Annotated in this window: 65 protein-coding genes (1 of these 65 running past the window's edge); 17 read left to right on the top strand and 48 right to left on the bottom strand. The window is 28.8% G+C overall.

The window, feature by feature from the left end; genetic code table 11:
* Positions 1 to 238, bottom strand: partial view of a GNAT family N-acetyltransferase gene (locus tag H9661_RS14115; protein WP_143317735.1) — the 5' end (the start) only. 323 nt of this gene lie to the left of the window's left edge; the window shows 238 of its 561 coding nt (coding positions 1–238); it begins with the start codon at positions 236 to 238; the stop codon falls past the left edge of the window.
* A gap of 333 nt (positions 239 to 571) precedes the next feature.
* On the opposite strand from H9661_RS14115, the gene H9661_RS14110 reads away from it, so the two are divergent.
* Entirely contained in the window at positions 572 to 988 is a 417-nt protein-coding gene (locus H9661_RS14110; protein ID WP_341480433.1) for a GNAT family N-acetyltransferase, read from the top strand.
* A gap of 109 nt (positions 989 to 1,097) precedes the next feature.
* On the opposite strand, the gene H9661_RS14105 is transcribed toward H9661_RS14110, so the two are convergent.
* From H9661_RS14105 to H9661_RS14095, 3 genes are all read right to left on the bottom strand, one after another.
* The gene (locus tag H9661_RS14105; RefSeq protein WP_191769466.1) at positions 1,098 to 1,334 is read right to left on the bottom strand and encodes a zinc ribbon domain-containing protein; all 237 of its coding nucleotides are present in this window, start codon (positions 1,332 to 1,334) and stop codon (positions 1,098 to 1,100) included.
* Positions 1,335 to 1,426: 92 nt separating this feature from the next.
* Positions 1,427 to 1,723: a hypothetical protein gene (locus H9661_RS14100; protein ID WP_143317732.1), complete on the bottom strand. Its 297-nt coding sequence runs from the start codon at positions 1,721 to 1,723 to the stop codon at positions 1,427 to 1,429.
* A gap of 13 nt (positions 1,724 to 1,736) precedes the next feature.
* Positions 1,737 to 3,002 (bottom strand): zinc dependent phospholipase C family protein, encoded by a 1,266-nt coding sequence (locus tag H9661_RS14095; RefSeq protein ID WP_191769464.1) that lies wholly within the window; start codon positions 3,000 to 3,002, stop codon positions 1,737 to 1,739.
* A gap of 301 nt (positions 3,003 to 3,303) precedes the next feature.
* Between H9661_RS14095 and H9661_RS14090 the strand changes: the two genes are divergently transcribed.
* Both H9661_RS14090 and H9661_RS14085 read left to right on the top strand, forming a co-directional pair.
* Entirely contained in the window at positions 3,304 to 3,969 is a 666-nt protein-coding gene (locus tag H9661_RS14090) for an ABC transporter ATP-binding protein (RefSeq protein ID WP_191769462.1), read from the top strand.
* A 12-nt stretch (positions 3,970 to 3,981) separates the two neighbouring features.
* Entirely contained in the window at positions 3,982 to 6,417 is a 2,436-nt protein-coding gene (locus tag H9661_RS14085; RefSeq protein WP_191769460.1) for an ABC transporter permease, read from the top strand.
* A 95-nt stretch (positions 6,418 to 6,512) separates the two neighbouring features.
* Here H9661_RS14085 and H9661_RS14080 read toward each other — a convergent pair whose 3' ends face one another.
* The 7 genes from H9661_RS14080 to H9661_RS14050 all read right to left on the bottom strand — a co-directional run bounded on the left by H9661_RS14080 (position 6,513) and on the right by H9661_RS14050 (position 13,738).
* Entirely contained in the window at positions 6,513 to 7,850 is a 1,338-nt protein-coding gene (locus tag H9661_RS14080; RefSeq protein ID WP_191769458.1) for a 6-phospho-alpha-glucosidase, read from the bottom strand.
* Between the two features lies 1 nt (position 7,851).
* On the bottom strand, positions 7,852 to 9,414 hold the full coding sequence (locus H9661_RS14075) for a PTS transporter subunit EIIC (RefSeq protein ID WP_191769456.1): 1,563 nt from the start codon (positions 9,412 to 9,414) through the stop codon (positions 7,852 to 7,854).
* Positions 9,415 to 9,624: 210 nt separating this feature from the next.
* Positions 9,625 to 10,332 (bottom strand): MurR/RpiR family transcriptional regulator, encoded by a 708-nt coding sequence (locus H9661_RS14070; RefSeq protein ID WP_143317728.1) that lies wholly within the window; start codon positions 10,330 to 10,332, stop codon positions 9,625 to 9,627.
* A 212-nt stretch (positions 10,333 to 10,544) separates the two neighbouring features.
* Positions 10,545 to 11,357, bottom strand: coding sequence for a hypothetical protein (locus H9661_RS14065; RefSeq protein WP_143317727.1), 813 nt, complete (start codon positions 11,355 to 11,357; stop codon positions 10,545 to 10,547).
* Positions 11,350 to 11,931, bottom strand: a complete 582-nt coding sequence (locus H9661_RS14060) for an RNA polymerase sigma factor (RefSeq protein ID WP_191769454.1) — start codon at positions 11,929 to 11,931, stop codon at positions 11,350 to 11,352. Before H9661_RS14060 ends, H9661_RS14065 begins: the two co-directional genes overlap by 8 nt.
* A gap of 318 nt (positions 11,932 to 12,249) precedes the next feature.
* Positions 12,250 to 13,152, bottom strand: a complete 903-nt coding sequence (gene rarD / locus H9661_RS14055) for an EamA family transporter RarD (protein ID WP_143317725.1) — start codon at positions 13,150 to 13,152, stop codon at positions 12,250 to 12,252.
* Positions 13,153 to 13,234: 82 nt separating this feature from the next.
* Complete coding sequence (locus H9661_RS14050) at positions 13,235 to 13,738, bottom strand: RrF2 family transcriptional regulator (RefSeq protein ID WP_191769452.1); 504 nt, start codon at positions 13,736 to 13,738, stop codon at positions 13,235 to 13,237.
* Positions 13,739 to 13,957: 219 nt separating this feature from the next.
* Between H9661_RS14050 and H9661_RS14045 the strand changes: the two genes are divergently transcribed.
* Both H9661_RS14045 and H9661_RS14040 read left to right on the top strand, forming a co-directional pair.
* On the top strand, positions 13,958 to 14,329 hold the full coding sequence (locus H9661_RS14045) for a pyridoxamine 5'-phosphate oxidase family protein (protein WP_143317723.1): 372 nt from the start codon (positions 13,958 to 13,960) through the stop codon (positions 14,327 to 14,329).
* 24 nt (positions 14,330 to 14,353) lie between these two features.
* Positions 14,354 to 14,530: a 4Fe-4S binding protein gene (locus tag H9661_RS14040; protein WP_143317722.1), complete on the top strand. Its 177-nt coding sequence runs from the start codon at positions 14,354 to 14,356 to the stop codon at positions 14,528 to 14,530.
* 207 nt (positions 14,531 to 14,737) lie between these two features.
* Here the strand turns inward: H9661_RS14040 and H9661_RS14035 are convergent, their stop codons facing one another.
* From H9661_RS14035 to H9661_RS13935, 21 genes are all read right to left on the bottom strand, one after another.
* Positions 14,738 to 14,932, bottom strand: a complete 195-nt coding sequence (locus tag H9661_RS14035) for a helix-turn-helix domain-containing protein (RefSeq protein ID WP_191769450.1) — start codon at positions 14,930 to 14,932, stop codon at positions 14,738 to 14,740.
* A 105-nt stretch (positions 14,933 to 15,037) separates the two neighbouring features.
* Positions 15,038 to 19,339, bottom strand: a complete 4,302-nt coding sequence (locus tag H9661_RS14030) for a hypothetical protein (RefSeq protein WP_191769448.1) — start codon at positions 19,337 to 19,339, stop codon at positions 15,038 to 15,040.
* Positions 19,332 to 20,048, bottom strand: a complete 717-nt coding sequence (locus tag H9661_RS14025) for a DUF6063 family protein (RefSeq protein WP_143317719.1) — start codon at positions 20,046 to 20,048, stop codon at positions 19,332 to 19,334. Before H9661_RS14025 ends, H9661_RS14030 begins: the two co-directional genes overlap by 8 nt.
* A gap of 2 nt (positions 20,049 to 20,050) precedes the next feature.
* Positions 20,051 to 21,673 (bottom strand): hypothetical protein, encoded by a 1,623-nt coding sequence (locus tag H9661_RS14020; protein WP_143317718.1) that lies wholly within the window; start codon positions 21,671 to 21,673, stop codon positions 20,051 to 20,053.
* A complete protein-coding gene (locus H9661_RS14015) occupies positions 21,670 to 22,689 on the bottom strand; it encodes a Wadjet anti-phage system protein JetD domain-containing protein (RefSeq protein ID WP_191769445.1) in 1,020 nt (339 codons plus the stop codon). The genes H9661_RS14020 and H9661_RS14015 overlap by 4 nt, the downstream gene beginning before the upstream one ends.
* 581 nt (positions 22,690 to 23,270) lie before the next feature.
* Entirely contained in the window at positions 23,271 to 23,606 is a 336-nt protein-coding gene (locus H9661_RS14010) for a hypothetical protein (RefSeq protein ID WP_143317716.1), read from the bottom strand.
* 12 nt (positions 23,607 to 23,618) lie between these two features.
* Positions 23,619 to 23,735 (bottom strand): deaminase domain-containing protein, encoded by a 117-nt coding sequence (locus tag H9661_RS19700; RefSeq protein ID WP_143317778.1) that lies wholly within the window; start codon positions 23,733 to 23,735, stop codon positions 23,619 to 23,621.
* 105 nt (positions 23,736 to 23,840) lie between these two features.
* Positions 23,841 to 24,188, bottom strand: a complete 348-nt coding sequence (locus tag H9661_RS14000; RefSeq protein WP_143317715.1) for a hypothetical protein — start codon at positions 24,186 to 24,188, stop codon at positions 23,841 to 23,843.
* A gap of 8 nt (positions 24,189 to 24,196) precedes the next feature.
* Complete coding sequence (locus H9661_RS19420) at positions 24,197 to 25,642, bottom strand: hypothetical protein (protein WP_207729687.1); 1,446 nt, start codon at positions 25,640 to 25,642, stop codon at positions 24,197 to 24,199.
* 299 nt (positions 25,643 to 25,941) lie between these two features.
* Entirely contained in the window at positions 25,942 to 27,021 is a 1,080-nt protein-coding gene (locus tag H9661_RS13990; protein WP_191769443.1) for a hypothetical protein, read from the bottom strand.
* Between the two features lie 406 nt (positions 27,022 to 27,427).
* Positions 27,428 to 28,735, bottom strand: a complete 1,308-nt coding sequence (locus H9661_RS13985) for a hemolysin family protein (protein ID WP_191769441.1) — start codon at positions 28,733 to 28,735, stop codon at positions 27,428 to 27,430.
* A gap of 103 nt (positions 28,736 to 28,838) precedes the next feature.
* Positions 28,839 to 29,027, bottom strand: coding sequence for a hypothetical protein (locus H9661_RS13980; protein WP_143317713.1), 189 nt, complete (start codon positions 29,025 to 29,027; stop codon positions 28,839 to 28,841).
* A 378-nt stretch (positions 29,028 to 29,405) separates the two neighbouring features.
* Entirely contained in the window at positions 29,406 to 29,669 is a 264-nt protein-coding gene (locus tag H9661_RS13975) for a hypothetical protein (protein WP_191769439.1), read from the bottom strand.
* A 43-nt stretch (positions 29,670 to 29,712) separates the two neighbouring features.
* Positions 29,713 to 30,903 carry an RHS repeat-associated core domain-containing protein gene (locus H9661_RS19415; RefSeq protein WP_341480432.1) on the bottom strand — a complete coding sequence of 397 codons (1,191 nt, stop codon included), beginning with the start codon at positions 30,901 to 30,903 and terminating at the stop codon, positions 29,713 to 29,715.
* Positions 30,904 to 30,950: 47 nt separating this feature from the next.
* On the bottom strand, positions 30,951 to 31,181 hold the full coding sequence (locus H9661_RS13965) for a hypothetical protein (RefSeq protein ID WP_191769437.1): 231 nt from the start codon (positions 31,179 to 31,181) through the stop codon (positions 30,951 to 30,953).
* 222 nt (positions 31,182 to 31,403) lie between these two features.
* On the bottom strand, positions 31,404 to 31,892 hold the full coding sequence (locus H9661_RS13960; protein WP_143317709.1) for a hypothetical protein: 489 nt from the start codon (positions 31,890 to 31,892) through the stop codon (positions 31,404 to 31,406).
* Between the two features lie 22 nt (positions 31,893 to 31,914).
* The gene (locus H9661_RS13955) at positions 31,915 to 33,747 is read right to left on the bottom strand and encodes a hypothetical protein (protein WP_191769435.1); all 1,833 of its coding nucleotides are present in this window, start codon (positions 33,745 to 33,747) and stop codon (positions 31,915 to 31,917) included.
* A gap of 376 nt (positions 33,748 to 34,123) precedes the next feature.
* Positions 34,124 to 36,118, bottom strand: coding sequence for a methyl-accepting chemotaxis protein (locus H9661_RS13950; RefSeq protein ID WP_191769432.1), 1,995 nt, complete (start codon positions 36,116 to 36,118; stop codon positions 34,124 to 34,126).
* Between the two features lie 276 nt (positions 36,119 to 36,394).
* Positions 36,395 to 36,946 (bottom strand): helix-turn-helix domain-containing protein, encoded by a 552-nt coding sequence (locus tag H9661_RS13945; protein ID WP_191769430.1) that lies wholly within the window; start codon positions 36,944 to 36,946, stop codon positions 36,395 to 36,397.
* 114 nt (positions 36,947 to 37,060) lie between these two features.
* Entirely contained in the window at positions 37,061 to 37,939 is an 879-nt protein-coding gene (locus tag H9661_RS13940; RefSeq protein WP_191769428.1) for a hypothetical protein, read from the bottom strand.
* A gap of 113 nt (positions 37,940 to 38,052) precedes the next feature.
* Positions 38,053 to 38,292: a hypothetical protein gene (locus H9661_RS13935; protein ID WP_191769426.1), complete on the bottom strand. Its 240-nt coding sequence runs from the start codon at positions 38,290 to 38,292 to the stop codon at positions 38,053 to 38,055.
* A gap of 204 nt (positions 38,293 to 38,496) precedes the next feature.
* Here H9661_RS13935 and H9661_RS13930 point away from each other — a divergent pair, with 204 nt between their 5' ends.
* Both H9661_RS13930 and H9661_RS13925 read left to right on the top strand, forming a co-directional pair.
* Entirely contained in the window at positions 38,497 to 38,892 is a 396-nt protein-coding gene (locus H9661_RS13930) for a hypothetical protein (protein ID WP_191769423.1), read from the top strand.
* Positions 38,893 to 38,959: 67 nt separating this feature from the next.
* Positions 38,960 to 39,145 carry a YvrJ family protein gene (locus H9661_RS13925; protein ID WP_191769421.1) on the top strand — a complete coding sequence of 62 codons (186 nt, stop codon included), beginning with the start codon at positions 38,960 to 38,962 and terminating at the stop codon, positions 39,143 to 39,145.
* An 85-nt stretch (positions 39,146 to 39,230) separates the two neighbouring features.
* On the opposite strand, the gene H9661_RS13920 is transcribed toward H9661_RS13925, so the two are convergent.
* Positions 39,231 to 39,431, bottom strand: a complete 201-nt coding sequence (locus H9661_RS13920; RefSeq protein ID WP_191769419.1) for a hypothetical protein — start codon at positions 39,429 to 39,431, stop codon at positions 39,231 to 39,233.
* Between the two features lie 200 nt (positions 39,432 to 39,631).
* Here H9661_RS13920 and H9661_RS13915 point away from each other — a divergent pair, with 200 nt between their 5' ends.
* Both H9661_RS13915 and H9661_RS13910 read left to right on the top strand, forming a co-directional pair.
* Positions 39,632 to 39,856: a DUF1659 domain-containing protein gene (locus H9661_RS13915; RefSeq protein ID WP_143318401.1), complete on the top strand. Its 225-nt coding sequence runs from the start codon at positions 39,632 to 39,634 to the stop codon at positions 39,854 to 39,856.
* A gap of 34 nt (positions 39,857 to 39,890) precedes the next feature.
* Entirely contained in the window at positions 39,891 to 40,109 is a 219-nt protein-coding gene (locus H9661_RS13910; protein WP_143318400.1) for a DUF2922 domain-containing protein, read from the top strand.
* A gap of 18 nt (positions 40,110 to 40,127) precedes the next feature.
* Here the strand turns inward: H9661_RS13910 and H9661_RS13905 are convergent, their stop codons facing one another.
* Together H9661_RS13905 and H9661_RS13900 are read right to left on the bottom strand one after the other, a co-directional pair.
* On the bottom strand, positions 40,128 to 40,688 hold the full coding sequence (locus tag H9661_RS13905; protein WP_191769417.1) for a TetR/AcrR family transcriptional regulator: 561 nt from the start codon (positions 40,686 to 40,688) through the stop codon (positions 40,128 to 40,130).
* Between the two features lie 10 nt (positions 40,689 to 40,698).
* A complete protein-coding gene (locus H9661_RS13900; protein ID WP_191769415.1) occupies positions 40,699 to 42,198 on the bottom strand; it encodes a carboxylesterase/lipase family protein in 1,500 nt (499 codons plus the stop codon).
* A gap of 247 nt (positions 42,199 to 42,445) precedes the next feature.
* Here H9661_RS13900 and H9661_RS13895 point away from each other — a divergent pair, with 247 nt between their 5' ends.
* From H9661_RS13895 to H9661_RS13880, 4 genes are all read left to right on the top strand, one after another.
* Complete coding sequence (locus H9661_RS13895) at positions 42,446 to 42,685, top strand: hypothetical protein (protein WP_191769413.1); 240 nt, start codon at positions 42,446 to 42,448, stop codon at positions 42,683 to 42,685.
* A gap of 74 nt (positions 42,686 to 42,759) precedes the next feature.
* The gene (locus H9661_RS13890) at positions 42,760 to 43,431 is read left to right on the top strand and encodes an epoxyqueuosine reductase (RefSeq protein ID WP_143318395.1); all 672 of its coding nucleotides are present in this window, start codon (positions 42,760 to 42,762) and stop codon (positions 43,429 to 43,431) included.
* A 56-nt stretch (positions 43,432 to 43,487) separates the two neighbouring features.
* Positions 43,488 to 44,114 carry a DUF2812 domain-containing protein gene (locus H9661_RS13885; RefSeq protein ID WP_191769411.1) on the top strand — a complete coding sequence of 209 codons (627 nt, stop codon included), beginning with the start codon at positions 43,488 to 43,490 and terminating at the stop codon, positions 44,112 to 44,114.
* A 166-nt stretch (positions 44,115 to 44,280) separates the two neighbouring features.
* Positions 44,281 to 44,961, top strand: coding sequence for a ferritin-like domain-containing protein (locus H9661_RS13880; protein ID WP_191769409.1), 681 nt, complete (start codon positions 44,281 to 44,283; stop codon positions 44,959 to 44,961).
* A gap of 82 nt (positions 44,962 to 45,043) precedes the next feature.
* Here the strand turns inward: H9661_RS13880 and H9661_RS13875 are convergent, their stop codons facing one another.
* A complete protein-coding gene (locus H9661_RS13875; protein WP_423738989.1) occupies positions 45,044 to 45,346 on the bottom strand; it encodes a four-helix bundle copper-binding protein in 303 nt (100 codons plus the stop codon).
* Between the two features lie 174 nt (positions 45,347 to 45,520).
* Here H9661_RS13875 and H9661_RS19695 point away from each other — a divergent pair, with 174 nt between their 5' ends.
* Positions 45,521 to 45,892 carry a GGDEF domain-containing protein gene (locus tag H9661_RS19695; RefSeq protein ID WP_341480431.1) on the top strand — a complete coding sequence of 124 codons (372 nt, stop codon included), beginning with the start codon at positions 45,521 to 45,523 and terminating at the stop codon, positions 45,890 to 45,892.
* 370 nt (positions 45,893 to 46,262) lie between these two features.
* Here H9661_RS19695 and H9661_RS13865 read toward each other — a convergent pair whose 3' ends face one another.
* From H9661_RS13865 to H9661_RS13835, 7 genes are all read right to left on the bottom strand, one after another.
* Positions 46,263 to 46,778, bottom strand: coding sequence for a multicopper oxidase domain-containing protein (locus H9661_RS13865; protein WP_191769405.1), 516 nt, complete (start codon positions 46,776 to 46,778; stop codon positions 46,263 to 46,265).
* Positions 46,779 to 46,814: 36 nt separating this feature from the next.
* Complete coding sequence (locus H9661_RS13860; RefSeq protein WP_191769402.1) at positions 46,815 to 47,165, bottom strand: multicopper oxidase domain-containing protein; 351 nt, start codon at positions 47,163 to 47,165, stop codon at positions 46,815 to 46,817.
* A gap of 89 nt (positions 47,166 to 47,254) precedes the next feature.
* A complete protein-coding gene (locus H9661_RS13855; protein ID WP_191769400.1) occupies positions 47,255 to 47,857 on the bottom strand; it encodes a DUF421 domain-containing protein in 603 nt (200 codons plus the stop codon).
* Between the two features lie 272 nt (positions 47,858 to 48,129).
* Positions 48,130 to 48,438, bottom strand: a complete 309-nt coding sequence (locus H9661_RS13850; protein ID WP_143318393.1) for a hypothetical protein — start codon at positions 48,436 to 48,438, stop codon at positions 48,130 to 48,132.
* A 19-nt stretch (positions 48,439 to 48,457) separates the two neighbouring features.
* Positions 48,458 to 49,171, bottom strand: a complete 714-nt coding sequence (locus tag H9661_RS13845) for an ATP-binding protein (protein ID WP_191769398.1) — start codon at positions 49,169 to 49,171, stop codon at positions 48,458 to 48,460.
* Positions 49,134 to 50,024: a phage replisome organizer N-terminal domain-containing protein gene (locus H9661_RS13840; RefSeq protein ID WP_191769396.1), complete on the bottom strand. Its 891-nt coding sequence runs from the start codon at positions 50,022 to 50,024 to the stop codon at positions 49,134 to 49,136. The genes H9661_RS13845 and H9661_RS13840 overlap by 38 nt, the downstream gene beginning before the upstream one ends.
* 44 nt (positions 50,025 to 50,068) lie before the next feature.
* Positions 50,069 to 50,275 carry an XRE family transcriptional regulator gene (locus tag H9661_RS13835; protein WP_143318390.1) on the bottom strand — a complete coding sequence of 69 codons (207 nt, stop codon included), beginning with the start codon at positions 50,273 to 50,275 and terminating at the stop codon, positions 50,069 to 50,071.
* Between the two features lie 321 nt (positions 50,276 to 50,596).
* Here H9661_RS13835 and H9661_RS13830 point away from each other — a divergent pair, with 321 nt between their 5' ends.
* Positions 50,597 to 51,640: a metallophosphoesterase family protein gene (locus H9661_RS13830; protein ID WP_143318389.1), complete on the top strand. Its 1,044-nt coding sequence runs from the start codon at positions 50,597 to 50,599 to the stop codon at positions 51,638 to 51,640.
* A gap of 51 nt (positions 51,641 to 51,691) precedes the next feature.
* Here H9661_RS13830 and H9661_RS13825 read toward each other — a convergent pair whose 3' ends face one another.
* The 3 genes from H9661_RS13825 to H9661_RS13815 all read right to left on the bottom strand — a co-directional run bounded on the left by H9661_RS13825 (position 51,692) and on the right by H9661_RS13815 (position 55,265).
* Complete coding sequence (locus tag H9661_RS13825; RefSeq protein ID WP_479927599.1) at positions 51,692 to 53,587, bottom strand: rhamnogalacturonan lyase; 1,896 nt, start codon at positions 53,585 to 53,587, stop codon at positions 51,692 to 51,694.
* 257 nt (positions 53,588 to 53,844) lie between these two features.
* Entirely contained in the window at positions 53,845 to 54,555 is a 711-nt protein-coding gene (locus H9661_RS13820) for a flavodoxin family protein (protein ID WP_191769394.1), read from the bottom strand.
* 122 nt (positions 54,556 to 54,677) lie between these two features.
* Positions 54,678 to 55,265 carry a hydrolase gene (locus H9661_RS13815; protein ID WP_191769392.1) on the bottom strand — a complete coding sequence of 196 codons (588 nt, stop codon included), beginning with the start codon at positions 55,263 to 55,265 and terminating at the stop codon, positions 54,678 to 54,680.
* A 192-nt stretch (positions 55,266 to 55,457) separates the two neighbouring features.
* Here H9661_RS13815 and H9661_RS13810 point away from each other — a divergent pair, with 192 nt between their 5' ends.
* Both H9661_RS13810 and H9661_RS13805 read left to right on the top strand, forming a co-directional pair.
* A complete protein-coding gene (locus H9661_RS13810) occupies positions 55,458 to 55,958 on the top strand; it encodes a DUF5673 domain-containing protein (protein ID WP_143318386.1) in 501 nt (166 codons plus the stop codon).
* Between the two features lie 30 nt (positions 55,959 to 55,988).
* On the top strand, positions 55,989 to 56,567 hold the full coding sequence (locus H9661_RS13805; RefSeq protein ID WP_191769390.1) for a GNAT family N-acetyltransferase: 579 nt from the start codon (positions 55,989 to 55,991) through the stop codon (positions 56,565 to 56,567).
* 26 nt (positions 56,568 to 56,593) lie between these two features.
* Here H9661_RS13805 and H9661_RS13800 read toward each other — a convergent pair whose 3' ends face one another.
* Positions 56,594 to 57,058: a hypothetical protein gene (locus tag H9661_RS13800; RefSeq protein ID WP_191769388.1), complete on the bottom strand. Its 465-nt coding sequence runs from the start codon at positions 57,056 to 57,058 to the stop codon at positions 56,594 to 56,596.
* A 139-nt stretch (positions 57,059 to 57,197) separates the two neighbouring features.
* The gene (locus tag H9661_RS13795) at positions 57,198 to 57,545 is read right to left on the bottom strand and encodes a hypothetical protein (RefSeq protein ID WP_191769386.1); all 348 of its coding nucleotides are present in this window, start codon (positions 57,543 to 57,545) and stop codon (positions 57,198 to 57,200) included.
* Positions 57,546 to 57,671: the final 126 nt, after the last annotated feature.

Below are 57,671 nucleotides of genomic sequence, written 5' to 3'. Positions count from 1 at the left end.
CTAACAACATAAGAGAGTTTTTATCTTTATTAATATTTTCGATATATGCTCTCTCTTGTTCAATTGTAAGTTTAAACTCACCTTCTCCAAAAAGTAAATTATTACTTTCTCCACCAACAATATTCAAATATTCAATAATATCGTTAGCATCGTCTACTGTTGCCTTTCTCAAAATTAATTGTGATCCATTCTTCAATTCAACTTTATCAATAATATTGTCAATATGTTTTATGCTCATAAACTCAACCCCTTTGAAAATTATTATAACTATAACACCAGCATAAATATATAATATTATATACAAATTTAGGCATATTAACAACTTTTTGTTGCATAAACAAGAGTTCTGTTTTTATACTCATAATGTCCTCTCATTATTCTTTTATGGTCTAATGCAAGGTTCTTAGCAAATTGAATATTACTATTTGCGTTATTCAATATTAATCCTTTTTGTCTTTATTTTGTAATATAATTGCATTGTACCAAAATTATACAAACAAAAAAATTTTCATCTATAGAAAGCAGTTTATCTTGATGATACTTTTGAAAAATATTAATGAGAAATTGAAAGATAATAGAAAAGATCATACATACAAATAAATATGCCAAGTTTTTAAAAAGAATCGATTTAGATGCTGTTAATAAAATGCGTAATGATGAATTACAGAAATATCACTTTTTAAATTATGATTTAGGAGAGGACTTCGTACATAACAGCTTTGGATTCTGTATAGAAAAGGATAAGAAAGTATTATCAGCTTGTACCCCATGTTTACTATCAAAAAAATCAGCTGAAATTTCTATAATAACAAATTCTAATTTTAGAAAGAAAGGTCTTGCTGCTCTTGTAGCTGCAAAATTTATTTTATATTGTCTTGATCATGATTTAACCCCTCATTGGGATGCTGCAAATTATCCTTCATATTTACTAGCTCAAAAATTGGGGTATAAATTTATTGGTGAATATAAAATATATTATCTAAAATAATCGCAAGTAGATATTTATTTGAGTTCTCCAACTCAATTTATTATTTTTACTATCATATGAGAAATACCATTCATATAAAATGGATAGTATTGTCTCATATCTAATAGTTTTATTTCTTCCATGCTGGAAGTTTATCTAACATCTCTTTTGCTACATTATTTGCAGCACTCCCATCTAATCCTTGAGTTTTTATAATATACCCTGTCATAGATTCTAACTTTTCCTCATAAGATTGCATTGTTCCATCTGGTTTTGCACAATAAATACAATAATCTTTGCTCTCATCTTCCATTGCATAATCACTTTGAGTTCTCATTGGCATTCCACAAGCTATACATGTTTTCATATTATTTTTCCCCTTTCTATTTTTTTAGTAAATTTAAAAATAATAATCTTTTCCAATCTTCTTGTCCAAAATATGCTGTAATATATCTCATCTCAATGTACTAAAAATTTAAAGCCTACAACCATAAAAATAGCTTCCAATAAAACCATACATACATTTAATATTAAGGCAATATAACCTATTTTATTCTTATTTAGCTTTAAAGAAAGTACTGATAAAAACAGCCCTATAGGACATAAATAGAAGGGTAAAAAATATGCTCCTGTTGAAATTTTTATATAAGGTATAAATTTTAATGGTATATCTACAATTACCATGATTGTAAATAATATTATAACTAATGATACTTTTGAAAATATATCACTTAACTTTTTATTATTTTTCAACATAAACTTCCCTCAATTAAAATGTTGGGTCACTAGTATTAGTTATACTTGACCAATCAGCATCAAAATATACAGTATCATTTCCATTTACCCACTGATTTGCATCTTTTGATAGCGCTATTTTTCCATTCACATTAACTTCTAAAGAATCTAAATACCATGCTTGTCCAATTGAATAATCTTTATGTTTCTTTTCAAGCCATACCTTGTCAACTAAATTAGGTGAAAAATCCATATCATTTATATATAAGTAATACTCATCATTATCTCCATTTTCAAAGTCATTATAAAATGCTTTATCTAACTTCCATTCTTTAGTATCACCAGTTTTTAATTTAATACCAAAATATATATCATCATCAGTTCCTGCACCAGATTTTGTTCCTGTTTTCACTATAGCTGTAAGTGAACTAATTGGAGATTCACTTGCTCCAACATCCAAGTTCCATCTATCAGTAAAATTACTATACTCTCCACTTTCAGCCTGTTCTAGTAATTTGGTGCATTGATTTTCTGCTGTAGAAAAAGCTTTATTTAATCTATCTTTTCTTCCATTTTCATTAAGATAATCTACAGCAACTTTATAATCAGTGTAGGTATATCCTATACCACTATTTAAACCTGCTAATAAAACATTACACCATCCATTTTCTTCTGATGTTGACGCTGAAGTATTATAAATTTTTTGTGAAACATTATTCATTAAATCAAAAGGAATACTTCCGGTTTTAGAATATATATTTGCCAAATTTTTATTTATATATAAATTCTGATCTTGGTTTCCTAATGTAGTCCAAACATATGGATCTGCCATTTTCTCTAATTCGCTATGTTTACTACGTGTATCTTCATTATCTAAATACACACCACATTCTGGATTAACATAAATTCCATGACAAGCTAAATCACCACTTACATGAGATACCCATCCACCTGCAAAAGCTATTTTTTTCTTATCTCCAGAATCTAGTGCTTCTTTTAATTGTTCTTTAGCAAAACTGCCTACTTTATAATAGTGATATCTATCAGCCCATGGTGCATATCCCCCAAGTTCAGATGGTTGAAAATATCCTAAATCAGGGCCGAGCGATCCCCAAGCTGCTATATTAGGATATTCTCTTAGTGCTTGTCCTATTATACTTGCTGAAGACAGATTACTTTTTACTTTCTGAATTAATGCATAATGTGCTGCTGGTTGGAATGACTTAGCTTCTTTTGAATCTATGCTCAAAACCCCCAATACAACTATGCACCCTATAATTGATCTTATAATTTTTTTCATTCTAAAATCCCCCTCTTTACACACTTTTTTGGTGCAAATTTTTTCTCAACTTTTCTCGAGTGTTTTTTGTTAAATTATAGTTTTTTTAATACTAATTGTCAATATTTCCTCTTTTTATATTTAAACAGTTTTGGTTATTTAAATCTATCTATCCATACTTTTACATATATTTCACGTTTTTCAATTACCTTTTTATATTAACAATCGTCAAATTAAATCATCTTCCCATATACAATTAAATTACATTTTATTGTATTTATGGTAAAATAAATTTACTTATATTTTTAAGGAGTGAAAAATTTTGAGTATATTACAAACAACAAACTTGAGTAAATCTTATGGTAATAATGAAAATATGGTTAATGCTTTAAATGAAATAACACTAAATATTGAAGAAGGTGAGTTCATTTCAATAGTAGGAACTTCTGGATCTGGAAAAAGTACTTTACTTAATATGCTAGGAGGTCTTGATAGGCCAAGCAGTGGTAAAGTCTATATTAATAATAAAGATATCTTTGAGATGAAAGATGATGACTTGACTATCTTTAGACGAAGAAACATCGGCTTTATATTTCAAAATTACAACCTAATGCCAATTTTAAATGTGTATGAAAACATAATTCTTCCACTTGAACTCGATGATAAGAAAGTAGATAAAAAGTACTTAGAAGATGTAATAGATACATTGGGATTAAGTTCCAAAATTAATAATTTACCAAATAAATTATCTGGTGGACAACAACAGCGTGTAGCTATTGCTAGAGCACTAGTCACAAAGCCTTCAATAATTTTAGCGGATGAACCTACTGGAAACCTTGACAGCAAAACTGGAAGTGAGGTTCTTAATTTTCTTAAGTTATCCATAAAAAAATTCAACCAAACTTTAGTCATGATAACTCATAATGAATCCATGGCTGAAATGGCTGATAGGATAATTAGAATTGAGGATGGAAAACTAAAATTATAGGAGGGAAAACTTATGTCAAAAAATATATCTAATAACTTTCTTAAAAAAATTAGTGTTAGAAAACTTAAATCTGATAAATCAACAAATTTATTTATTTTATCTGCTATTATTTTAACTACAATTCTTTTTACTGTAATTACTACTTTATCTATAAGTCTTAAAGACAGCCTTGACTTTCAAAAATTTACACTAGAAGGTTATACAGCTCATGGTATTATAAAAAACGTAACATCTACAGATTTAGAAAAAATTCATAATGATCCATCAATAAAAAACATTGGTGAAATGATTCAAGTTACAAATAAAATAGAAAACCCTGAATTTGAAAATTCAAATTTAGTTCTCTGTTACTTAGATGATGAGACATTATCAAAAAGAGTATATTATGACTTAAATGGTAATTTACCATCTGCAGAAAATGAAATTGCTCTTCCAACCTGGGTTCTAGATAAATTTCATTTACCTTATAAATTAGGTCAAGTAATAAATTTACAATATACATGTAATAATCAACATAAATCTACTGACTTCACTTTATCTGCATATTATACAGAATACACAAAATCTAGTACAACAGAAAATGGATTTGGAATAGTTTCAAAGGATTTTAAAGATAATAAAGGTGAAATTTCTTTAGACCTTTATATAACTTTTAATACTGGTGTAAATATAATTGATAATTTTGAAAAAATCCGTTCAGATTTGAATTTAAATAACAAACAAGTTGAGGTAAATAGTGCATGTACTACAACTTCAACTCTAACTTTTGATGAATTACTACCTTATATTTCAATGATAATTACAATAATAATTTGCGGTTACCTCATAATATATAATATATTTTATATTTCAGTTCTAAAAAACATAAAATTTTACGGTTTATTAAAATCACTAGGCACAACAAAAAAGCAGATCAAAAAAATTATTAGATACCAATATTTAAGATTGTCTATTATAGGAATTCCACTTGGAATAATAATAGGTTATTTAATTTGTTTTGTTGTAAGTCCACTTGTCATAAAAAGCGTTAATATTTCAAAACTTAATATCAAATTTAATCCACTTATATTTATTTCAACTATAATATTTGTATTATTCACAATAATAATCTCATGTAAAAAGCCTATTAAAATTGCATCCAAAGTTTCCCCTATTGAAGCATTAAAATATTCCCCTAATTCCAAGCGAAAAAATACTACAAAAGCAGGAACAAATGGTGCTAAAATATACAAAATGGCTTTTCAAAATTTATTTAGAGATAAAACAAAAAGCATTATAGTTATCCTATCTTTAACCTTTGGATTTATTTGTTTTATCTGTGCAGGTGTACTTGCTAATTCGTTAAATCCAGATGCGTATTTAGATACCTATGTACCATATGACTTTAAAGTCGAAAACACTTATCTACAGCGTATAAATACAAATGAGGAAAATCCAATCACCTACGATGATACTAAAGTTTTTAATGAAATAAGTGCCTTGGATAACATAAAAGATGTAAATAAAATTAGTTACTTTTCTGCTCCTCTTGAATATGATGGTGTTTTAAAATCTAATTCAGATGAATTTCGAAAAAAAGCAGGTGGTAATCCCTTTGAATCTAAAGTTAATTCAAATATATTAGGAGTAAATGAACACTTTTTTGACAATATTTCAGACCTTCTTATAGATGGAGATATAGATATTTCAAAATTAAAATCACATAACTATGCCATTGTATCTAATGTATCAAACAACGCAATAAAGGTTGGTGATACAATGAATATTGGAACAAAAGATAATCCAAAACAAGTAGAAGTTATCGCTGTTTTAAAAAGAAATACATATACTCACGTATTTCAAAATGGCCCTGATATAATGATTGATGATAGCTTGCTAAAAGAACTTTACCCTGAGGCAAAACCTTTTATATTAACATTTTCTTTAAAAGATGATAATGCTAAAGAAACATATGAAAAGTTAAAAGATATTACAACTGGCTTTCCATATATAAATATAAAAGCTAAACATCTAGAAAGGAATAATTTTGTAAAATCTCAAAGAGGCATTGCTTTTACCTTAATAAGTATCTCCTCACTAATGTCATTTATCGGCCTAGTAAATTTTATTAATACAATAATAACAAATATAAGTTCTAGAAAGATTGAACTTGCAATTCTCGAATCTATTGGTATGACTAAAAAACAAATAAGAAAAATGCTTACGTTTGAAGGTATTTATTATGGAATATTCTCTTTATTGTTAGTTTCTACTTTCGGAAGTATTCTTGCATATTATTTAGTTGAAGCGTTTAAATATCAAGCTAACTATGCTTCGTTTAATTTTCCAATAATTCAACTTATAGTTACAGGGATAGTTATAATAATAACTTGTGTTTTAACTCCAAAAATAATATTTCATTTTTATTCAAAAAGTAGTATCATTGAACGTTTGAAGAATATCAATTAATAAATATAAACTGTAGGATATTTTTTAATAAATCTCCTACAGTATTTTTTAATATATGGTAAATTTCCTCACCATATCACATTCTATTCTCATATTTAACGAAGCTCATTCCAATATCCCTTATTAGCATCAATTAAATCCTTTAATAATTCCTTGGCAACATCAGTATTTACAACCGTACGGTTTAATACTAGTGCCTGTAATGCTTTTTGATAGCTTCCCTCCAAACAAGCATCTACTGCTAGTTTTTCATATGCATATTGATTTTCTATAAGTCCCTTGTAAAAAGTTGGTATGGTCCCTACAACTAAAGGTTCCACTCCATTACTTCCAACACGGCATGGAACTTCTACCATAGCACCAGAAGAAACATTCTCAATAGTTCCCTTATTCTCTGTAATTGTTAAAAAGATTTCATTGGTGTTATTGGCAATTGCTGTAGCCAAGTCAACTATATACTCAGCATGACATCCCACGTCACTAGTAATCTCATACTCTGTGCCTTGTATTTTACCTAGTGATATAATTTTATTCATCCTACCATAGGTTTCTTTCTCATTTCCATCCATTACTTCATTAGCTCTTGTATACTCTGGATTTTCTTTCTTTGCCATCTTTGATGGATATAAATAGTATTGTAAATATGTGTTTGGTAAATATTCATCATAATCATTTATCATCTGACTCATAAATTGAAAAGTTGATTTCCATGATTTTTCTTGGAAAAGAGGTTCTGTTTGTACATCTACTGGGGTTTTGAGTATTTCTCTTAACTTAGGTAAATAATCTTTTCCAGTCTTCTTGTCCAAAACATGGGTAAACCATCCAAAATGATTAAGTCCAAAATATCTAGGTTCTAAATCCCTCCTACCTACTCCAAGCACACTTGCGTAAATCTCCATAATTGCAATTGGCATATCACAAATATTAATAATGCGATAGTCATCAGGGAACACCCTTTTCGTTGCCTCTGCAACAATTGCAGCAGGATTAGAATAATTTAAAATCCAGCATTCTGGGGAATAAGTTCTAATATCCTTTACTAAGTCTATAACAGCAGGAACACTTCTTAAACCATATGCAAATCCTCCAGCTCCACAAGTTTCCTGACCAAGACAACCATGTTTAAGTGAAATTTTTTCATCCTTTTCACGCATCTTTAATCTTCCTGCTCTAATTTGCATAAGGGCAAAATCTATATCCTGAAATGCTTCTTTTTTATCAGTAGTCCATATTATTTCCTCTAACTCTGGATAATACTCTTTAAATAATATTTTTGCATACTTACCCACTACTTCTTGACGTTCCCTCTCAATATCATATAGTACAATTTTTCTTAAAGGAAATCTTTCTTTTTGATTACATAACATTGCAAGCATATCTGGTGTATAACGGCTTGCTCCCCCAACAATACATATAGAATATTTTTTCATTTTACATCTCTCCTTTTTTCATATTTAATAAATTAACAAGTTTTTCTTTTTCATCTTCTACAGTCATTCCAATAATAATCTGTACATTACTTCCTTTAATAACAACACCTTTTTGCTTAGCCTTACTTATTATTTCTTTATTCACTTTACTAACGTCCTTTACATCAATTCTCAAACGTGTAAAACAGTTATTTACCTCTAAAATATTGTAAACTCCACCTAACCCTTCAATAAATATCTCAGAATCTTGATCATCATTAGCATTCTTCTCAACAATAGCACTGCCATCTGCCTGAATATTAATTTCATTGTCAGAGACCTCTTCCCTACCAGGAGTCTTAATATCCAGCTTTTTAATTAAGAAAACAAATACTAAATACCATACTACAGCCATTATAATTCCCACTGTAAAGAAAATATATATTTTTGAAAGTTTTGGACTTATTACAGAATTACAAACTAATGTATCCAATAATCCATAAATTGAATATGTCCTTGAACCTAGTATCCAAAGTAGCATTTCTGAAAAACCGGTAAGCAAACCATGTACTAGCCAAAGCAAAGGTGATATAAAAAGAAATGAAAAATCAAGTGGTTCTGTAATACCTGCTACCACTGCAACAAAAAGTGCTGGAATAAGTAATCCCTTTACGGTCTTTTTATTCTGTGGTTTTGCAGTTTTTATCATAGCAAGAACAACACCTACACTTGCAAAGATTTTTGCAAATCCAAAGGTTGCAAACCTTATTGATGGATCAATAGCTGTTAAATGAGCACTATTACCCATTTCCGCATAAAAAATATTAACAGCTCCCTGTGCAGCGTCACCAGCAACATTTAAAGTTCCACCAATTCCAGTGAAGCAAAATGGCATCCATAATAAATGATGCAAGCCAGTTGGTATTAAAAATCTATTTCCAAATGCATATAAAAATACACCAAGTGAACCTGCACTCTTCATAAATCCTGATAGTGCATTAATACCATAGTTTACCACAGGCCATACATAACTAAGCACAATTGCTAATATCAAAGTAATTGGAATCATTACTATAAATACAAATCTTGATCCACCATATACTCTAAACATATCTCCAAACTGTACATCAGCCAACTTGTTAAATACATATCCAGTAATACATCCTAGTATTATTCCTAAGAAAACATTCATATCTACTACTTGAAATCCTAAAACAGTATTTTGTCCAGTTCCAAATAGCCCCATAGCTCCTGGCGTAGCTAACATATTTTGTGATGTAAGCCATGCATTATTACTTGCTAAGAACATAATGTAAACTATTAATCCTATGATAGCTGCATCAACCTTTTTCTTCTTTGCAAATGCTGTTGCAATTCCAACACAAAAGATAATAGAAAGATTATTTAACATAGCATCCATCATCTTTTTTAAAAGTGTACCAATAAAAACTATAAATGATGGCATAAACTCTAGTTGCATAATAACAGCAACAGCAAGAGCAATTCCCATAACTGTTAAGAACATAACTGGTTGTACTGCAGCTTGTGAAAATTTTTGACCTAATAACAATATTTTTTTTCTCATGATTTAGTACCTCCTTCTTTTATTTATTTAAAATATATCCTAGTTTATTTACGCTAGCAATAGAGTTTCCACGCTTATGAAAATGTTTACTAAAAGTGAAAAAGTTCACTAAAAAAATGGTATAAAAAAACTGATAACATGGCTTATCACAAACTTTCTTCCGCAATAATCCATTTTATCAGTTACTTTTATCCATATAGGCTCTTAATATTATTTTTCAGATAAATATCTTTTAGAGTATTCACTTAGTGCTAATTCTAACAAAATTATGAGGTTAGCAGTAAATAAATTTGGTAAGTAATGCTCCCTATCTGATTTTATACCAGCTATCTCCAGTGTCACATGAGATATTTTTGCCAAAGGTGAATCTTTACTGGCAGTAAAAGCTATTACTTTAAAATTATTTCTAATAGCTTCGTTGACCTTTTCAATAATCTCAGCTCTGTATCCTGAATAAGAAAAAAACAAGTATAAACCAGATTTATTATTTTTAAAGGCCTCATAGTGATAACTACTAGCTGCATCAAATCCAAATATCAATAGCTTTTGTAAATAATATTCCCTAGCACTATCACAAACTCCTAGTGAATCTAAATATATCTTTTTATCTTTAAATTCTCTTAATGCCTCTACAAGTATATTAATATCACCCTTTAAGTGCTCATTCATACACATGTCGCTACTATTATTAAAAAAATCTAATTTTGAGGAGTTATTATTAGCAGCGAGAATAGTATAATACATTTCGCTATATCCACTATACCCAAGCTTTTTTGATAGTTTTACAATTGTTGCCTTTGAAACAAAGCATTCCTTTGCAATTATATCTATACCAACTTTTTCATTTTTATTAATATAATTTTGTACTTTATTTAAGATCACTTTTTCAAGTTCCGTTAATGTTACATCATTCCCCATTTATAAACACCTTCTGCTCATAAAATGTATTTTCTATTAGTATATCATTTCATTAACATTTAATCTATTATATTACCATACTTTTTATACATCTTTCCACTTCAATTACATAGTTTTGTAATTTATACTCTCTATGAAAAATTTTGTATAAACTAAATAAAAATAAATTATCCCCAAGGAATAAATGTTCTAATTCCTTAGGGATAATTTTTTTAGCCTATAACTTCTTTTGCCATATTAATCATATCATCTTGACTTAATTCAGTATAATCCACATTCAAGATACAATATGATATTCCATCTTCATACCACGTAACTGTTTGATTTTGATTAACTTCTATTTCGTCGCTTCCATATCCGATTTGAAGAAGTCCTTTATTTTGCAATTCTTTTTCTTCATCTGTTGGCTTATATCCTTCTGGAACTGCCTTGTATTGATTGCTAGTATATTCAATATTTATTCCTTTATATTCTACTGTTACAGTATTTTTTAATGTGTCTTCATCCAAATATTTCTGATCTATTTTTTTAGCATACACAGTCAAACTCTGATTCTTTTTAGAACCTTCTTTTGTGTAATCAAAATCTGCACCCTTGTATTTCTCAACAGCAGCTCCTTTATCATCACGGATTTCATTGTTTGAATAGTTAAATGTATTAAATTTAAACCCATTATTAAAGGCTTCAACATATTTAGGTATAAAGCCAGCACTCTCTTTTACTTTATCTTTACTTGGAAAATTTTTAACTTCAGTTTGACGAGATGATGAACTAAACATTGCAAAGTGATTAGTTGCTGCAACACATGTTACTGTTGTTGCAACAATAAGCATTCCAGCAATTATAACTGTCTTTGGTTTTAATAATCTATGTTTCATAACAAAAACTCCTTTATCTTCTTTTTCTTTTAATATTTCATTTCTAATTTTAAAAAACATATTTTCAGGTACTGAAGCATTATCTGATTTACTAATTAAGCATTCTTTAATTTTTTTATCTATATTTTCATTAAATCTTTTATTCATTAAGTCTCACCCTCTTTAAATTTCTATGATTATATTCATCGTCACACTTAATTAAACTTCTTTTTAATTTTTTCCTTGCACTATGAAGCCTTGACTTTACTGTCCCTTCAAAGCAGTCCATTATTTTTGCAATTTCCTTAACTGTAAGACCGTTAAAATAATATAGAACAATTACTGTTTTTTGTTTTAAATCAAGCTTTTCAATTTCTGCATAAAGATTATTTTTTTCTTCTTTTCTTAAATATTGCTCTATAGAAGTATCAATACTTTTTTCATCTGCTTTTTCAAATATATTGTCAACTGGCAGCGATTTCTTATCTTTTTTTGCATATCTCCATGCAATTCGCGTAAGCATTTTAAAAAACCATGATTTAAAAACCTGAGGATTTTTAAGACTTTTTACATTGTTATAACAGCTTATAAATGCTTCTTGTACAACATCTTCACTTGTATGCTTACTACCTGTAATAAGATATGCATATTTAAATGATTCGTTTTTATATATTTCAAACAACTCACCTAATGCGTTCATATCACCAGACTGGATTTTTATGACAAGCTCTTCTTCACACAATTTACTGTCTCCCTTCGATTCTTATTGATGCATCTATATATTAGAGGCATTAAATACTTAATCGGTTCATTTTTAGAAAAAATTTTTTTATATCTTTAATCTATAGAATTAATTATATTCCTTATAATAGGGTATTTAAAATGAAAGTAGCCTTAGGCAAACTATACAAATGCCTAAGACTACTTTTACAATTCACTTATAATATGGTTCACCTATAAGGCACTGAATCTTATTCCTCCTTAAAAAGGTCCTAATGGAATAAGACTCAGTGCTTCTTAACATTCTTAATACAACTCTTTTAAAATAAACTGCTAAACCCTAGCTAACCTGTTTTATGTAGTGTTTGCTTCTAACCATTCTCATTTGTGAAATGGAGTATATAGCTAGTGCAACCCATATAAAGCAAAATCCTATCATATCCAAAGCTGTGAAGCTTTCATGATACACAAAAATTCCAATAAGTAGACTTATAGTTGGCGAAATATATTGAGTGAAGCCAAGCACTGACATAGGAAGTCTTCTTGCTCCACTTGCAAAAAGCAATAATGGAATCGCTGTAACTACACCAGCACCTATAAGCAAAATAATTACAACTACACCTTCCTTCTGAAATGCACTCACTCCACTAAATTGCCTTGCTGCTATATACGCTAACGCAGCTGGAGTTAGCATAGTTGTTTCCAGGGTTAAACCTACTATAGAATTAGCCTTAATTGATTTCTTTATTGCACCGTATAATGCAAAAGAAATAGCTAAACCTAATGAAATCCAAGGGATTTTACCATACTGCAAAGTTTTGATTATTACGCCAATAAATGCAACAAAAAGTGCCCCTCCTTGCAAAAAGCTTAGCTTTTCCTTAAAAATTACAACCCCAAGTGCCACTGCAAATAATGGATTTATATAATACCCTAGACTTGCGTCTACAATCTTATCTGAGTTAACAGCCCAAATATAGAGCCCCCAGTTAAAGGCAATCAAAATTGATGCAATAAATATATAAAGCATTTGTTTCTTATCCTTCGCTATACGTCTAAGCTCTCCCCATTGTTTGGTCACTGCAATAATTATAATTGTAAAAACAAAGGCCCAAACTATTCTGTTAGATAAAATCTCCATTGAAAACACACTATCTATAAGTTTCCAGTATACGGGCAAAACACCCCATAATGTATATGCAGCAGCTGCATATATTACACCAATATTCTTTTCATTACGCATTTACCTTCCCCCTTCTTAAATAACTACTTTTCATATTTTCTCATATTTAAGATATGACATCCTATGTTTTATATATATTTAATTACTTTTTGCTATTATTGAACCATTCAATTGTTGCATCTTTCATTTCCTTCGGAAGTATTTTATTATATACCTGATCATATAGCCATGCCAATGTCTTATTCCTTAAATATTTTCTCATTTCATCTTCTGCTTCTAACATTACAACTTTTATTAAACAAGGACATTTTGTATGCGTATCTGGTAAATTATCTTTATCTAATAATATATTATTTTGTCTAATTTCTGCACATTGAAAAAATGGTTCACTTCCTTCTACTGCTTCGACAACATCCCAAAAAGTTATCTCTTCAGCACTACGAGCTAGCACATAACCACCCTTTACACCTGGTATAGATTTTATAATTCCTGACTTACTTAATTTTGCATATACTTTTGATAAATAAGTTTCAGAGATACCTTGAAATGTTGCTAAATCCCTTATTCCCACAGATTTACCTTCTTCTGAGTTTACCATATATAATAAACAATGTATTGCATATTCTACTCCTACTGAGAATTTCATTTTTCATACTCCTTTGATATATAATCTTCTCTTAATAATATCCTATTATTTATTCTCATTCAAGATAATCATACATCATTAAATATATATCTTTAGCAAAAAATGTCTATTGACAAAAGAAATAAATAATCATATTATAATCATAGACAATAGTTATCCACGATATTAATTGTCTGTAATGATAGCTATATATTTTTTAAAAGAAAGAAGGAATATAAAATGTTTACAGAAAAGTTTTTTGAGGTACTAAATCATGAAGGAGTAGTTTCTATTGTAACTTGTGCAAATAATGAAGCTCATGTCGTTAATACATGGAATAGTTATTTAATTATTGTAGAAGAAAATAAAATCCTAATTCCTGCAGCTGCTATGATTAAAACGGAAGAAAATATTAATGCTAACCCTAAAGTTAAATTGACTCTTGGTAGTAAGGAAGTAATGGGCTATCAATTTATGGGAACTGGGTTTCTGCTTGAAGGAACTGCTAAATTTTTAAAAGATGGGGATAACTTTAAAATGATGAAAGAAAAGTGTCCATTCCTTACAAGAACATTAGAAGTTACAGTTACCTCTTGCAAACAAACATTATAATTTTCTAGATCTAAGGAGAGAAATATGCCTAGAAGAATAAATAAATCAGATTGTGTAGGTTGTGGAACTTGCCAGAGAGTATGTATTGTTGGATGCATCGCAGAAGAAAGAGATAGAAAAAGAATAATCAACGAATCTGCTTGTGTTGACTGTGGAGCTTGTCAATTAGCTTGTCCTAAGAAATGTATTTCTCAAAAATAACTGAAATGATAAATTTAAACATGGAATTTTTTTAAATAGTAATTATAAAGCCGTACCACAAAGAGGTGGAACGGCTTACTTTGAATCATTTTAAATTAAACAAGCGCTCTTTCTATTTTGAATAAATAATTCTTTCTTATGATAGAAAAATAATGAATCAGCCTACTTAATTTTTAGCCGATTCATTTTATACTACATTTTGAAGTTCTAAGAGAACACAGCAAGTCCTTTTTTCTTTCTACATATACTATCGATACCTATTTTTTTATAAGTTCGTACCCAACGTTGAACAGTAGATCGATGACCTATATTAAATTGTTTTGCTAAAGTAATATAACCTCCTTCACCTCTTAAATAAGCATTAATTACTTTTAACTTTAATTCATCGTCATATTTTACCATAATAAAATACACCCCCAAAGTTAGATTTTTGGTCTAACTTTAAGGGTGCATACCAAGACAAGCTATACAAACGCCTAAGACTACTTTTACAATTCACTTATAATATTAAAAAAGTTTCAACTGTACATCTTCAACTTTCACTCTTGATGACACCATTACTTCGCTTTCTTCTTCTCCTACTATATGATCTGACAACATAACTCTTAATCCATTTTTTAATTTTGAAGTAACTAAATTCATTACATAAATATTATCAAACCTATTAATTATAGAATCGCCACCTAATCCTGTTAAACATATAAGTTGAGTTTTACTTTTCTTTGAAATATCCATTAAAGGCTTTAATAAATGTTCTGCATTTGTCTGTGCAAAGGGATTATCCATAATAAGGACCTTTGATGATTCTTTTCTGGAAAATATATCTCTATCTTCTCTTCTCATATAAGATAGAAGACTAGATAATATTATAAAAGCAGATAAGAACCCCTCACCCCCTGAATTCTTAGAGACCTCATCCCAAGTAATTTGTTTCTGTCTATTTTCTTCTATTTTATAAAGCTTAATATTAATATTTCCTATTGAAATTATCTCATCATAAAGTTTTACTATAGTGATGCTGTTTTGAATATATTCACTTATACTTTCATTTTTTTCTAGAAGACCTACACAATAATCTCTTATATTTTGAATATATTCTTTAAGTTTCATCATATATAATTCTTTGTTTTCTTCCATATTAACTACTGAAATTTTAAGCATTTTTATTGATTTTCCATTAATATTTATTGAAGAATTCTCATCGATTTCATCAACATTTTTGTTAACTAAAGAAATATACTCGTAAAGATTAGTTAAAATATTTTTTTCTTCTTTATTGATTATTTCAATATCGTGCATAAGTTTTTCTACTAATCTCTCATATGAATCTAAAATTATTTCAAGTTGTTTTAATAAACTATTGGGATTATTACAAACTTTTTTAAGACTATCCATTGCATCAACAAATAATAAATCATTATTAAACATTTCGTCATTAGCTATAGTATCAACTATTTCTACAAGCTTTTTCTCATTTTCTCCTATGCTTTTATTAATAAGTCTATAGTCTCTTTTAAGCTTTCCAGTAATACTATCCAATTTACTGATATTAAATTCAACTTCTATTGAAGTCTCTATTTCAAAGTCATATTCATTTAATCCATTTTTGTTTATCTTTAATAGGTTAAGTTCTTCACTAATAGCAACTTTTTTGCTGTTCAATTCCTGTTCTTTTATATTTAAATTAGCAAGCTCTTCTTTGAAATTCTTATTAAATATTTCGCTTCTGTCTTTTGGTTTATCTCTATTAATAAGTTCTTTAATTTGATCATATAAATTTGATTTATTTGCTTCTTCCTTTGCTTTTCTATTACCATATTCTGAAATATTATCCTTCATCCCATCAATTTTTTCCTCTATTTTTTCAATATCATTTATCAACTTACTTTCCTTGTTACTATCATAAATGACATCCTTAAAATTATTTTCTTCAATATTATACAATGAGATTTTATCACTTAATTCTTTTTCTACTTTTCTAAATTTTTCATTTTCTTTTTCAAATTCTTCTTCTAACTCAGGCATACTTTCAGAAATCTCTTTTGTAATAACCTCATATTCGGAATATAAATCTTCTAAATCACTGTTTATAATATTACCATTATTATAACCTTTAAATTTTTCTAGCTTTGTACTACATTCATCTATTTTACTTAAATATAATCTTTTCTTTTCTAATTGCATATCAAACTGCTCTTTATCCCCTTGATACTGTTCATATTTTGAAACTAAATAATTATATTCAGTTAACTTTCTATTACTCTCTTTAATATTCTCCTTTAACTCGTCACTTTTATCATCATTTTCATTAATAGCATCTGTCAATTCACCTATAATATTATTAAGTGAAATTAATCCTTCTTTATTTATTTTTATTGCCTCTTCTTTTTCTTTTAAATCTCTATTTGTTTTTTCGTACAATTCCTTAGTCAATTTTGAATTATTAATAAAGCCCTTTTTATCGTTATAAAAATCTATTGACTCTTTCTTTTCTAATATGTAATTATCAATTTTAAGAATTTCCTTTTCTTTTAATTCTAATAGTCTTTTTAATTCTTCTTTATTTAATAATTTATTGTTAAATGAAGTATAAAATCGTATATCATCAAATTCAATTATATTTCCACTTCTATTTTCTATAAGACACTCTATATTCTCTCTTGATATTATTGGAATAGGTACTGATGTAAAAACCTCTATTTCATCTTTTGCTAGTATATTAATTTCTCTACTATTCATAATTAAGGAATATGGTATAAATGGGTTTTTCTTAACCAGTTCTATATTATCTTCTTCAGACAATTCATTCTTTTTAAGATATTCCATACCATAAGTAATATTAATTTCTCTATTTTTCAATTCATCTATAAAGTCCTTTGGAAGATTATCTATTTTTCCTGTATTTAATCTATAGATCTCTCCTTCAATATTATGTTTATCTTTGTAAAGTTCTTGCAAATCTATATTTTGCATCTCTATCTTTTTATTAAAACCATTTACAATCTCTTCTCTATCAAACATTTTATTTTCATCTAAATTTATATACTTTACTATATCCTTCCTCTTTATAATATCTTCTTCATAATTCTTAATATCTTTTAACACATTATCAAATTCTACTTTTAATCTACTTTCTTCCCTCCCCTTTTTATCCTTTTCTGATTTTTTAGCATTTAGTAATTTATCTTTTTCTATAGTATCCTCTTCAATTTTTCTCTTTTCTTTTTCGAATTTTTCTATATCTAAAGATATATCTCTACCAAGAACTATTAGATCTTCTTCAAGATAATATCCCTCAATATTTCTTAGCAAATTCTCATTATAAGTTCTGTTAAATTTATCTTCCACTTCATCAAAAGCCTTTATTTTTGTACTTAATTTACCTTCTTCATTTGAAATTTTATTTAATATTTTTTGGAATTCTTCAATATTTTTTTGCAAATCAGCTTTTTGGGAACTAGATAAATTCAGGCTATCTTTGTTTTTACCCATTTCTATATTTAAAGCATTATATTCATCCTTTAAATATTTTTTAATAGTATACCCAAGATCATTAATTCTAGGTGCATTATCTTTTTGCTTATATCGTATAGCTTTCAGCTTCGTTTCTATCTTTTGAAGCTCCTTGGAATACTCCTTATATCGCTCATAAACATTAGCACAATTTAAAATATTATGTTCTTTTTTTAATTTATTTAAGCTTTCCCTGGCTTCTTCAATTTCCTTAATTTTATTATCTATCTCTTTTTCAAGCTTATCTATTTCATCAATTACTAAATATATGTTCATAGATAGCTCTTCATATTTAATTTCCTTTAATTCTTGTTTGTTTTTTAGTAATTCTCCATCAAGTCTACTTAAGTTATTTTCTTTTTCTTCTATATAGTCGCTAAGGGCCTTTATGTAATTAGCTATTTTATTTTCATGCATCTTTAATTTAGTTTCATTTTCTTTAAATTCTACTGCTGCAGCCTTTACTGCTACTGACCTTTCAGTAAATATCTCAATTTTACTCTTTCTATCTATATCACTTTTATTACTTTTATATTGGAATATATATTTTTCTAGAATATCCCTATAATTCTTTATTCTATCTTCATCTCTACTTAACTTTTCTTCTATATTAGGTAAAAACCATTTTTTAATTAAGCCTTCAGTATTTTTAGCCTCCTTAAAAAGCTGAGACAAACCAGACTCAGTTAAATTAATTCTTTTAATAATATTTTCCCATTCCTTATGATCTATCCCATACTCTCTTAGCTTGTTAAAATAGGCTCTAGAAGTACCTGAATTATTCATATCATAATAATTAAAATCAAATTCTGGATCTTTTTTTATTTCATCAAATAACTTTTTACTATTCCCAAAACTCTTTATCTTACGTCCTTCCCCGTCCTTCTCAATAATAGGGATGCTTTTTATATCATATTTATTTCTCCATTTATATTCATATATAAAATTAATAATGTCTAATGTTTCTTTAGAGTTTTCATCTGATGCAACTTCTTTTTTTCTTACCATCATTCCAGTTAAAAGGTATCCTGCATTATCATCTAAATTCCATTCCATCATAATGTATGTAGGCATTTTTCCTGTAAAATAGCTATCAAAAGTTCTGTAATTTAAGTCTCTATATCTATTTCTTACAAAAGGAGCAATCATCATTTGAACGATAACGGATTTCCCTCCACCATTTTTCAAATTAAGCATTGTATTTTCACCATTTAAATAAAATAATTGATCATCTATTTTTGAATTATTGTTATTATAATTTAAATTTACTAACCTAAGATAATTAAAATTACTCATGTACTTCCTCCCCTAATGCTTCAACTACTCTATTATAATTTTTTCTATTTAATAAATGCCAATCCATAAAATAATCAAGCTTTTTAGTAGTTTTTATCATATCATCACTTTGAATATAATCTATCAATCCTTGATTATCTAAAAATGAAAGTATTGTATTTACAAAACCTTCTTTAGTAGTTTTTGATCTATTTTGCTTTTCAGAACCTTTTAAGGACTCAAATTTTTCTAAAATATTGCTAAAAGCTATCCCTCCCTCTTCTATATCTTTATTAATAGCACTTCTTTCTACTCCTTCTTTAAGCTTTTCAGCTATAATATTTAAGAATTCTCCAACCTTTAGAAATTCTCTACACTTACTACTTAAACCAGTTGCTCCATAAAAAGAAACTATTAAAGTCATAATAACAAATTGAGATAAATAGTAATCTTTTTCATTAGCTCCTGATTTACATAATACTGACTTAAGCTCACCTTTAGAATATCCTAAAAAATCATTATCCTCCTTAGGAATAAAATATACTACTGTTCCAAACTTTTTTACTTCACAGTTTAATTCATCAGCTGATATTTTAACTAATTCTTGAACATTCTCATTCTCTGAATAATATTTATAAAGTGCAATCTCATCTTCCTTTAATTCCCTTTTCTTCATTAAATAATATATTATCCTATTACTAATCCTTATTTCTTCTAATGAATAATTCAAACTTATCTCCCCTCCTTTGTTATTACTTCAAAACTTAAATCTGAACATATAAAATTTTTATAGTTTCCATTTTCATCAATTATATTTTCTATTCTTATGTTTTCATTTTTCTCTAGCTTATTTATTTTTATATCTTGTATAGCTTGAAACCTAGGATTTAAATCCATTATCTCTAAAATTGATTTATTAAGCTGAAATTCTATTTCTCCATTATCGATAAAACTTTTTCTCTCTTCTTTGAGTTCCTTAATATTTATCTCTCTTGACTTTATCATTTCTACCATTACTTCTCTAAAAATCTCTACTGTAGGTAAAAGGTTAGTTTTTGTGATTTCACTTATTCGCGTAAGCTCAGCTAGATTTTTTAATGTTATTTTCCCATTATCTAATGCTAACTCTAATATAGTACTTATAACTACATTGCATTTTTCTATCCTTTCCTTCTTTTTCTTATTAATCCAATCTTCACTTTCATCTTCTGCAAAATTTAGTAATGTTTCATCATTTTCTTTTGGGATTTCTTTTATAAGTGTTTGATATGTAAATGCTTTATTTATATTGTAACTCTTTATAGGCTCCTTTAAGAAAAGAGGAGCTAAAAATCTATCAATGCTCCCTATAAGTTTAGGATTTTCCAATATCTTATTGTATAGTTCTTTTTTTAAATCAAATCTTTCAATAAGAGACATCTTAGATATGTTTTCAAGTTCTTGTCTGTATATTTCTTTCAAATCATAATGCTTTAATAAAATTTTTTGTTCTTCATCTATTGTTCTGCCTAAATACTCATTTATAACTCTTAAATTTTTTAGATTTTCTTCTTCTTCTTCAGTTAAGTCTCTGATATTAATTTCCTTATTTTCAAATTCTTTAATGTTATCTTCAATTGATTCTCTATGCAACTGAAACTTTTTATTGCTGTCTCTTAATATTTCTAAATTTCCTTCAGTAATTTTCTTGTATTCATCAACAGAGTAACTTAATGGAAGTTCTTTTATTCTTCTAATATCCTCATCCATATTTTCAATTCTGCTTTTCATATTTCTAAAGATATCTTTTATATCATCAACTGCTTTTTCATATGAAGCTTTTTGTAAATGTAACTTGAAAATTATTTCTTTTATAGTTATCTTTAAACTTTCTTCTACTTCTAAAGTTGATAAAATAAGCTCATATCCATCCTCACTGATTCTATAAACTACACGTCTTACATCTTCTATATAATCAATTTTATTCTTCAAAAAGCTAATATTTATATCTTCATAATCACCCTTTTTAAAATTCATGGCTTTAAAATACATAGCTTTTCCTTCGTTACACAATACTGTATTAACAATAAATTCTGCGATTTCTTTACTATCTTCAAAGGTAATTTGTTTTTTGTAATATACGTTATTCACTTCATCTATAAAAACAGCTATATCATCAATTGTGCATGGCTCTTCTTTTAATGATTGCTCCATTATAAATACCAAAACTGAAATTATTAAATTATCTTGTTCATATCCCTCTGTAAAACCATACTTATCCAAAGTTCTTTTAGAAATACTATTTCTAAATAATAAAGAATAAGCACCTATTTTTTTCATACGTTCATATTGCTGATTTAAAAAATCTAACTTCATTCTTCCTCCATCAAATCACATATATTTAAAATTTCCTGTGGAATATACAAATTATTCTTTAATATTTCTTCTATTTTGACCTTGTACTTTTCACTAAATTCTTTGATAAATTCTCCTTTTAGATTTCTGTTTTGCCCTTCCTTAGTTTTAGGTAAATCGTATTTTTCATCTATTGCCTTATTTATCATTTTTTCATATCCTACATTAAAAAGCCGAATATCGTATTTATCTTTATAGCAAAAAAGTAATCCTTCATATATTAATATTCCTTCATAATCTAAATCACCAAAATAATAAAGAACATTATCTCTATTAGAAAGATAATTCTCTACAGAGATTTTATAATCTTTAAAAGTCTTTCGAATATTTTTGCCACCACCATAAATAACTGTACTTATGTCAATATCAAAAATACTATTCTTTGTATTTATTAAGTATTTCCTCATAGTATAAAAAGTATCTTTGTTTTCCAAGATTAATATGTTTTGAGGTTGTTTCTTAGACTTCGAATAATATGCCAAAGGTTCTGAAGTGTCGTAGTAATTTAGAAGCTTTAAATCCACCTTCAAATTTTTTAATATAGTTTTCCCTTTTTCCTTCTGGATAAACTTCTCCCTACCCCATATCTGAAAAGATCTTTCATTCATTGATACTGCTCTATTTAATAATTGTACCTTATTCTTAAGAAAATCACTTAATTGTAATATGTATTTTCTATTCTCTTTATATTTATCAAGGTTGCTTTTATAATATGAAATATCCAATTTGCTGTATATTTTAAAATTTAGCTCATCTATAAACTCGGAATTATCTTTTTCTTTCTCAATTAATTTATATCTAGAATATAAAGCAGGCTTTTTACCGTTTCCACCACTAGCTTCAATAGGTTCTATTTCATTTTCTTCTATCAATCTATTAATTAATTTATACAACTCCAAATATTCCTTTATGTTATAGGTATCTTTTATTTCATCTAAAGTTATTTTCTTCTTTTTGAATTTATCAGTTAACTTCATACATTCACCTTCTTTTAATTACAAGCTACATCTATACAAATATTACACATATATGTTATTAATCCAATATTTACTTAAATTATACCATCAGATTTTTATTATAAATAGTTAAAGATTCCAATAACTTTATAATTTGCTCCAACTTTAACTTTTATATTGGATTTTCGTAACATGGATGAAAACTTTAAAGTCGTAATAATAATTGTTCCTTAGGTGTTTTAATATTACGGCAATAAAAAAAGACTAACAGCTTTTTATCAGCGTTAATCTTTTAATATTATTTCTGCTTTTACTATGTCGTCATGTGATGCTATCCTAGCTTTTTAATGAAATCCGTATAAGTCCCCATTTTATCAGCATATTCTTGAGAATATCATTAAACAAGCTCTCTTTTTATCTCCAATAAATAATTCTTTCTTATGATAGAAAAATAATGAATCAGCCTACTTAAATTTAAGCTGATTCATCCCTTACTATATCATTGCAATTATGCACTATTCTTCAACATTAACTTTAATGGATCTTCAATAAATTATTTAATATTATTTTTCTAGATATAAAATACCGTATTTTAACCCTATCTATTTATTAACTTTAGAATTCACATAATCTATGTCTTCCTTTAAAGCTTCAACTTCATCATCACTTATATTGTTAAAAATATCATTTTGAACAAGTAATTTATTCATTTCTTCTAACTCTTTACCCAATGAATTAAGTACACTTTTTTCATGTCTTGCTACTCTTGCAAGTACTGTACTATATACTATTAGAGATTCAATATTATTTAAATTTAATTCATTATAAAACTCAACAAAACATCTTCCTGCAGATTGCCCAATTGTATATTTTTCTTCTAAAATATTTTCATAAAATGTTTCTGTAATTAAGTATTTTAATTTATAATAGTTAATCATTTTTTACACCTCTTAATTTAATTTATATATAATCTCAACTTGAATATTAGGATATTTTTTCATAAATTGTTCTATAACATATTTGCAACTAGGACAAGGATATAAATCATCTAATCGCTTAAAAACAATGAACCAGCCTACTTAAATTCCGACTGATTCATTTCATCTTTTCACTATATTATTGCAATAATGGATTGTATTTAGCTAATCTTTTATAATATATTGATGTGACCTTTATATTACATATTCATATCCTTCGACCAATTTTAAAACAATATTTTTTTCATACTCATCAAGGCTATTATAGCAATCTAAATCTTCTTCATTAAAACCTAGTTTTAATAATGTCGCAATAGCTAAATGTCCGATTGTATAAACTCCAATCAAAACATGTGAACTTTCCCTATAATCACTTATCTCTATTAACCTTTTTATTATACTATCTGTTTTATATTGAAGTTTAACAATTTCTTTCATTGTATTACTTAACACAAAAACATTATTTATTTCTAAAAATTCTTGAAGTTGTTCATTAACATATTCTCCTTCTTGAATCTTTTTTATTATTTTACTATTACCCATTCTATTTATCACTCCTTGAATAAATTAAGTATACTTTCTCGTTCTTGTCTATAGTTTTCCCATAATTGCGAAGATACATCTTTCAAACCTAGTTCATCCGCAATTTTAATTTCTTTCATATATGCACGTAATTCCTTTATCACTCTAGGATTTTGTTCATATAACTGCCTCATTCCTGGTAATCCACTAGCTAAATCATCTAAATAATGTTGATATTCATGTATCAAGGCACTCATTGATGCGTTTTTATCTATTATCAACTGTCCTGGTTCACCTGGAACCAGCCCTGGTGAATACGCCATTGTACCATCTCTATATACTATTTCTACCCCATTATCCTTCATAGCATTTATTAATTTATTCCACTCTGCAGGATTAGATTTAAGCCCTGAACCTAAGACATCTCTTATTGGATCTGCTGGATTTTTTCTATAAAAATCTTTAACTTCCTCAGCACCACTACCACCCTTAACCTTCTTAAGAAGTACCATCTGCGCTATAAGTCCAGCTGTATACCCAGTACAATAAGCTAATCCCTTTTCATCCTTTGCATCAGAAACCTGCTGAGCTATTCCTTCAACTATAATAGAAGGGTCCTCAATGGTAGCCTTTATCATTTCGTTATCCTTATAAAAGTCTTCTTCCGCTCCCTTAAGCCAGTCTGGAGTATCTCCAGTTACCTTAGATATTACAACGGCTACGGCACCTACAGCATATACAAAAACACCTTTAACTAGTCCAACTAACCCTTTAATTAAATCTTCTACTGATTTTATCACTCCGTCTACGAAGTTTCCTACCATTTGAGAAAAATCTATAATTCCATCAACTATTCTTTCCCATGTAGTTACATATCTCGTATATGTTTCATGAGCTCTGCTGGCATAATTATTGTCCATCTCTTCATAAGGGACTACCTTACTATTAAATAGATTATTCATATAATCTATTTCGGAATCAAATCCACTCTTATATGAATTTATTATATCCCAAATTTCCTCTATTTTTCTATAATTTCTTTCTTGATTTTCTTTTTCTTCTTTACTGTCCGAGAAACTTGGAAAACTTCTATAAGTTGAAACATTGTATCTCATAATTCCTATTGCAGTACAGGCACCTATTATTGACTGCATATTCCACCATATATCATCTCTGTCTACTCTCATAAGAGCCCCATAACTCATTGGATGTATTATTTCTGTCATTTCATCATGGAAACCACTAAAAAGTTTATATAAATCTTCTAATTCTCCCTTGCAGGCACTTATGTCTCCCTTTAAATCTTCATGCTTACTTATTAGTGCCGCTACAGCTTCTCCGCTGTTTTCAGTCTCAAGCCTGCTATTTATATTATTTAATGACTCTTCCATGGTTTCAATTGCTGATTTATATGTAGCTATTTTATCCCTTAGATCTCCTATTACCCCGTAATTTACTTTTATATCACTTATCACATTTCATTCCTCCTAAGCTACTTAACATAATGCACAGCGGAATGAAAAAAGGACACAACATCTCTTTTTAAAACAAAATGAGTTTCTCCCACTTTATTAATCAATAGATGCTTGTCCTGTATATAATAAGTCTTTGTTTCTTTATTATTTAACTTAAGCATACTATATCTCCATTCATCTAAATTTTATTCTTTGATAAATTCAATATCGTTTGCCTAATTATAATTTCCTAGTTTTTCCCAATCCCTTTGTCTATTTTACTCTTATATCTCAATTTTGTAAATATATTTCACTTTGTATTAATTTTTTACTGGGAACCCTACTCCAAATGCAGTTCCTAAAGATATGCAAACTGAATTTGGATAATCTAAAAATGCATTAGCCATTGCAGTTCCATCATGCACTAGTTTTATACAAAAGCTTTTTTTAAGTTTTTCATATAATACAGAAGACAAATATTTTTCACAATCATGGGCTATTAACCTTAGCTTTCCGTAGCCTCCCCTATTTACAAATGCTCCATTTCTAACATAATTAGCTATGTTAATTACTATAGTATCACCTATATTATCATTTTCTTCTTCTTTTGCAATTTCTACTGTATCTAGAATGGTATTTAGAATGTGTTTGTGTAAATTACCTGCCTCATTTCTTTCTTCTTCTATATTTTTAAAATTCCACTCCACATGTTTAGATAGAACCTTGGTTAAATTTCTAATATCTCTAACTCCACTATCATCAATTTTCACTAGACTTCTCTTGATAAAAGTTTGTCCACAATCAAAAATCAGATATGTTTTTCCCTTAGAAACACCTTTAATATATGCTGCGCAACCTTTTATCCCAATATTAGATGAGTCTTTAATTAGCATAATATTATAACTCTTTTCACCAGAATCTTTAAATACCTTTTCTATATAATATTTAAAACTTTCACCTATATTTGAACTAGCAAGTCCACCTACTAAAATTATGTTCTCTATAGTGCTCCAAAATTCCCATTCTTTATCTCCCCAATCCTTTCTCTTAAGTCTATTCTCATTTTCTGCTTTCTTTAAAGTTAGCAAAATAACTCCAAGACTTTCACCAAATAATCTAACAATGTTATTTGCTTTTTTCTTAACTAATAAATCATCACTTTGCAATAGATTATCTAAATACTGTGGGAACATCTTTTCCTCTAGATTATTAATATCTAACTTTAAATCTTTGGAATTTTTCTTGATTTCATTTATAAATAGTTCAGTAGAAAATATGTCCATTGCAGTTTTACCTTGTAAGTCTTGTTTTACTTTATTTGTTGGCATTTTCTCAATAAACAATTTATTTATAGATACATTTGAAGATAAATATCCACCTTCCATAAAAGGATTATTCATATTTATTCCTCCTTAAATTCTTTCTTATAATAAATCTATTCTCTATTTTTTAATATTTCACTAAGTTTAACACTATATAAATGCCTTTTTAAAATCCCTTTAGATATGCAATATGTCAAAATTGAAATTACAAACATTATTAAATAACTTAATAGCTTAATTTTTACAAACATATAACTTTGTACATGTGCTACAAGCTGAGGATAAATTTTATTAAATATAAGTGTAGAAATAGGTAGACTTATAATCATTGAATATATTTTCATTATAACCAAAACAATGAAAATAACAATAAGATAAGTGCTTTGGAAAGTAGAAAAGGCTACGCCTTTTTATCAGCGTTAGCCTTGATTATTGCTATGATTCAAATTTTTTCACTTTTAGAAAGTTCTTTCTGTCGCAATTCTCAATCCTTTAACGCTGTAAGTATACGATTCTTAATTAAAATTTTGCTTATTCTTTTTCTAGTGCACTTTAATATAATAAACTCATAATCTTTATAGATAACTTTATCATCTACTTCTGGATATGATTTTAGTTGTGAATATACCCATCCACCTATAGTATCAATATTTTCTTCTTTAATTTCTATCTCTAATAGTTCATTTATATCTTCAATATGAACTTTTCCGTCTACTATATAATTTCCATCTTCCTTTTTGTTGATCTCATCCATTTCTTCATCAAACTCATCTTGAATTTCACCAACTATTTCTTCTAAAATATCTTCAATAGTCACAAGCCCAAAAGTTCCACCATATTCATCAATAATTATAGCCATATGAACTTTTTCATTTTTAAATAACTTTAACAACTCACTTATTGACATAGATTCTGGAACAAATTTAATTTCTCGAATAATATCCTCTATATTTTGATTTTCCCCATCTATTTTCATTTTGTATAATTCTTTTATATGTACAAAACCAAGAACATTATCTTTACTCTCTCTACATATTGGATATCTAGTTAATTGTTCATCTAAAGTATATTTTATAATATCTTCAAAAGAATCTTCTATGTAAACACAGGCCATATCTGTACGAGGAATCATTATATCTTTTACTGTTGTCTCTGAAAAATCAAATATGTTATCTACAAAAGTCAATTCAGTTTTATCTATTAATCCATGCTTATAACTTTCTTCAACTAATAACTTTATTTCTTCATCTGTATGTGCTGCTTCATGTTCATCCACTAAAGAAAATCCAAATGTTTTCAAAATTAAATTAGTAGTATTGTTAAAAACCCACATTATTGGATACGTTAAATTATAAAACATAATTAAAGGTAGAGATGTGTACATTGCCACCTTTTCTGCAGTTATAATAGCTAAAGATTTAGGTACTAACTCCCCAAGTACAATATGCATAGCGGTTATAATGGAAAAACCTAAAACAAATGAAATCGAATGTACAGCACTTTCTGAAAGATTGAATAGATTAAACAGTGGCATTAACATCTCTGATACCGCTGGTTCTCCAACCCATCCTAATCCTAAAGATGCTAAGGTTATTCCTAATTGACATCCGGATAAATATGAATTCAAATCATTAACGATCTTTAAAGTATATCTAGCACTTTTATTCCCTTCAAGCACTAATGTTTCTATTCTAGATTTTCTTACTTTTACTACAGCAAATTCAGCAGCAACAAAAAAACCGTTCATAAATACAAGCAAAATGACAATAACAACGTTTATAAAAACAACCATTTGTTCATCTTCCTCCAGAGTAATTACTATAATTAATATTTTCTTATTAATAAATAGTATTTTCTTATATAATAAAAATATCCTTAAACTAAGCCTATTAAAACTATATTTTTATTATTCTAATAGCAACTTGGTTTTTGTACTGAGGTTTGCTAAATTTATCGCTAAACTCGATGCCTCCTGCGGTAACTTTAGATTCACCCTCCGCCTCACTTGAAGCAGCTCCTTTTGATTCATTAGATATATAAGGTGAAACTGCACTAGCTTTAGCAGAACCTCCAAAAGTGACCATAAAGCCTAGTATATTTTAATCTTCTCAAGGTATTTCTACTTGCAAATATCTTCTCTACCTAATATTTTACCAATAACTTCACCAGTATCAAATCCAATTCATTTATCATGCCTATTTGCTCCTTTCTTTTGATTATATAGAAAAAAGACCAACGCCTTTTATCAGCGTTAGCCTTCATTATTACTATGATATATATTTGATTTTTACTTTTGTTACTACTTACTGCATTATTGAAATTCTGTAGTCAGCCATTGTTTACTAATCTAATCTTGCAGTTAATCAAAATCAGCTTTTGAGTATTGATCTGCTCAACTCTAGAAGTATTGCAGTTAGTTTTGTTAGTGTTTTGCAGCAAAATATTTCCAATCCACATTTCAATTAATCAATTATATCTACACCTATATTTTTTAATTGTTTTTTCATATCCCAATCTGCTGGTTTCATTTCTTTGCAAAACCACTCCCCTCCTGCTTCAATCCACTTCTGTCTGTATCTGATTATATTAGCCTCACTAGTATCCTCATACCCAAACTCCACACCACAGCAGTCACAAATATCAAATGAAGGTATTTTACCATCAATACCACGTGGTGGTTCATCTAAATTGGGGTAGCCACACACATGGCAAGTATACTTATTCATTTTTCGGCCTCCTCTCAAATCTAATAGTCAAAGACATCTTGCCTTAATAATTACAATCTGGTCCATTCCAATAGTCCATATTAGTCCCCTGCCCATGGATGTTAGGGTCCAGCTTGTGATATGTCCTTATCGTCCCATCTTTAGTAACTATGCTAAACTCATTTGTTGTTGTATTAAATTTCAATATATCACCATTTGAACTAGTTCTAGTCAGTACATCTTTCCCAGTTGAATCTATAAATGTATTAGCTTTTTGTAAATATTCATCTTGTGTAATATTCCCAAACTCGCCTTGTCTTGTTACATGCTTATCAAAATGCTTATCGAACTTTTTCTGGTCACCAAATTTGTACTTTGGAGCTTCAGCCGCCCCCTCGCTTGCCTCAGCTTCTGCTGATTCATTAGGGGTTGATCCATTTGATATATAAGGTGAAACCGCACCAGCTCCAACAGAACTTCCAAATGTACTCATAAAGCCTAGCATATTGTAATCTTCTTCAGACATTCCTAGCTTTTCTGCCATATCTTTTATTGGATTTGTATGAAATGTTGAATCTATAACCTCACCAGTTCCATATAGGAAGCTAGATACACCTAATGCAAGTAATCCTATTCCAGCTATACGTCCTCCAGGTACAGGTGCGCCCATTGCTCCCCCTCCAGCACTCATTGATTCAATTCCTACAGCCATAGCTATTCCACCTGAAAGTAATTGTTGAACATTAATTTGTTTAAAAAAGTTTACTGCCGCATCTTTATTTTGATTTGTCACCTGAATTATCTCATTAACTTTTTTATGCTGATTCATAAGATTAGTATATCTATCCTTTATATTACTCCAATCATCTTTAAGAGATTTAATCCTTGAAGCAATATCATTTTTAAACTCATCTGCGACTGACAAAAGTCCTTTAGCAACATCTCTAACAACACTTCCTATCCACTTAAGACCACCCCATACAGTATTTGCTGCTTGTTTAATTCCATTCAATGCACTGCTTGCTATATCCTTAGCAACATTCCATGCCTTACTTATCCATTCAGTCCAATGTCCATTTTGGTCATCATACACCATCGGATTATTAACACAATAAGTATATAGATTTAAACTTAACGGATCTTTGCTATTTCCTCGGAAGCTATCTTCTTGAATAAATCTTCCTTCACTTGGATCATACATTCTTGATTGAAGAAAATAATAATCTGCTTCCTTATCATAAAAAGTATTTTCAATCTCATTGATTAAAATATCTTTTAAAAATTATAAAAGACTCTTTCCTACTATATTTTATTCATTCTCATTAATCGTCTTTCAGCAATTCTTTTTTCAACCCTTAATCCCTCTATCATATGAGAAATAGCATCTTCTTTTATTTTATGTTTTTCAATAACTTCAACCCCGCCCCTTTCATTTATACAAAAGAATTGCCAACCATCTTTTGTTTCGAGAATACCAATTTGATTTTCTACTATATCAATTCCATCAGATGTTATCTTTTTATACCTATCCAACTCCTCTTCTTCAATTATTTTTTTGCTTCTTCTATCCTCATAAATATTTTTCTCCTTACTTTATTATTTTTAGCAATCCTAATTCTTCTAAGATATCTACTGGTAATGGAAGCTGATATTGAATTCATATTCCACCTGCTACTCAGTCTTCTACGAATTGTAAAAGACTTCAATAAATAACTCTTTCTATTTATTGAAGTCTATATAAAATTTCTTGAAAAATTATAAGATTTCTATTCCATAATCCTTAATATTTCTTTCATTTTCAAGTTGCATAGCCTCCCATAATCCTTCTGTTAAATTTTCTCCTTCATACTCCTTGCGATTTTTCAGTTTACCTTCATATGTAAGAGCATCTTTCCTTAACTCTCTAATTATCTCTTTTTTATTTATACTGAATGGAGATTTTTTCAATTTTTCCATTTTTAACTGATAACTTAATACTAAAAACACTGCATATACACCTATTCCTGATTTCCATGTTAGCCATTCTAATAATGTCTTTTCTAACAATATATCTACTCTTTCATCTGGCTCATCAATATGGTATTTATATATTTCTGGCATTGCATTATCTAAATCTAACATAGAATTTCCTGGCCTATATGGATTAAATCCAAAAGAATATACTCCTCTTCCTACTAGGAAATCATCAAGTTCATTTCTCTTTATTGCAAGTAATAAACTTTTTCTATTAATATCATCTTCCATCTTTATCCTCCTTTATATTGAGTTAGTTTCCAACCTTCGAATTATTAATAATTTGCTCATATAAATCTTTATCTTTACTTTCTAATATCTGTCTTATTATACCTTCTCTAGTACCACCTAAAGTTTTGGTTCCTGGAACCCATTGATAATTACAACCATCTTCTACACCACTTACTATTCGTAAATCTATATCTGAATCTATTGGAATTTGAACTCTAACAACTCCGAAATTATAAGTATTCTCTGGTAAACCTAAAGCTTTTGCTAATTGTCTTTTAAATTCAGTAGTTGAAGATTCTATAGACCCTAAATCAGCTAATTTTGTTTCTATAGAATTTGCTGTTAATTCCGGCAAAACAAACTGACCACCATTTGCCCCTGGTCTACCAATTGATCTTCCATCTAAAACAAACTTAATATAATCATTTTTAGACATATAACTTATAACATACTTACTATCATTTCCGTAGAAATTATTATGCCACTCATCAACTAAGTTTGAATTTTCAAGTGATTCCATATATTCCTTAGCTCTTATGCCACTTTTTTCTTGATTTAAAACTCTATAATAATCTTCAGCGCTGTAACCACTAGCCATAGCATCGCTTAATCTATTGTCAGATAATTTCAATAAGTTATTTGCTTTTTCTTGTATTATTGACATTAAATCTCTATCTGCTAAAATTTCTGATTTAAGTTCTTCAACTTTTTGTAACTTCCATTCAAAGGATTTTGTTCCTAAATCAATATCATTCTTTTCAGCATGCTTGTACAAATTCTTCCAAGCATCATCATCTACTAATCCATTTTTTAAAGTTTCAAGATATTTTACTCTAGCTTCACTAACTCCCTCAGCACCACTACCACCTTTAACCTTCTTAAGCAGTACCATCTGTGCTATAAGTCCAGCTGTATATCCAGTACAATAAGCTAATCCCTTTTCATCCTTTGCATCAGAAACTTGTTGTGCTATCCCTTCGACTATGATAGAAGGATCATCAAGGACAGCCTTTATCATTTCGTTATCCTTATAAAAGTCTTCTTCTGCTCCCTTAAGCCAGTCTGGAGTATCTCCAGTTACTTTTGATATTACAACAGCTACGGCACCTACAGCATATACAAAAACGCCTTTAACTAGTCCAACTAGTCCTTTAATTAAATCTTCTACTGATTTTATCACTCCGTCTACGAAGTTTCCTACCATTTGAGAAAAATCTATAATTCCATCCACTATTCTTTCCCATGTAGTTACATATCTCGTATATGTTTCATGGGCTCTGCTGGCATAATTATTGTCCATCTCTTCATATGGGACTACTTTACTATTAAAGAGATTATTCATATAATCTATTTCGGAATCAAATCCACTCTTATATGAATTAATTATATCCCAAATTTCCTCTATTTTTCTATAATTTCTTTCTTGATTTTCTTTTTCTTCTTTACTGTCCGAGAAACTTGGAAAACTTCTATAGGTTGAAACATTGTATCTCATGATTCCTATTGCAGTACAGGCACCTATTATTGACTGCATGTTCCACCATATATCATCTCTGTCTACTCTCATAATAGCCCCATAACTCATGGGATGTATTATTCCTGTCATTTCATCATGGAAACCACTAAAAAGTTTATATAAATCCTCTAGTTCTCCCTTGCAGGCACTTATATCACCTTTTAAGTCTTCATGCTTACTTATTAACGCTGCTACAGCTTCCCCGCTGTTTTCGGTCTCAAGCCTGCTATTTATATTATTTAATGACTCTTCCATGGTTTCAATTGCTGATTTATATGTAGCTATTTTATCCCTTAGATCTCCTATTACCCCGTAATTTACTTTTATATCACTTATCACATTTCATTCCTCCTAAGCTACTTAACATAATGCACAGCGGAATGAAAAAAGGACACAACATCTCTTTTTAAAACAAAATGAGTTTCTCCCACTTTATCCTTCAATAGATGCTTGTCCTGTATATAATAAGTCTTTATTTCTTTATTATTTAACTTAAGCATACTATATCTCCATTCATCTTAATTTAATTCCTTGATAAATTCAATATCGTTTGCTTAATTGTAATTCCCTAGTTTTTCCCAATCCCTTTGTCTATTTTACTCTTATATCTCAATTTTGTAAATATATTTCACTTTCGTCATCTCTGAAGTTTAAGACACATACAAAAAATAGAGCCCAAAATCAGGCCCTATTTTCCTATTCAAATTCTTCCATATTAAACTTTAAACTTATTTACTTCCTCAATCATTTCACTTGTCATATTGTTAAGCATTTGTGCTGCTGCTGATACTTCTTCTGTTGAAGCATTCATTTCTTCTGATGATGCAGAAATCTCCTGTGAAGATGATGAAATCTCAACTGAAACTGAAGATACTCCATCTATTCTATTTAAAATAGCATTCTTATCATTATCTATATCCTCAGCAGAATTTTTAACTATTTCAATCTTAGGAATTACTTCATCTACTGCTTGTATTATTTTCTTGAAAGATGTTATTGAATTGTCTATAGTTTTAGCTTGATTCATTATTTCATCATCCATTGTAATTGATTCCTGAACTATAGTATCAGTATTATTAGATATTGCATTAATCAATTTACTAATATCCTCTGATGATGTTTTTGCTTGTTCAGCAAGTTTTCTTATTTCCTCTGCAACTACTGAAAATCCTTTTCCTGCTTCCCCTGCTCTAGCTGCTTCAATAGCTGCATTTAGTGCTAATAAATTTGTTTGCTCTGCAATATTATTTATTAAATTTGTGATTTCATTTATTTCATTTATATCTTTTCCAAGTGCCATGATTTTACGATAAAATTCTTTAAATGAATTGCTCACATTTATTACTGATTGATTTAATCCGTTCATTTCACTACTGCTATCATTTGCCATTAAACTTATTTCTCTAGAATTTGAATCTACAACATGTATTTCAGTAACCATTTCAGATAACTTATTACTAAATTCATTAAGGATATCTGTTACATTTATTAAATCTTCAGATTGATTGCTTGTCCCTTTTGCAATTTCAGATATTGCTTCTGTAACATTTTGCGATACATTTGCTATTTCTTCTGAAACAGAAGATAAGCTTTCTGATTGCATATTAATATTTGAAGAATTTTCTTTTATCCTTCTAATCATATTTCCTAGGGATTCTTGCATTACCTTCATTGAGTTAGTCATATCCCCAACTTCATCTTTTAGTTTTAAATATTTAGGCGGAACTTCTTCACATAAATTTCCTCCTGCTAATAATTCTAAATGTTTTGAAGTTGATTTTATTCCTTTAGATATACTATTAGCAATTATATAAAGAATCGCTAATCCAATTAATATAAATACTATAGATGATATCATAACAGAAATCTTTAAGCTATCTAACTCTGATAATATTTCTGTTCTAGTTACTGTAACTCCTAGTGACCAATTAGTATCTCCTACTGGAGCATACCCTACATATTTTTTTACTCCAAGATAAGTGTATTCACCTAATCCTTTTCCACCTTTAATCATTTTCTTTTCATTTTCTGCTGATGATTGTAAAGTTGGATCATTTTTAGCTTCTTCAATTGGATTATGCATATCAATTACTTTGTCTTTATCTTTACTAGCTATGTTTACACCATCTTTGTTTATCATAAATGCATAGCCTGTTTCCCCAACTTTAATCATGTTAGTTAATTCACTTAATTTATTACCGTCTGTTGTTTCAATTAGCACTCCTACAACTTCATTATTGTTTTTAATAGGAACTGCATACACAACTACTACAGTTTTATCAGACTTATTTATTATTGGATCTGACACACTGCTTTTACCAGATAGTGCATTTTTAAAATATGCTCTCTCTTTAACATTAGCAGTTGTTCCATCCGCTTTCTTAATATCCCCATTCTTATCTACAATTTCCATCCTAATGCCTTTTATTCTTTTGCATTCATCTAAAAGAATTGGCATTTTATTTTCCCATGAGTTATTAGGATCTTTTATTTCGTTTCTTGCTGCAATAGCCTCTAATGAACTTAGATGCCCTTCAATTCTTCCTTGAATGCTGCTAGCTGCTTGTTCTGCAATGTTAGGAAGAGTTTTTCCTAAATTCAATGTTAATGCCTTTGATGAATTTACAAATGAAACTACACCTAATCCTATACATATAATTCCTATTAGCACCCCTAAAGATAATATCAGTTTTGTTTTAATACTTTTCATCGTTTCCTCCTAATTAAGTTAATGCATTGTCAAATATTATTGCTAATATTGTATTTTCCCCCTTTGTTCCCACTAATTTCTGCAATAATTTTGAGCCATGGGTATTGTATCATATTTCTACAATTAACGCTATTTTTTTCTTAATTATCCCAAATTGGATTAATTAAGTCACTAAATACAAAGAAGGAAAATACACATGTATTTTCCTTCCCTACAATTTATTTAATTATATTAATTCTAAAAATATAATTTCTTGTACATCACCTAAAAGCCAAGCTACTCTTCATCTATTTTTACTCTTAACATTTTATTCTTAACTTTTACTGCATATTTTAATTCATATGCTTGTACCCCATTATTAATTGCTTCTGCAATTTCATCTATTTCCTTTTTTATCTTTTCTTCATCAGCATACCAGCCAAGTAAAATTGATTTTTCTCCCCAAAATGCTCCATTATTAACACCAATCAACCAATATTTAGGTTCATCATTTTTTGCTTTGTACATCACAGGTGACGCTAAAACCTTATAGCAGTTAACAATTGCTTTTCCATCATATGATTTAATTGTAATTTTCCCTGTTGGTACAATTATATTATTGGATATAGTTTTATTGTTTTCATTGGAACTTTTCTCACCTAACATTAAATAATCTAAAGATAAATTAAGTTCTTTAGCCAAAAGAAGCAGCTTTTCCATTTCTGGATAAACACTTCCCTGCTCCCACTTAGAAACTGCTTGGCGACTTACCCCCATTATTTCTGCTACCTCTTCTTGTGAAATGTGTCTTTCCTTCCTAATTGATTTCAAATTTTCTGCAAAGCCCATGACTTCTACCTCTTTTCTTTGTTATTATGTGTAAATTATAATAGGTCTTACACTAAAATAACACCAACCAACAATTGCAAATTAGCAACTTGTATTTGCATTCTATAAAATAACTCATTCTAATATCTTACTTCTATAATGGTTATATATCTTATCTTCATTTTCAATTGATAACAACTTATATGCTTTAATAGTAAGATTTATATCCTTCCTCCATACACTTCTTAAACTATCAACAAAACAGCCTATATACATTATCATAAGGGCATATAATTCTACAAATCTCCAAATGTCACACTCTTCAATATTCCTTCCTTCTGATACATCGTAGTGTATTTCTTGAAGCTTATTTTTGCTATTCATAATAATATTTAAAACCATGTCTATATCAAACATTAATTTATCTTTTTCTAATTTATATTCAAGAATGTCTCTGCTTAAATCTCTTGTTATATACTCTAAGTATTCAAATTCTTTTAATATATTATTATAATTCTGCATTAACATATTAGAAAAGTTTTCATTATTAATAAAATTTCTCACAGCAACATCAATGCGCTTCCACCTTTTAGAAGTATAGAATATCATGTCTTCCCCGTGCTCATACCCCATATACTTACAGATCTTTAAAATTTCATTTTCATATAATCTCATCATATCTACATATAATGCATGTTTTTTAATTAATATACTTTTTCTCTTCTTCTCTCCCTGCACCAAATTATTTGATAATGCTAAAATCAAACATGTAAATATAACTGACTTTTCTTGCCACATTGTTTTTAAGAAATCTTTTTCACCATTAACTGTATAAGCTAATAACACATATATTACTAAACAAAATATAACAGGCCATAATTGCAGTATATAATTTAATATTCTTTTTTTACACCTTAAAGATCTCTTAGTTAAAAGTACTATTTTTATATATTCTAGCTTAAACCATATGCTTAATTTCACATGAAACACATCATGGAACATTCTTATTTTCAATTACTTTCTCCTCCTCATAGTTAAAACATATTTTTTATTATACACTAATTTAGTGTATATTCTAATAAAAAATGAGCTTGCACCAAAGGTACTAACCCAACCAAAGATCTTTTTCACTCAAATTGAAATGACTTAACAACAGTACTTGTCCTTTCTTTAAAGGATTTTGATATTTTATCTATATCACTACATATCTTTTTTAGTGAGCAGCTTGTGCAATCACTTAATATTTCCTCATCCAAAAGAGAACAAACAATTTCATTATCATAATTGCTGTTTCTAATGGCTAAAGCTATCTCCTTCCTATCATAGCTTTTAAAATCCTCTGACCTAAATTTGATTTCATCTTCCATTTAAAATTCACTCCTCTTAAAATTTTTTACTCATAAAAGATATATAACTTTTCCTAAAAAAACTCATTATAATCACAAAAAAATTCTCAAAAGCCGCATTTTACCAGCATATTCTTAAGAATACAGGAATATAAGAATATTTCCATAAAAGAATATTAGAATATCTACTTTTTTTACATATATCTTTAAGGAGGAGGTGAATTTATGGGGCGAAAAAAAGAATTTGTTATGAGCAAAGATGATTTAGCTTATGAGGAGCTAGAACACCAATGTTTTAGTGATGGTTTTATTGAACCTAAAGGAAAATGTGTAGCAGCCTTTGACTTTTCAGAAGATACTAATATTATGTCCACAGCTAAGGAAGCTATAATTTCTCCTATTACCAATGAAATTTATGATAACAGGAGAACACCAGGTGCTAATGGCTCTGCTCCACCTATTGATGGAGAATTTTTAGATGTAAAAAGAACTTATATGCTAAGGGCTTCTACTGTTAGAAAGATTAATGAACTTAAGAGTATTCATCATGACTTAAATGCCTTCGTTAGCATTATAGTAGATACAGCTATTACTGAATATTATGACCGCATAGTTAAATAAAATTATTTAAATTAATATAAGACTTTCACTAAATTCAGAATATAACTTAACTAAAGGAGGTGATTTTATGGAAGTTAATGATTTTATAGGACTAATAGGTAATGTAGGTTTTCCTGTAGCAGTTTCAGCCTACTTACTTATTAGACTTGAAAAACAAATCAATGGCTTGTCTTCATCAATTAATAAACTTAATACAATTATTTCTACAAAGCTTGGAGTTGTTATTGATAATGATGATAATAATGCAGCATAATCTAAAGGGTAATAAACAAAAACCATGCTTATTACCCTTTATAATTTAATCAAATAATTTCGTAGTCAAATAATCAAAAGCTTACCTAAATTAATCTAATTGCATTAATAGCAACACCAAGAACTCCAATTAATGAAATTACTGTGCCCCACTTTTTTCCTTTTTTCTTTAAATAAAATCCAACAAATAGAAGAATCACTCCAATTACTAGGCTAGCAATAGTACAATACATTACTAACTGTGGATCCATATTACTTAAAAGGATATTATCTAGCTTTTCCTTCATTTAAAATTTCTCCTTATTCTACATTTTTTATCATATTTGTTTTTTTCCATTTTATCACATGAAATAATCTACCACAATATTTACCATCAGAATCCATAATATATGAATCTAATAAAAAAAGAAAATTTTGTTGCTTACTCGGTTTTTTAGTGAATTTTGTATATATCTTATATGAAAACGCAGGAAAGGAGGAAAACAAAATGGCAGTTACTAAAACTATTAGCTCTTCTTCTCTACAAATAGAGATAGAAAGTGGCAAAGATTCTTCTGGTAACACTACTTACAAGAAAAAGACTTTTTCTAATGTAAGAACTGATGCAGCTTCTCAAAATGTTTATGATGTAGCTACTGCAATTAAAAATGTGTTAAATGTTAAAACTAGAGATTTCTTTGTTTCAGAATCTTCAACTTTAGTTAGTGCTTAAGCTAACTTAAAATCATAAGAAAGGAGGATAATCTATGGAATATATCTTATCTTTAACATTTGTTTGTGCTAATGGCCAAAAAACTTCTCTAAGTATAGAAGGGGTTAAGGGAACAATAACTCAGGCTGAGGCAAGTACTTTAATGGATACTATTATAGCTAAGAATATTTTCTTAACTAAGAATGGTGCCTTAACTGGCAAATCTGGAGCTACTTTAACTCAGAGACAAGTTACTAAACTTGATGTAGCTTAATTAAAAGGGATGTCCTATTTATCTAGGACATCCTTTTTCATGTATTTTATATTCAAAACTCTTAGATAACTTAACCATTTCTTCTGGTGATTCTTCCATTCCATTTAATAACCAGGTTTTTATTACAGAAATATATCCATCTATGATAAAGGTACCAAGATACTTTATTTGATTATCCGATAATGATCTTAAATGAGGTGACCATAGATAGCTATACTGCTCCTTAATTGAGTTACTTAACCTGTCCCAAAATGTGCTTCCTGTATTAGGGTTAAGAAGGACTATTAACAATTCATAATTGTTACTGATGCATTTGTAAATTGAAAGCAAAAAATCATATTGATCCTTTATATCATGATTTGTATATGCAGAAAAAAGTATATTGAAAAGTTCATCCTCTAAATGCATTAATAAATCATATGGAGTTTTATAATGTAGATAAAAAGTTGCTCTGTTGATATCTGCCATTTCAGATAGCTCACGAACAGAAATTTGATTTATATTTTTAACTTTTAACAGCTCTATTATTGCCTTTTTCAGTTGGTTTTGGGTACGTCTATATCTTCTATCTTTCATCATATAATTACTCCTAAATTAACAAGGTATTAATATCTTTATACATTTCCCTTTTTATTTTATCAGGATCAGATATTAAAGAATCATTTTTGTTAAAAATCATTGTCATTCTAGTATTCAAATCATATTTATCCCATTTCTTCATACCATTTAAAGTAGGGACACCAGTATGAGCAAACTCCCCCCAATACCTGCGCATACGTAACCCTAAAGCGGCTGCATTTTTAGAACTACCAAAATATACTGGCACTTTAAATGCAGCTAAATTTCCAAAAAGCATTGGCACTTCAACGGCATGGCAAGCCTTAAGTCCAAGGAATCTTAATATAAGAGAATAATAATCCATACGATAAACATATACATCATTATGCTTACAGTATTTTTCAACAAGGCGTATTTCAGGTATTGTGTACATGACATCTGTTGTAATTTCAGCAAATGCTTTTATAGATGGATACTTTTTATATTTCTTAAATAGCTCTTCACGTCTCACTTCATCTACCTTATGTAATAATCCATCTGTTATAGTTGGCTTTTTTAAGGCTGATTCTTTAAAAAATCGTGAAAATAAATTTGCTTCATCATGATTAGTTCCAACTAAGAGTGGCTTTCCTATATTTTTGAACTCTGCCTTTGAAGGAAGAACTGGTAGAAAGTCTAAATCAACCACTGGGCAGAAAGTGCAACGACCAAAATAATTAGTATGTACATAATCATCTAATTTTATAGCTGCATCCATTAATTCTGAATATTCAAGATTTAATAAGTCTTTTATATGATTTTTATCAATACCTGCTAATTTTAGAAACTCAGAAGCTATTTCTTCTCCTTCCTCAGGTGTATAGAAAGATTCTATGCAGCTACTTTGTACAATTGCTTTATGAAAATATGGTGATGCTTCAGGTATTACTAATAATGCTAGTACACTAGCACCTCCTGCTGATTGCCCAAATATTGTAACATTTTCAGGATCTCCTCCAAAATCACTAATTGTACTATGAATCCATTTTAATGCTGCTAATTGATCTTTTAAGCCAAGATTATCTTCAAAATAAGAGTCAAAATTTGAAAGGTTAAGAAACCCAAAAACATTCAACCGATAACTAATTGATACTATAATACAGCCAGTATCACGCGCCAGTATTTCTCCATCATAAATACTTTCTGCACCTAATGAATCTTGTCTACCGCCTCCGCCTTTTGCATAACTACCTCCATGAATCCACATCATTACAGGTAAAGGATTATTATTATCTGTATCAGGAACCCAGATATTTAAATATAAACAATCCTCACTTAAATTGTTGAAATTCTTTTCTTTAGATACTTGGATAGAATTCTTCTCAAATTTTGTAGCATCTCTTACCCCACTCCAACTCTCTGGAGGCTGTGGAGATTTGAAACGAAGTTCTCCAATAGGAGCCTTAGCATATGGTATTCCTAAAAAACAACTTACCTGTTTTTTTACCATTCCCTTTACTACTCCATACTTTGTATTAACCTTAATACTCATCTATATTCTCCTCCATCCCCCACTATATTAATAACTATCACTCATTCAATTTAGCTAATTTGTATTGATTATATTATCTTTTATGATGCTAGACAATATGCAATTTGCTTTAAAAGTGTTATTTAAACAACACTTTTCATCGATTTGTAAATTAGTTAATTAAAACATTAAGTATTTAAAGCAAAATGTTCATATTTTATAATACAAGCAAAGTTTCACAAAAGACTAAGAATAGGAGTAAAAAATTATGTCTATAGATATAAAAAAATTAATTTCCCTACTTGTGTTACTAACTTTAGTCCTTGGCTCAACCGATGAATTTATTTATGTTAAAAATCAGTTCTTTTCATTTGTCTCAGAAACAATAGCTTTTCCTTTTGATCTAATTTTAGAAGTTTTATTTATAGTTCCAGTTGCAATAGTACTTATTTCTGCTTTGGTTTGGATACTTAAAAGCCTAAAAACTTGTTTTATTAAGAAAGATTAACTTTTTAAAGATTATATCTATGGTACAATATACTATATATTGTAAATATTTATATTATATAGGGAGTTTTGGCTATGAAAGATAAAATCAAAGAAATTTTTATAAATCTCGGTGCAGATCTTTGTGGTGTTGCGAGCGTTGACTTATTTGTTAATTCACCAGAAGGGTTCCACCCTAAAGATATATTTTCTGATTGTAAATCAGTTATTGTTTTTGCAAAGAAAATACCAAAAGGTTTAGCAAATGTAAATCCAAGAATAGTTTATAGACAATTTAATAATGTAGCTCTTACCGAAATAGATAGAATTGCATACTTAGGTTCTAATGAACTAGAAAAAATACCTAATGCTATTGCTGTACCAATTCCATGCGATAATCCATATGATTATTGGGATGAAGAAAACTTGGAAGGTAAAGGAACACTTTCTATGAAACATGCTGCTGTGTTAGCTGGAATAGGAACTCTTGGTAAGAATACATTGCTATTAAATAGTAAGTACGGAAATATGCTTACCCTTGGTGCTGTTTTAACTAACTTAGATTTACCATCTGATCCTCCAGCTAGGGATATATGTCTAAAAGGCTGTAGAATATGCATTGATAACTGCCCAGGTAAGGCTATAAATGAAAATCATGTAACTCAAAAGAATTGTAGAAAATGTGCTTATGGAAGTAATGATAGAGGCTTATGGGTTGTAAATTGCAATAAGTGCAGAATTAATTGTCCAATGTCTTTGGGTCTATAAATAAGTACTTTTGAAAGGATGATATTTATGAATGATAACTTTAAAGGAGGTTCTCAATGTATAAAAAAGCATATAAGTATTTCATTAATTTTTTAGACGGGCAAGAAAATTGGCTTAACGAGATGGCATCCAAAGGATATAGATTGATTAAGACTGGTCAATTGTGTTATTATTTTGAAAAATGTCAGCCAAATGAATATCAATATAAAATTGAACTTGTTATAAATAAGACCTATAAAGAATTGCAAGAATATCGTTCTTTTCTAACTAGCTTAAATATAAATTCTTTTGAAAAGAATATAAACCTCGGGAAGTTTTCAATTGGAGAAATAAGAGTACGACCATATACAAACACTAAGGCAACAATTGCTACCAATCCAGGCATGATAAATCGTGAACTGTTAATCTTGGAAAAGAAGAATGATGATATCCCATTTAAAATCCATAGTAACCTAAAAGAAACTATTAAATATTTTAAATATATAAGAAATGTATTTCTTTTCTTTAATACATTTTTAATTTTACTGCTTATTGTAAGTTTTGTTTTCAAAGATTATACTAATATAAATTTAATCATAGCTTGTATTATTTTTTTACCGCTAGTGGGTTTTTTTACAATAAATTCTTACAAATATATAAAACTTATTAAAAAATATTCAAATAATGAAAATCTATATAAATAATATGCTTTGTGCCCCCTCACATTAAGATAGACAATTTAATAATGAAGCTATAAATTATGAGAAAGAATACTTACTGAATGTTTTTTTATATTTTAAAGGAACAAAAATGAATTGATAGCAATAAAATGGAAATAAGTAATCACTATTAGGAGTACTAATATTATTTATGGAACAATTTGAAAATACAGTTTCCAATATAGATTTCACAAATATCCTTACTAGTCTAAATGAATCATTTCTTAATGAAAGAGAAGATATAGTATATTATGATTATCTTATTGAAATAGCACCTACTCGTGAAGAAAAAGAAATAATAAATTCAATTAAATATAACAAACAATTACATGCTCAGATTCTTAGAAAATTATATAGAGAACTTTCAGGAGTCGACATTTCATTTCAGGCTACAGAAAAACTACTAATGCCACAATCATATCTTGATGGTATTAAAGCAGCATTTCCTAGAGAAGTGAAAGAAGTGGAATATTACAAGTTTATTAAAGACAAATTTCCCTTTGGTTCTTATAGAGATATTATATCTCAAATAATAGTAGATAAAACAAATAATGTCTCAAAGCTAAATTATTTAGTTACATTAAATAGTAAATTTAATAATAATTATACTTCACCAAATACATTTAATTTAAATCTAAATAGTTGGATAAGTTACATTAAACCACTAGTTAGTCGAGGTTTAGCAGAAATTAGTGGTAATATTACTCCTGAAGCTTTATTAAGAAAATATATATTATCAGGAATACTTATTGGTTTAGGCAAAAGACCTTTAGAAGCTTTAGAAATAGTTGAAAGTCAAGATATAAACAGAAAATCTACCCACTTCTATTAAAAATATAATAATTAGATAAGTAACATGTTTAAATTACTTATCTAATTATTTCAATTTATTACATACCAGCCATTTTTCTACATTAATCAGCACACTTCTGACAATGTTCATCCTTGAACATAGAACAATCTTTTGCACATGCATCACATATTGTTGCAAACATACTACAATGTTCTTTTGCAAATTGACCATTCATAGACATAATTCCTGTTGACATTTCACACATTTTTGCACATTCAACAAGGATTTTCACGCAACTTCTTCTTGCATTTAAATCAGGTTCATTGATACACGCCTCAAAACATTCATAACATGCTTGTAAACACCTATTACATTCATCAATACACTTTTGATATTTGTTTGTTAACATAGTTGCTACTCCTATTTGAAACACACTCCTTTAGATTAAATTACTTACATACTTGTTATCCCTAAGTTAAATTTATCTATTCAGCTAATAGATCAATCAATACGTTAATTGAACCATTAAACTTAATATAGTTAGTAAAGATAATCCATTATAATAATTATTAGTTAAGTTTGCTATCTTAAAGAATTAATTGATATTTTTCACCTAAATATTCATATCTTCAAATACTCATTAAAAAACGAAGGGCCCTTTAGCATTGTTGTAGCTGACATTGATGACTTTAAAAATTCAAATAATTTATATGGTGATTCTATTGGTGATGCAGTAATAAAAAAACTTATTTCAATTTTTAAAAATAATCTATCTCCTACTGATATTATTTGCAAAACTGGTGATGAATTCAATATATTGCTTGTCAAAAAAAGTGCAGAAAGAAGCTTTATGGAATTAGAAGAAATAAGAAGATATTTATCAGATAATACTTTTAACCTTTGTGATAATAAAAATGAAAATATTTATTTTACACTAAGCTTCAAAGTAGCTAGTTATCCTAGCCGCTAAGAATGTAGTAGAGCTTTTTAGAGTAGCCGATAGTGCTTTGTTTCGAGCAAAATAATTAGGTAAAAATAGAATTTGTCTTTCTAAATCGGAAAGTATGGTTTTAAAATCTAACTATTTCACTAAAACTCAACTAGATAGAATTTCTAGACTCTCCAAAGCAAATGATAGAACTGAAGCATTTCTTCTTAGAGAGGCTATTGACGATTTATTTAAAAAATATAGTAAATAATTATACATATACATTTATTTAAAATTCATATACTTTAAAAAGTACTTTTCATAAATAAAGACAATAAACATAAAATTCTATCATGTTTATTGTCTTTATACTTTTTAGCATATACTAAGTTTTATAAATAACATTGTCTCTTTACTTATTATATATAAGTCTAGTAATCATTCCACCTGGCGATTCTCCATTATTAGTTTGATGGAAAGTCTTAGTACCATTGATTGGCCATATACCCGAATTGTTGGAAGTAAATTCAATCTCAATTCTTCTGCCAGAAGCAACATTAATTGTGTCATCAAATTCTTTTCTTGGGAATCCATCAACAGCTACTATAGCAAAATCATGACCATGTATGTGCATTGAATGAGAGCTACTAGATTTATTAATAAACCTTATTCTTATTTTTTCACCGCATGCAGTATTAAGTGGTGCAGTATCTGGAAATGCCTTTCCATTTATAGTAAAAAAGTTTGGGTTCCTGTCAAACATTTCAGGCTTATACACTCCTGGGTAAACCTTACCAAGTTTAGGTTGTTGTATTTCCCATTGCTGAAGAAGTAATATATAATCCCTATAAGGGATCTCCATATTCATTCTATTATTTTCTTCAGGTAATACAACAAACGCACCTATAAGCCCCTGCGCTACTTGCATTTCCATTGTAGAATGATAGAAGAAGGTACCTACCTGTCATGCTAAAAACCTGTAGGTATAACATTCTCCAGGCATAATTTTAGGTGTACTCGGTTCTATATCAGGTGCACCATCTTGAGAATTTGGTTTTGAAAGTCCATGTACATGTAAAGCTGTAGGTTTATTCAATCTATTTTCTACCGTCAAATTTATGCATTCACCTTGTTTAAGCACTATTACTGGACCAGGTGTCGACCCATTATAACCAATAGCATCTATAACAATATTTTCAAGTATATTATGTTTTATTGGCTCTGCTACTAAATAAAAGTGTCTAGTATTATTTACAAAAGAATATTTTGCAAAAGGAATATTCGGAGATGAAAGTCTACTTTCCCATGTGCTCATTAAATGCCTCCTAATAAGATATAATAAACTGCTAAACAACTAATTATATTTTATGATTTAGCAAGAATATTTGTTACCACAAATATTTTCTAAGGCTCACCTTTGCTTCCTTCAAATTTTTTACTTTCTATTTCTTCAAAAATATTATTTCTATCTTTATTTTGATATTCTATTTCTTTACCAATTATCCCTTTTAATTGATTTATTTCATCTACAAGCTTTATAAGATTCTCCTGTGTTATTGGTTTTTTATTATCTTTTAATTCATATCCTAGCTGTCCACTTACTTCAATTGTTGCATACTTCACATCTTCTATAGAAGAAATACCAACCTGCCTCAAACGGGTTTCCAGTCTATCTATTGACATCCTAATCTTTTTTAATTTTTTTATATTTGGCTTGCCATTTTCAATAACAACTACCGCTTTACCAGTAAATAGCGTCTCAAAAAAATCCACTTTGATTTGTAAGTATTCAGAGATTATCATCAGTCCCGTTAATACAAGTGCTACCAAGAAAGTAATTAAGAGGCCCTTTCCTGATACAGGTTGAATTAACAGAGACCCTAAACCTATCATCACAATAGTTTGTGATATTGTCATTTGGGAAATTGATTTTCTTCCCCCTACTCTTAAAATAAATGTTCCTACTATAAATACTAAGATTACTTGCCATATCCAGTTTAATTCCATACCTTTACCTCCTTAACGAGTATACCCATTTCCATTTATATTATTTAACTTTCAAATATTTTAATGCATCTTTTCTATCTAAAGTGGTTTATAGGATATATTCCTTACATCCATTTATATAATAATATTTTTCCCATTTAAGCATAAATAGAAAACAATACACATATTATCTAATAAGCTTTGTTTTTTACTTATTTACCACTTTAAATAAACCAAGGATGTCCATTTTGTATATGGACATCCTTTTGGTTTAAGTTAACTATTCAATATGCTTAATTTCTAATTCCAAACTCTAAGTCTCCAACTCTCCATTTCCCATTATCAATAAATTCAACCCTTAAAGTTTTTCTAAGCTTAGCTACCTTTATAATAGATATATTCCTCCCTTCTAAACCATAACTATTAAAATAATTAATAATAAATCTATTAAAAAAACTCTTTTCTTCCTCTTTTAATTTAAAATATCCCTCAATTTGATTAACCTTAACTCCGTAAATATAAAATAGATCATCAAGGGTTCTAAGCTTATAATCTTCTAAGCCCCTTTCTGCATATATTCTTTCTAAAGCAAGTTTATTCATTGCATATTTTCCTTCTTTCTTAAGCCTTAAGCCTATAATTTATATTCTTGTCTTCAGGAATCTCAACCAAATAATCCTTACACATCTCATATATCCTAGAGCCTATAGCTTCATCAAAAGCTAATAACTTCTCTATAGTAAATTCACTACTTATTATAATAGGAAGATAATTAAGATACCTGTAATTAATTATTTCAAACATTATATTAACGTCTGTTTCACTTATCTTCCCCTTGTATAAATCATCAATAACAAGCACTTCACACCTTGCATATTTATAGATCAGTTTTTTATATACAGAATCATTTATGATATTTTGCTTTATCTTTGTTACTACATCTCTATAAGGCATGTACACAGTCTTATGATTCCTATTTATTAAATTAATGGCTAAAGCTATGGCTAGGTGAGTTTTTCCACTTCCAACCTGACCACATAATAAAATGCTGTTTTGCCTCAAATGTTGGTTTTTTTGAAAGTTATTAGCATAGGCAATAGATATGGATTTAGCCTTTTTTATAACTTGATTCCATTCCTTAAAGTTTCCAAAAGTTTGGGCTGATTTTTCTAGATTAATGCCTGCTTTTTTCCACTGCAAATTTAATTTTTCTTTTTCCCTACACTCACAGCTTCTTGCAACTTCTCTTCCATCTTCTTTTATCAATATCCAGCCACTATCCCTGCACTTTGAGCATTTATATGAGTTCACTCTCTGCAATTCTCCGTTCTTCATCTGAGAGTTCTCTAGCTTCTTTTGGTTTAAAGTCCTTAAATTTTTCACTAGCTCTAATGCTGCATTCTCCTTTTCCATTGCCCTTCCCCTCCTTTGGATATCCTTCTTTAGCCCAATTTCTTAGTATGCCATTTACATAAGTCATATTGATCTTTTTTACTTCCATGGCCTTATCTATGGCCATCTTTACATACTTTTCTCCAAAGGTATCAATGGCTATAACTATGCTTTCATGACCAAATATGCCTACTTTTCCCGTTATCTTTTCGTAGTAGGCAATTAATTTTAAGGCTTCCTCAGATATTTTTTCTATTCTTCTCTTTTCCTTTTTTACCTCTTCCATGGCTACAATATTATTCTCATTCTCTTTATCTAATTCTTTATTCTCTTTCTTACTCTCTATCTGCTCCGTAACTGTTACATCACTGCAATCATTTAAAACGTCACTTGCCTTAGATTCTTCTTTCTTTTTCTTTTCTCTGTATTTTTGCATACGTTTTTTACTTTGCTCACGTACCCTTTCCATTCCCTCTACATTTTGATGTTTTTCCCAATTAATTATCCTTATATAATTCTTATCATTTATGTCTATCATTTCATACTTTACTAATGTAGCTAAAGCGTTTTCTACTAAAGATTCAGATATTCCAAATAATATACCTAGCATTTCATTTGTATATGGCATGTCCTTGCTAAAATAAATATACCCACTATCATTTGTTTTTCCTGCCTGTACTAATAATCTTATCCAGACATTTATAATAGTCTCCTTGTTCTCCATAGCTTCTATAAGCCTTAGTTTATTACTTTCAAACATATTGGTATTGATTTTAATCCATTTAACCTCACACATTTTTTCACATCCTAACATAAATTAGATTACCAAAATTTTCACCTTCAAAAGCTAATATATTTTCTGTAATCAATTTTGTTTTTTTCACAATAACTAATGACTTTGCTTAAGAATTTTCTTCCCCCATGACTACTTCCGTTTATCACCCTACATAATGTGCTTTCAGAAATTTGCAGCTTTCTTGCACAAGCCTTTCTACTTCCTGAAAAGCATTCATCAATAAATCTTTTTACCCCATTTTCTTTCTCCATTTTCCCTACACCTCTTTTATATTTTTTTAAATTACATAATAGTTAAATTAATTCATTTATGAAATTATTATAAACAGAGATTTCATGGAATGCAAAAACTTTTTAGTAAAATTATGTAACTTTTTCTTGCATAATCGCAATTATAGCCTTGCTCTACTGAAAATTACTGCATTTTACCCATTTATCTCCTCAAGCTACAACTTTATTGTAATTTAACGCCCTTTTACCCAATACTTTACATATTTTTATTATAATTGTATAATTGACTCAGCAGTTAAATTTTACAAAATCTTATAACAATTTTAAGGGGGAATTATAACCATGATAAAAAGTAAAAAACTAATAAAAGTATTAATTGCAGCTATTACTACTGTTGGATTAATTGCTGGAGCTTCAACTTCTGCATTTGCCTATGAATTTGATGTAATTTCTGATACCCATATGGGATCTGATGATTGTGGAGGATGGAGAGCTGATTCAAATCTAAATACTGCCTTAACCTGTATTTCAAAATACTACAATAACGACCAATGTGTCGTTGTAAATGGAGATATAGTTGATGGTGGCGAGAGTTGGAAATATAAAAAACTATATGACACTATAAATAATTTTAGTTACTACGATTCAAGTTCTAGAAAAACATATACTAAAAGGGATATTCCATTTATGTATTTTAACATTGGTAATCATGAATATGTAGTTAATGGACAAACAGGAGATCGTTCATCTTGCTTAAACAATTTCAATTCTTGGACAAACTCAATGCAGTCACTACTAAATACTAAAAATAGAGTAACTAATTATTCACGTAATAATTCATATGATTTGCAATATATCAATGGAAAAAATGATAGACTTGCATTCTTAGGTACTGATGAAATACCTTCAAACTCATGTGATGCTTATCTTGCTCCTTCACAAATAGATTGGTTAGGTCAAACTATTAGACAAAATAGAAATGAATGGTCAAATTCAAGGGGTAAAAAACCTATGTTCGTTTTCTTACATCAACCTTTAAATGATACAGTTTATGGATCAGATACTTCTAATAGTGAATTTAATGATTGGGGAAAACTTATTAATACTGATACATTAAAAGAATATGCCTTAAATGGACATCCTGAAGTTATAATGTTTACTGGACATACCCATAAACAATTCAACAATGCATATTATGGAGATAGTGATAACTTCTGCTCTCTATATAATTCTGCTAATATATTTGGTGTTCCTTCTCTTGCTAACAACGAATATGAACCTGAAGGATACCATGTATCTGTATATAGTGATGGTGTTGTTGTACAAGGTGTTCAATATTCAGTTAATGGTCCTATATTTAAAAACACACGTACAATTGACTTTTAATAAAGAAGACTATGTTTTAGTATAATGCTAAAACATAGTCTTTAGTTTTTGTTATTGATGTGCTTTTAAAGATTTAGTCAAATAAATATTTGGTGTAGGTACACTTTTCATATCTGTTCCTATAAAGAAACTTGGATGTGGTGGCTGATTATATGCACTATTTTGAGATGCGATAGCTTCTCTATATTGGGAATCATGCATTAATGTATATATTCTATAATTTGTTACATCAGTAGTTGAGTATATACGTAATGCAGAACTATCATCAGTCTTCCAAATTATTTCTTCTCGCCAGTCACCTAATATATCTGCTTGTAATACTGGTGTAGCCTTGGTTGTATTATTTGATGAACATCCATTAGCTGTTAAAATATTTCTTGTTCTATTGTTATTGTAATCCCATTTATCTATTCTATTACTATCTACAAGTTCACGGCTTAAATCACCATCCCACCATGCTGCAAAGTTAATTGATGGGGTACTATTTGATATCTTTTGACCTTTAATACTATAAAGGCCAACCCCTCCAATAGCCCACATTTCTTCCCCTGGATATCTTGGGTCAATATCTGCAGTTAATCCACGACCACAGTCTATATCTCCTACCTTTAAACTAGTAAGTACATTTCCTGTTTTTGCATCACGTAAGGTTGCATTAGGTCCACTTTTACTTTCATGAACTTGGAATACTTCAAGTCCATCTCTTGTTGGATCTAAATCTCCTACATGAAGAGCATCTCCATGAGAGAACTTTGTTGTGTATAATCCCTTTCCATTATCATCTATCGTAGCTGCTCCATAAACAACTTCATCCTTCCCATCTTTATCAACATCAGCTATGCTCAAACTATGGCATCCACGACCTTTATAATTTGAGTTTTGACTACCATCTGCTGTAAAGTTCCAACGTTTAGTTAACTTCCCATTTTTAAAGTCATATGCTGTAATTGCGCTTTTTTCATAATATCCTCTACCCATAATAAGACTTGGAGTTACTCCATCTAAATAGGCTACCCCTCCTAAAAATCTATCAACACGGTTTCCATAGGTATCTCCCCAATCCTTTACTAAACCACGCTCTGGTGAGAAACTAATAGTCGATAAATTCTTACCTGTCTTTCCTTCAAACATAGTTAAATATTCTGGTCCACTTAATATATATCCACTTGAATTTCTATAGTCTTTACTACTATCTCCAATGTACTTTCCTACTCCATCTTTTGTTCCATCAGCAGTTCTACATGCTACTTCTGCTTTTCCATCACCGTCAAAGTCATAAACCATAAATTGAGTATAATGAGCACCAGCTCTAATATTCTTACCTAAGTCGATTCTCCAAAGTCTAGTTCCATTTAACTTGTATGCATCTAAATATACGTTGCCAGTATATCCAGATTGAGAATTGTCTTTAGAGTTTGATGGATCCCATTTTAAAATTATTTCATATTCCCCATCACCATCTACATCTCCAACACTACCATCATTAGCGCTATAAGTGTATTTTTCACCTTTAGGTGTTATCCCATCTGCTGGTTTTTGAATTGGAACATTTAAATATGGATTTTGTGAAACTGAAACTGTTTTTGAAGCTACTTCTTCAACTCCATTTATAACAGGACGTATATAATATTTAGAACTTATATTGCCACCTTTATCAATATAATTAGTACTTGATGTTATTGGTGATGAAGTAATCTTATTTCCATTCCTGTATACATTAAAAGATATTTTAGAACTATCAGTTCCAAACATACGCCAACCTATATAAACTCCATTACTAGTCTTTGTTGCAATCACCCCTCTATCAAGACCTTCCATTTGCCTTGCCGAAGCTGCATACACATAACTTTTTTGTGAAAAATTATCTAACATACTAGCTCCACCTAAGGTTACTGCCAAAGTAAGCCCAAGGGATACTACTTTTTTAACTTGGTTTCTTCTTAACACCTTAATTCCTCCTTTTAAATGATATGAAAGTATACAAGTTTTCTTTACCCACATATTCTCATAATTAGAAGACTAAATAAACCATTTTATCGCTAAATAGTTTATTTAATTCTTAAAAGGCAATAAGCTCTTTTTAAGAATTAAATACGCTATAATACATAGATATTTATTGGAAAAGCCCAATTAATTATGATATGTAAAAAGAGAGCCATCCCATACAAATGATTTAAAACCATTTGGAGACAACCCTTAATTTTTTAAGAAATATTATCTTTTAACATATTATCAACAAATTTCTTAGCTTCTCTAATGTAAATTTCATCTGGAATAAATTTTTGTTCCAATAATTTTTTTGTTTCTTCAGTTAAACTCATATTAGTCGCAACCTCTGTGCCAGCTATTTGTAAAGTATCTAAGTAGCTTAGTACACTGTCAAGCTTGCTATTTAATATTGCTCCTTCAGAAGCATATATTTCAGCTAGTAATTCAGTATTAATATTACGTGCTACTCTTTGAATCCAGTGAGAAATAACTTGAAAATGCGCTCTTTCAGGATAACCACAATTAGACATCATTATTATTTTAGGAAATTTATGAGTTGTTAAATGTCGACATTCTCCCTGACTATCATTTCCCCAATAGGGGCTAGCCTTTACCATAAGTCTATCCATAAATACATTTAACATACTTGAAATGTTGTCAAAATATATTGGAGTTGCCAAAATAACTATATCAGCATCATCCATTAAAGAAATTATTTCTGCCATATCATCTTTAATTATGCATTTTCCTGGATTTTTGAACCAACAAACTTTACAAGCTCTGCAATGTTCAATCTCTTTTTCCTTTAGAAAGATGTTAACAGTTTTGACTCCTGCTATCTTTGCACCTTTTAAAAATGCATTAACCATTATATTAGTATTTCCATGCTCTCCTTTATGACTTCCGTTAATAGCTACAATTTTCATATTAACTACCTTCTTTCTTTTACTCAAAGGTAATTATATAAAATTTTTCAACTAACTTACAGTCTTATAATTTGGAAAATTTTGTGTTATAATATTTATAGAAAATAAAACATATCTAACTTTTATTTTAAGCTACTCATATATTCATTTACACTTTTTTCACAGGATCTCATAGCAAAAATTGTCTTTTCTAATAGCTCATCTAAACTCCATCCAAGAAGTTCTGCTCCACTTTTAATTACATCTCTTGAACATCCTGCTGCAAACTTTTTATCCTTAAACTTTTTCTTTAAACTAGATAGTTCCATATCCATAACACTTTTTGATGGGCGCATTCTTGCAGCTGCTCCTATTAAACCAGTTAATTCATCAGTAGCAAATAATACCTTTTCCATAGTATGATTAGGCTTTATATCAACACATATTCCATACCCATGGCTGCAAATAGAATGAATCATTTCTTCACTTACATTAGCTTCCTTTAAAAGCTCTTCTGCCTTAACACAATGTTCTTCAGGCCACATTTCAAAATCTATGTCATGCAAAAGTCCTACTATCCCCCAGTATTCTGTTTCATCTTCAAAATCAAGCTGCTCTGAAAACCACCTCATAACCCCTTCGACTGTAAGACCATGAAGTATATGAAATGGCTCCTTATTATACTTCATCAGTAACTCTAATGCCTCGTTTCTTGTAATTTCATTTTTCATTATGTTTCCTCCTTTATTATATTATCCATTTCTGCCAAAATTTATTATGTTAGTTAAATTATATACAATTTAAAATCATACTTCAAATATGCTTGTATATAAATCATTTATATATATTTATTTTAATGAAATAATTACATATTATGATATAATTACTGTATACTAGAAAAAACTTAAGAGGAGTTGAATTATTTGAATCATTTTTCATTGTCTACAATAATTTTTATACCACTAATCTTCTTAGCAGTATGTTTATTATCAATTGATTTATATACTTCCTATAAGAATAGAGGTTTATCTATTAAAATAAAAAGAAATCTATTTTTAACTATTTTTTGGTTTGTTTTCTTAATAATATGGACCTTTGCTTTAGCCTATGATCTAAATGGTTATATTAATAATCAAGAAAATATTAGTATTAGCGGTATCTTATCAAGTACATTTTGGATACTCTTTTCCTTATCATATTTGATTAAGTCATGGAGAGGTAATGAAATAGGAGAAAATGGAATATATCACGCAGGTAATTTTTATAAATGGTCTAAAATTGAAAGTTATGATTGGATATTAGAAAATACTATTAGATTTAAACTACGTCCATCCTTGAAATTTCAATCTAGTGTTGAATTTGATATAAAAGAAGAAAATAGGCCTGATTTAGAAGAGATATTAAAAAGAAAGCTTTCTGAATAATATTATTAAGCTTTATTTGGGAGGGATATTATGCTATCACATAAAGGTACAATAGAAATCAATACAGATAGACTGTTACTTAGGAAATTTAAACTTCAAGATGCTGATGATATGTTTAATAACTGGGGAAATGACAAGGAAGTAACTAAATTCTTATCCTGGAAACCACACAAAACTATTGAGGTTACTAGAGAATTTATAGATACTTGCATTAACGAATATAAAAAGATCAACACATATCATTGGGCTATTGAATTAAAAGAAATAGGACAAGTTTTTGGAAGTATTGGCTTAGTTGAACTAGATAATGAAAACTATTCTTGCGAAATTGGTTATTGTATATCAAGAAAATACTGGTCAAAAGGAATGATGACTGAATCACTACATGCAGTAATTGACTACTTATTTTCTGAGATAGGATTAAATAGAATAGTTGCAAAGCATGATACAAATAATATTGCCTCAGGTAAGGTAATGATTAAAAGCGGAATGAAATGTGAAGGAACTCTAAGAGAAGTTAAAGTACGTAATGATAAGGAATTTTATAATTTAGCTGTATATTCAATTTTAAAAAGTGAATGGCTAATTGAAAGAGAAGTCTTAAGATAAGTCTTCTCTTTTATTTTTATACTCTATTACATTAAATCTTCAAGCTCTTTAATAAAATCAACTTGGTTTTCGATTATTTGAGATAAAATTATATATGTTTTTGTATGGGTATCATTTTTACACTTTACAAATCTTCCTTGTATGTCTACAAACAAGGCATAGGTATCCCTTTCTAACTGAAGTGTAAATTCTAAAAAGTGTCTAACATCATCTATCGGAGGTTGCCTTAGTCTTTCATTAAACTCATTTATTAAAAAGGAAATCTTATCATAAACCACAAAATCAATAGCTTCAAAATTCTTACCTTCCATCTCTTTTTTTAGTGCTTCATAATACTCAATGCTATGGTCGATTTGCTTGATTATAACCTTTAGTACTATTTTCATAGAAGGAATATCAGATTTTTCTTTACTTGCTTTTATATATACATCCTTTTGTCTAATTCCAATTTTTATAGCCTTATTTATTAAATCTATAACATTATAATCCATAGCTTCCTCCTAAAATGCTTCCAAAAGTTAATGTGAACATATTACTACTTTTTGCATTTACATAACCTGTTATTCAATTTTGCTATAGATTCTTAATTAATAATACCATCTTTTACTTTAGAAAATAATAATCAATTATCTAAGATATAATTACTACTTTTATTATCTTTTCAAATACCGCAGGATATCTTTCTAATATACTTCCTGAATAATGCACTTCAATAACTTTTGCATTTTTCAGTTCATTCCAAGATAAAGAATTATCATTGGTATCTGTGATTTCAATTTGAGAATTTGGAATATTATATTTTAAATCAATCTTATTTTCCTCTGCTGCTGTAATTCCTGTATCAGAAGCTTCAATAACATTTAATCTCATTATACTATCTTCTTTCTTTTGAGTATCCTTCCCTGTATTATCAGAACATCCTATAAGAAACACACTAAGTACAAGTAAAAGATATTTTATAGCATTCAATTTTTTCATAACAAAACCACCTTTACAATAATATATTTAATTATAACAGCAATTCCTAAAAATTCCCATAAAATTATATATCCTAAATATTTTTTACCTTTTTATTTACTTTATTTTTTTATTTTAAGTATATAT

Origin of the sequence: Clostridium cibarium (assembly GCF_014836335.1) — a bacterium.
Taxonomy (GTDB): Bacteria; Bacillota; Clostridia; order Clostridiales; family Clostridiaceae; genus Clostridium; species Clostridium cibarium.
The sequence above is the reverse complement of the archived record's forward strand: the minus strand, read 5'-3'. Positions and strand labels throughout refer to the sequence as shown.

What these genes read in the sequence shown, in the direction of transcription:
- H9661_RS14000 (WP_143317715.1), bottom strand. Translation starts at nt 24,188, where the DNA reads ATGGGTAATAGTAAAATAATAAAAAAGATTCAAGAAGGAGAATATGTT.
- H9661_RS13925 (WP_191769421.1), top strand. Translation starts at nt 38,960, where the DNA reads ATGGAAGTTAATGATTTTATAGGACTAATAGGTAATGTAGGTTTTCCT.
- H9661_RS13840 (WP_191769396.1), bottom strand. Translation starts at nt 50,024, where the DNA reads ATGTGTGAGGTTAAATGGATTAAAATCAATACCAATATGTTTGAAAGT.
- H9661_RS14095 (WP_191769464.1), bottom strand. Translation starts at nt 3,002, where the DNA reads ATGAAAAAAATTATAAGATCAATTATAGGGTGCATAGTTGTATTGGGG.
- H9661_RS13900 (WP_191769415.1), bottom strand. Translation starts at nt 42,198, where the DNA reads ATGAGTATTAAGGTTAATACAAAGTATGGAGTAGTAAAGGGAATGGTA.
- H9661_RS14035 (WP_191769450.1), bottom strand. Translation starts at nt 14,932, where the DNA reads ATGGTAAAATATGACGATGAATTAAAGTTAAAAGTAATTAATGCTTAT.
- H9661_RS14065 (WP_143317727.1), bottom strand. Translation starts at nt 11,357, where the DNA reads ATGAATAAAAGATTTAATGAAAATATAGATAAAAAAATTAAAGAATGC.
- H9661_RS13905 (WP_191769417.1), bottom strand. Translation starts at nt 40,688, where the DNA reads ATGATGAAAGATAGAAGATATAGACGTACCCAAAACCAACTGAAAAAG.
- H9661_RS13885 (WP_191769411.1), top strand. Translation starts at nt 43,488, where the DNA reads ATGTATAAAAAAGCATATAAGTATTTCATTAATTTTTTAGACGGGCAA.
- H9661_RS14075 (WP_191769456.1), bottom strand. Translation starts at nt 9,414, where the DNA reads ATGAGAAAAAAAATATTGTTATTAGGTCAAAAATTTTCACAAGCTGCA.
- H9661_RS13890 (WP_143318395.1), top strand. Translation starts at nt 42,760, where the DNA reads ATGAAAGATAAAATCAAAGAAATTTTTATAAATCTCGGTGCAGATCTT.
- H9661_RS13820 (WP_191769394.1), bottom strand. Translation starts at nt 54,555, where the DNA reads ATGAAAATTGTAGCTATTAACGGAAGTCATAAAGGAGAGCATGGAAAT.
- H9661_RS13910 (WP_143318400.1), top strand. Translation starts at nt 39,891, where the DNA reads ATGGAATATATCTTATCTTTAACATTTGTTTGTGCTAATGGCCAAAAA.
- H9661_RS13895 (WP_191769413.1), top strand. Translation starts at nt 42,446, where the DNA reads ATGTCTATAGATATAAAAAAATTAATTTCCCTACTTGTGTTACTAACT.
- H9661_RS13850 (WP_143318393.1), bottom strand. Translation starts at nt 48,438, where the DNA reads ATGAATAAACTTGCTTTAGAAAGAATATATGCAGAAAGGGGCTTAGAA.
- H9661_RS13935 (WP_191769426.1), bottom strand. Translation starts at nt 38,292, where the DNA reads ATGGAAGATGAAATCAAATTTAGGTCAGAGGATTTTAAAAGCTATGAT.
- H9661_RS13980 (WP_143317713.1), bottom strand. Translation starts at nt 29,027, where the DNA reads ATGGTCACTTTTGGAGGTTCTGCTAAAGCTAGTGCAGTTTCACCTTAT.
- H9661_RS13860 (WP_191769402.1), bottom strand. Translation starts at nt 47,165, where the DNA reads ATGAGCACATGGGAAAGTAGACTTTCATCTCCGAATATTCCTTTTGCA.
- H9661_RS13795 (WP_191769386.1), bottom strand. Translation starts at nt 57,545, where the DNA reads ATGAAAAAATTGAATGCTATAAAATATCTTTTACTTGTACTTAGTGTG.
- H9661_RS13815 (WP_191769392.1), bottom strand. Translation starts at nt 55,265, where the DNA reads ATGAAAAATGAAATTACAAGAAACGAGGCATTAGAGTTACTGATGAAG.
- H9661_RS13855 (WP_191769400.1), bottom strand. Translation starts at nt 47,857, where the DNA reads ATGGAATTAAACTGGATATGGCAAGTAATCTTAGTATTTATAGTAGGA.
- H9661_RS14080 (WP_191769458.1), bottom strand. Translation starts at nt 7,850, where the DNA reads ATGAAAAAATATTCTATATGTATTGTTGGGGGAGCAAGCCGTTATACA.
- H9661_RS13945 (WP_191769430.1), bottom strand. Translation starts at nt 36,946, where the DNA reads ATGGGCTTTGCAGAAAATTTGAAATCAATTAGGAAGGAAAGACACATT.
- H9661_RS13830 (WP_143318389.1), top strand. Translation starts at nt 50,597, where the DNA reads ATGATAAAAAGTAAAAAACTAATAAAAGTATTAATTGCAGCTATTACT.
- H9661_RS14030 (WP_191769448.1), bottom strand. Translation starts at nt 19,339, where the DNA reads ATGAGTAATTTTAATTATCTTAGGTTAGTAAATTTAAATTATAATAAC.
- H9661_RS13835 (WP_143318390.1), bottom strand. Translation starts at nt 50,275, where the DNA reads ATGGAGAAAGAAAATGGGGTAAAAAGATTTATTGATGAATGCTTTTCA.
- H9661_RS13990 (WP_191769443.1), bottom strand. Translation starts at nt 27,021, where the DNA reads ATGAATAATCCTTTTATGGAAGGTGGATATTTATCTTCAAATGTATCT.
- H9661_RS14045 (WP_143317723.1), top strand. Translation starts at nt 13,958, where the DNA reads ATGTTTACAGAAAAGTTTTTTGAGGTACTAAATCATGAAGGAGTAGTT.
- H9661_RS13960 (WP_143317709.1), bottom strand. Translation starts at nt 31,892, where the DNA reads ATGGAAGATGATATTAATAGAAAAAGTTTATTACTTGCAATAAAGAGA.
- rarD (WP_143317725.1), bottom strand. Translation starts at nt 13,152, where the DNA reads ATGCGTAATGAAAAGAATATTGGTGTAATATATGCAGCTGCTGCATAT.
- H9661_RS14100 (WP_143317732.1), bottom strand. Translation starts at nt 1,723, where the DNA reads ATGTTGAAAAATAATAAAAAGTTAAGTGATATATTTTCAAAAGTATCA.
- H9661_RS14040 (WP_143317722.1), top strand. Translation starts at nt 14,354, where the DNA reads ATGCCTAGAAGAATAAATAAATCAGATTGTGTAGGTTGTGGAACTTGC.
- H9661_RS14050 (WP_191769452.1), bottom strand. Translation starts at nt 13,738, where the DNA reads ATGAAATTCTCAGTAGGAGTAGAATATGCAATACATTGTTTATTATAT.
- H9661_RS14105 (WP_191769466.1), bottom strand. Translation starts at nt 1,334, where the DNA reads ATGAAAACATGTATAGCTTGTGGAATGCCAATGAGAACTCAAAGTGAT.
- H9661_RS13915 (WP_143318401.1), top strand. Translation starts at nt 39,632, where the DNA reads ATGGCAGTTACTAAAACTATTAGCTCTTCTTCTCTACAAATAGAGATA.
- H9661_RS13920 (WP_191769419.1), bottom strand. Translation starts at nt 39,431, where the DNA reads ATGAAGGAAAAGCTAGATAATATCCTTTTAAGTAATATGGATCCACAG.
- H9661_RS14010 (WP_143317716.1), bottom strand. Translation starts at nt 23,606, where the DNA reads ATGATTAACTATTATAAATTAAAATACTTAATTACAGAAACATTTTAT.
- H9661_RS13985 (WP_191769441.1), bottom strand. Translation starts at nt 28,735, where the DNA reads ATGGTTGTTTTTATAAACGTTGTTATTGTCATTTTGCTTGTATTTATG.
- H9661_RS13865 (WP_191769405.1), bottom strand. Translation starts at nt 46,778, where the DNA reads ATGCAAGTAGCGCAGGGGCTTATAGGTGCGTTTGTTGTATTACCTGAA.
- H9661_RS13845 (WP_191769398.1), bottom strand. Translation starts at nt 49,171, where the DNA reads ATGAAGAACGGAGAATTGCAGAGAGTGAACTCATATAAATGCTCAAAG.
- H9661_RS14015 (WP_191769445.1), bottom strand. Translation starts at nt 22,689, where the DNA reads ATGAAGTTAACTGATAAATTCAAAAAGAAGAAAATAACTTTAGATGAA.
- H9661_RS14020 (WP_143317718.1), bottom strand. Translation starts at nt 21,673, where the DNA reads ATGAAGTTAGATTTTTTAAATCAGCAATATGAACGTATGAAAAAAATA.
- H9661_RS13975 (WP_191769439.1), bottom strand. Translation starts at nt 29,669, where the DNA reads ATGAATAAGTATACTTGCCATGTGTGTGGCTACCCCAATTTAGATGAA.
- H9661_RS13805 (WP_191769390.1), top strand. Translation starts at nt 55,989, where the DNA reads ATGCTATCACATAAAGGTACAATAGAAATCAATACAGATAGACTGTTA.
- H9661_RS13950 (WP_191769432.1), bottom strand. Translation starts at nt 36,118, where the DNA reads ATGAAAAGTATTAAAACAAAACTGATATTATCTTTAGGGGTGCTAATA.
- H9661_RS13930 (WP_191769423.1), top strand. Translation starts at nt 38,497, where the DNA reads ATGGGGCGAAAAAAAGAATTTGTTATGAGCAAAGATGATTTAGCTTAT.
- H9661_RS13880 (WP_191769409.1), top strand. Translation starts at nt 44,281, where the DNA reads ATGGAACAATTTGAAAATACAGTTTCCAATATAGATTTCACAAATATC.
- H9661_RS14085 (WP_191769460.1), top strand. Translation starts at nt 3,982, where the DNA reads ATGTCAAAAAATATATCTAATAACTTTCTTAAAAAAATTAGTGTTAGA.
- H9661_RS14070 (WP_143317728.1), bottom strand. Translation starts at nt 10,332, where the DNA reads ATGGGGAATGATGTAACATTAACGGAACTTGAAAAAGTGATCTTAAAT.
- H9661_RS13800 (WP_191769388.1), bottom strand. Translation starts at nt 57,058, where the DNA reads ATGGATTATAATGTTATAGATTTAATAAATAAGGCTATAAAAATTGGA.